Annotated in this window: 14 protein-coding genes (1 of these 14 running past the window's edge); 4 read left to right on the top strand and 10 right to left on the bottom strand. The window is 69.7% G+C overall.

The window, feature by feature from the left end; genetic code table 11:
• The 6 genes from vioD to ACSHWB_RS34040 form a co-directional block, all read right to left on the bottom strand.
• A protein-coding gene (gene vioD, locus ACSHWB_RS34065; protein ID WP_439657397.1) for a capreomycidine synthase crosses the window boundary here: on the bottom strand, positions 1–38 show its beginning. 1,081 nt of this gene lie to the left of the window's left edge; 38 of the gene's 1,119 nt are visible here — the first part of the coding sequence; the start codon lies at positions 36–38; its stop codon lies beyond the left edge, outside the window.
• Between the two features lie 14 nt (positions 39–52).
• Positions 53–1,837 carry an ABC transporter ATP-binding protein gene (locus tag ACSHWB_RS34060; RefSeq protein ID WP_439657396.1) on the bottom strand — a complete coding sequence of 595 codons (1,785 nt, stop codon included), beginning with the start codon at positions 1,835–1,837 and terminating at the stop codon, positions 53–55.
• Positions 1,830–3,680 (bottom strand): ABC transporter ATP-binding protein, encoded by a 1,851-nt coding sequence (locus tag ACSHWB_RS34055; RefSeq protein ID WP_439657395.1) that lies wholly within the window; start codon positions 3,678–3,680, stop codon positions 1,830–1,832. The genes ACSHWB_RS34060 and ACSHWB_RS34055 overlap by 8 nt, the downstream gene beginning before the upstream one ends.
• A 14-nt stretch (positions 3,681–3,694) precedes the next feature.
• The gene (gene gntD / locus ACSHWB_RS34050; protein WP_439657394.1) at positions 3,695–4,705 is read right to left on the bottom strand and encodes a guanitoxin biosynthesis L-enduracididine beta-hydroxylase GntD; all 1,011 of its coding nucleotides are present in this window, start codon (positions 4,703–4,705) and stop codon (positions 3,695–3,697) included.
• Between the two features lie 12 nt (positions 4,706–4,717).
• Positions 4,718–16,543 carry an amino acid adenylation domain-containing protein gene (locus tag ACSHWB_RS34045; protein ID WP_439657393.1) on the bottom strand — a complete coding sequence of 3,942 codons (11,826 nt, stop codon included), beginning with the start codon at positions 16,541–16,543 and terminating at the stop codon, positions 4,718–4,720.
• Between the two features lie 215 nt (positions 16,544–16,758).
• Positions 16,759–47,526 carry a non-ribosomal peptide synthase/polyketide synthase gene (locus ACSHWB_RS34040; protein ID WP_439657392.1) on the bottom strand — a complete coding sequence of 10,256 codons (30,768 nt, stop codon included), beginning with the start codon at positions 47,524–47,526 and terminating at the stop codon, positions 16,759–16,761.
• 849 nt (positions 47,527–48,375) lie between these two features.
• On the opposite strand from ACSHWB_RS34040, the gene ACSHWB_RS34035 reads away from it, so the two are divergent.
• The 4 genes from ACSHWB_RS34035 to ACSHWB_RS34020 all read left to right on the top strand — a co-directional run bounded on the left by ACSHWB_RS34035 (position 48,376) and on the right by ACSHWB_RS34020 (position 52,579).
• Positions 48,376–49,881, top strand: a complete 1,506-nt coding sequence (locus ACSHWB_RS34035) for an ArnT family glycosyltransferase (protein WP_439657391.1) — start codon at positions 48,376–48,378, stop codon at positions 49,879–49,881.
• Positions 49,882–50,207: 326 nt separating this feature from the next.
• The gene (locus ACSHWB_RS34030; RefSeq protein WP_439657390.1) at positions 50,208–50,987 is read left to right on the top strand and encodes a transposase family protein; all 780 of its coding nucleotides are present in this window, start codon (positions 50,208–50,210) and stop codon (positions 50,985–50,987) included.
• 175 nt (positions 50,988–51,162) lie between these two features.
• Positions 51,163–52,107 (top strand): hypothetical protein, encoded by a 945-nt coding sequence (locus ACSHWB_RS34025; RefSeq protein WP_439657389.1) that lies wholly within the window; start codon positions 51,163–51,165, stop codon positions 52,105–52,107.
• 73 nt (positions 52,108–52,180) lie between these two features.
• A complete protein-coding gene (locus ACSHWB_RS34020; protein ID WP_439657388.1) occupies positions 52,181–52,579 on the top strand; it encodes a Calx-beta domain-containing protein in 399 nt (132 codons plus the stop codon).
• On the opposite strand, the gene ACSHWB_RS34015 is transcribed toward ACSHWB_RS34020, so the two are convergent.
• The 4 genes from ACSHWB_RS34015 to ACSHWB_RS34000 form a co-directional block, all read right to left on the bottom strand.
• Positions 52,557–55,271 (bottom strand): tetratricopeptide repeat protein, encoded by a 2,715-nt coding sequence (locus ACSHWB_RS34015; RefSeq protein WP_439657387.1) that lies wholly within the window; start codon positions 55,269–55,271, stop codon positions 52,557–52,559. The genes ACSHWB_RS34020 and ACSHWB_RS34015 overlap by 23 nt on opposite strands.
• 162 nt (positions 55,272–55,433) lie before the next feature.
• Entirely contained in the window at positions 55,434–55,565 is a 132-nt protein-coding gene (locus tag ACSHWB_RS34010; RefSeq protein WP_439657386.1) for a hypothetical protein, read from the bottom strand.
• Positions 55,566–55,777: 212 nt separating this feature from the next.
• Complete coding sequence (locus ACSHWB_RS34005; protein ID WP_439657385.1) at positions 55,778–56,815, bottom strand: hypothetical protein; 1,038 nt, start codon at positions 56,813–56,815, stop codon at positions 55,778–55,780.
• Entirely contained in the window at positions 56,805–57,632 is an 828-nt protein-coding gene (locus ACSHWB_RS34000; RefSeq protein ID WP_439657384.1) for a thermonuclease family protein, read from the bottom strand. Before ACSHWB_RS34000 ends, ACSHWB_RS34005 begins: the two co-directional genes overlap by 11 nt.
• Between the last annotated feature and the right edge of the window lie 39 nt (positions 57,633–57,671).

The raw sequence follows: 57,671 nt of genomic DNA, 5'->3' as shown, positions 1-57,671 counted from the left end.
CGCATCCAGTCCTCGAGCGGCGCTGGTTCGAACTTCATTGGAGCGACTCCTTTCAGCGGTAGGCCGACGACTGCAGGTCGTACAGCTCGGCGTAGAGGTCGGGGCGGGCCATGAGTTCCTCGTGGCTGCCCACCTCGCGGATGCGGCCGCCGTCGAGCACGACGATCAGGTCGGCCATGCGCACGGTCGAGAAGCGGTGCGACACAAGAAGAGTCACCGTTCCCCGTGACTTCCCGGAACGCGCGGCCTCGGCGAAACGCTCGAACAGCGCGTGCTCGGTCTGCGGGTCCAGCGCGGCGGTCGGCTCGTCGAAGACCGCCAGCAACGGGTCGGTGCGCAGCAGGCCGCGGGCGAGCGCCAGCTTCTGCCACTGGCCGCCGGACAGCTCGACGCCGCCCTCCCACGCACGGCCCAGCTGGGTGTCGAGGCCGTGCGGCAGACCGTCCACAACGGACGTCGCGCCCGCCCGGCCGAGTGCCCCCCGCAGCGCGGGATCGTCGTCGATCCGGCCGATGTCCGCCACACCAACGGTTTCGCGGGCCGCGAACTGCAGCTCGACGAAGTCCTGGAACGCGCCGGTGAGCCGCTTGCGCCAGTCTGCACTGGGAATTCGGCGCAGGTCGACGCCGTCGACCTGGATCTCGCCGCCGTCGGGTTCGTAGAAGTCGCACAGCAGCTTGACGAGCGTCGACTTGCCGGCGCCGTTCTCGCCGACCAGCGCGACCACCGATCCGGCCGGCAGGTGCAGGGACACGCCGTCGAGGACGGTGCGCTCGCTGGCCGGGTAGCGGTAGGTGACGTCGACGAGGTCGATGCCGTGGCTCAGCGACGCGGGCGGCTCGGCCGGCTCGTCGGTGCGCTTGACGGCGGTCTCGGCGAAGCGCTCGAGCCAGACGTACCGCCGGGCCTGCTTGAGGCACCACAGGAAGTCGCCGCTGTAGCCGATGGAACTGGCGACGACGGCGGCCATCTCGATGGTGAGCGCGACGACCATGACGACGTCACCGGGAGTGGCCCTGCCCTGGATCGCGAGCCAGACCACCAGCGCGATGGCGCCGAAGAACCCCGCCGCGTTGATCACCGCGTCGATGCTCTTGAGGATCGCACCGCGCCAGGCGGCGCCGTTGCGGGTGTCGAGCACCTCGTCGGAGACCGCGTGGTGGCGGCGGACCAGCTCGCGGGTGAGCCCGAAGACGCGCAGCTCCTTGCCCGCACCGGCGGTCGTGCCGATGTCGAACAGGTGGCGGCGCAGCCGCTCGGGTTCGCCGGTGTCCTCCTGGGCGTCGGCGGCGAGGTCGTTGGCCCTGCTGGTGATCCACAGCGAGATGAACGCCAGCAGTGCCAGCGAGATCAGCGCGGGGTGGACGTCGGCGAGCAGCAGCGCCGTGGTGCCGAACCCGACGAACGCGCTGATCAGCCCGGCCGTCGCGTTGGTCATCTCGGCGAGGCTCTCGCGCTCCTCGCGCAGGAGCTGGATCTGGTCGAGGTACTTGGGGTGCTCGTGCGGCGCCAGGCTGCCGATGCCGCCGAGCAGGCGCATCAGCGTCCGGTCGGACAACGCCTGGGTGCGTTCCAGGACCGCGAACACGCAGTGGGCGTTGTAGTACTGGGCCACGATGAGCAGCCCGGTGGCGGCGGCGATGCCGAACCCGGCGGTGAGCGCCTGCTCCAGGTCGCGATCGCTGGCGGCATCGACGAGAACGCCGGCGCTGTAGGCGATCAGCGGCCCGGTGAGCGCGAGCGCGATCTCCGTGAGGATCTGGAAGACCGCGTGCCAGCGGGCCGCGCGGAACCCGAAGCTGATGGTGGTGACGAAGGCCCGCCAGGTGTCACGCATCGGTTCCTCCTCCCGTCGGCTGGAAGCGCTCCGCCTGCAGGCGGAACAGGTGGGCGTAGCGGCCGTCGCGGTCGATCAGCTCGTCGTGGGACCCGGCCTCGACGACACCGCCGTCGGACACGACCACGATCCGGTCCGCGCGCCGCACGGTGGAGAAGCGGTGCGAGATGATGATCGTGGTGAGCCCCTGCGTGAGGTCCAGGAACCGTTCGTACAGCTCGGCTTCCGCCCGCACGTCGAGCGCGGCCGCGGGTTCGTCGAGCACGAGGACCTTGGCCCCTGCCTCGACGGCGAACATCGCGCGGGCGAGTGCGACGCGCTGCCACTGCCCGCCGGAGAGGTCGACACCGTCGGTGTAGGTCTGCGACAGGACCGTGTCCCAGCCGTTCGGCAACGACTCGATCAGGTCGCCGATCCCTGCCCGGTCGGCGGCGCGGCGCAGCATCTCCTCGTCACCGGCGTGCTCGACGGCGCCAAGGCCGATGTTGTCGCGCACCGGCAGGTGGTAGCGGGTGAAGTCCTGGAACAGCACCGCGACCCGCCTGCGCCACTCCTCGGGGTCGAGGCTCGCGAGGTCGGCGCCATCGACGCTGATCTTGCCGCCGGTGGGTTCGTAGAAGCCGGCGAGCAGCTTCACGAGCGAGGTCTTGCCCGCGCCGTTGTCACCGACGATCGCCAGCGACTGCCCGGCCGGGATGACCAGGTCCAGCCCGTTCAGGACATCCCGTTCGCCGCTGGGATAGCGGAACGACACCCCTTCGTAGCGGATCTCCTGCGACGGCACCTCCGACCCGACCGGGAGACCGGACTGCGGCGGACCGCTGTCGGCGAGCCGCTTCTCCAGCGACAGGAGCTTCGGCACGGTGACGGCGGCGTTGGACAGGTACAGGTGCTCGTCACCGACGGCGTACTCGTTCGCGTTGGCCAGTGCCTCCACGAACACGGCGAGGGCGGCGAGCGTCAGGTTCCCTTGCACCGCCGCATAAGCCAGCAGGCCGTACGACAGGACGTTGATCACCAGGATCGCCGACGCGGAGCCGAGCACCATGCCTGCCCGTGGTCGCCGCGCCTTGCGGATCGGGCCGATCCCGGCCTGCCACAACGTGTCGAACCGCGTGACGAGCCAGTCGAGGGCGCCCCAGAGGCGGACCTCCTTGGCGGGCCCAGGATCGAGCGCGAGGTCCCTGGCGTACTCGGCCTGGCGCAGCTGGGCGCTCTGCCCGAAGCCCTCCTCGCCGACCCGCAGGTAGTCGCGCTGCATCCGGTAGACGATGATCGGCCAGATCACCAGCCACGCCGCGCCGAGCCACCAGTGGAACCAGGTCAGCACGGCCGCCGAGCCGATGGCCCGCAGCCACGACGTGAGCACCTCCGGCAGTGCCTCGACGGTCTGGCCCGGCCGGTGCGCGCTCATGCCGAGGCCCCGCACGATGCGGACCTCGTCGAGCACGTCCGGGTCCTCGAGGTGCGCGATGCCCCTCGGCCTGGCCAGCGCGGTGAGCACGACCTCCTGCAGGTACCGGTCGACGTCGCGGCCGAGCGTCGACACCGCGGCCCGCAGCAGCGGGGACGTCAGGCGTTCGAGCAGGATCGCGACCGCGACACCGATCAGCAGGGTGCCCACCCGGCCGGCGGCGGCCGAGTCGGCACCGTCGCGCGCGGCGTCGGGGATGGCGCCGATCAGCAGGCCGGTGAGGACGGCGATCCCGATGGGCAGGACGGCGCCCACCACCACGCCGCCCGCCAGGAGCGCCGTGCGCGGCCGGCTGACCCGAGGCAGGACCCGGAGGACGGCGAGGATGCCCCTGGCGGTGGGCGGGAGGCTGTGGAGCGGGTTCGGCATGACTTCCGTATCCGTCAGATCAGGCGTGCGGTCGCCGAGGCGCGCCGCTCATGGGACTTGCGCAGGTCGGTCGTGATGCTGACCCGCTTGAGCCAGCGGTCGGTGCCGTCGTAGCGGGCCTGGAACGCCTGCCGGCCGTGCGCGAGGCGGTGGTTGTTGATGATCAGCACGTCACCCGGCGTCAGTGCGACGTCCAGGCAGGACGCTTCCAGGAGGTCGCTGACCGCCTGCAGGGCCTCGCGCGCAGCGGGGTCCGTGGGCGTCTCCATGAAGTACGGGTCGATCCGGATGTACGGGTGCTCGCGCGATCCATAAAGGACGGCGACGCGGTTGTCGTCGGCCTTCATCTGGTCGATCTCGGAGAACTCGGCGTCGACGCCCTTGGTCTCGTTGTGCTTGGCCAGGTGCGAGTCGTCCGGCCGGATCAGGAAGTTCGGCTGGTGCAGCAGCTCGAGGTGCTTGGCGTCGAGCGACCGCAGGTCCGGCTCGGACACGATCGTCGCGACCTTGTCCGGGTTGCGCAGGCACTCCAGCAGCAGGTAGTCCGCGCGCCACGGGTGGAACGCGTCCTCGGTGTGCAGCGTGAGCGTGTCGGTGCTGCCGATCCCCATCTGCTCGGTCTCGAACCCCTTGATGGGGAAGATGTCGTGCACGAGCCGGGCGTCCTGCTGGGTCTTCCAGCCGAACGGCTCACCGAGCAGGGAGCCGTGCAGCAGAAGGAGGATCTCCTCGGCGAACTCCGGGGTCGGGGTCGGGCGGCCGCGCCAGTGCTGCGGCGTCGGGCCGATGCGCGCGTCGTCGATGTTGTGACCGCGGACCACGGCGTAGCCCAGCTCGTCCTCCAGCGCGAAGTCGCGCAGGAAGCGGCGCTGGCCCACGGGCAGCTCTGCGGCGAGCAGCGGCAGGTCGCGCAGCAGCTGTTCGTCCGCCGGTCCCGAGTACTCCTTGGCGATGCGCAGCGTCAGGTTCTCGGCCTCGGCGGCCTCTTCTGACGACAGGTTGTAGATCCGTTTCGGCGTGGACACGGACTGCTCCCCCTAATTCCTGTTCAGGTGTGCGATGAGGGCCTCTGCGGCTTCCCGGAAGCGGGATGCGACCCGTCGCACGGTCTCGGTGCGGTGCAAGTTGGTGCTGTGGTGCCATTCGACGAGAAGGGCTCCCTCGTCTGTGCGTTCGATCTCCAGGTGCAGCGCGTACGGACGCAGTCCGCGGCTGGTGCTCTCGCCGCACAGGTCACCCGGTAGTTCGTCGACGATGAGGCCCCTGACCTCGTCGTCGTTCACGGCGGCGTCCACGCCGCCCGTGAAGTTGATGTTGATCTGCCGGTCGGGTGCGGCGCGCAGGCGGAGCACCTGCGGGTCCTCGGCCGTCAGGTGGCGCAGTGCGCCGTAGCCGACTCCGTGCCGTGGCACGGATTTCAGGCTCTCGCTGGCCGCCGCGACCACTCCGGCGGCGTCTGCGAGGTCGTCGTGCTGGAGCACCAGCGGGTGTACCGAGGTGAACCAGCCGACCGTGCGCGACAGGTCCGTGCCCGGTGCGAGGCTTTCGCGGCCGTGGTGTTCGAGGTCGACGACGACGGTGTCGGTGCCGGCCCACTCCCCCAGCGTCTGCAGCAACGCGGCCAGGACCACGTCGAGGACCTTCGCGTTCGGCAGCCCCGCGGCGCCGACCGTGACCTCCTCGACGGCGGCGGACTCCTCGGTGTTCGCGCCCGTGGCGTCGACCGGCAGCGTGAACGCGGTCTCCGCCCGCTCCAGCCAGTACGGCAGCTCGTCGCGGACCTCGGCGCTGTCCGCGAAGGTCACGACCGACTCGGCCCACCGGCGGAACGACGTCGTCCGCGCCCCGAGGGGTTCGCCCTGGTAGGCCGCGTCGAGGTCCTCCAGCAGGATGTTCCACGACACGCCGTCGACGACCAGGTGGTGCACGACGAGGCCGAGCCACGACGGTTCGTCGCCGCGGTCGAACAGCACGGCGGCCACGAGCGGGCCGTCCGCGAGGTCCAGCGAGCGTTGCAGCGCCTCCATGTGCTCCTGGACGTCACCTTGGACGACCGTGAACGTCGCGGCCTCGCCCGGCTCGGCGATGTGCTGGTGCCAGCCGTCGGGACCGTGGTGCAGGCGGGTGCGCAGGGCGTCGTGATGGCTCACGAGGGTGTTCAGCGCGGCGGCGAGCCTGCCTGCGTCGACGTCCGGTGCCAGTGCGAAGAGTCCGGACCAGTTCCAGTGGTTCCGGTCGTCGATGGTGGCCTTGGTGAACCACCGCTGGATGGGCGTGAGCGGCACCGGTCCGGTGACCGGGCCCTCCTCGACCAGCACCGGGGCGGTGGCCACGGCGGCCAGCTCGGCGATCGTCTGGTGGGTGAACAGGTCCGCCACCGCGAGGCCGAAACCCGCGGCACGGGCGCGCGCCACCACCTGCAGGCAGGCGATCGAGTCGCCGCCCAGGTCGAAGAAGTTGTCGTGCAGGCCGACCCGCTCGGCACCCAGCAGCTTCGCCCAGATGCCCGCGAGCGCCTGTTCCGCGTCGGTGCGCGGGGCGGCGTACGCGCCCTCGGTCTCCGGCGCGACCGGTTCGGGCAGGGCCCGGCGGTCGAGCTTTCCGTTGGACGTCAGGGGAAGCGCGTCGAGTTCCACGAACGCCGACGGCACCAGGTAGTCCGGCAGCCGTTCGCGCAGGTACGACCGCAGCTCGGCCGTGTCCGCGCTCGTGACCACGTAGGCCACCAGTCGCTTGCCGGTTCCCGACGAAGTGGCCACGACGGCCGCGGCTCGCACGTCCTCGTGGGCACCCAGCAGCGCCTCGACCTCGCCGGGCTCGACCCGGAAACCCCGGATCTTGACCTGCTCGTCGGCCCTGCCGAGGAAGTCCAGCGTGCCGTCCGAACGCCAGCGCGCCCGGTCACCGGTGCGGTACAGGCGTTCCCCGGATCCCGTGGGGTCGGGGACGAACCGTTCCGCGGTGAGATCCGCGCGACCGACGTAACCCCGCGCCACACCAGGACCGCCGACGAACAGCTCGCCCGCCACACCGGGTGGCACGACCTGCAGCCACGGGTCGAGGACGTAGGCCCTCATGCCCGCGAACGGCCTGCCGATGGGCACCTGCGCGCCGATGTCGCCGAGCGGGTGGACGGTGCAGGTCATGGTGGTCTCGGTGGGCCCGTAGGCGTTCACGATGCGCAGGTCCGGCCGGCGTTCGCGGGCCGTGCGGGCGTGCTGGGCCTGCAGGGCGTCACCGCCGACCACGAGCAGCCGCAGGCCGTCGAGGACGTCGGGCGAGGTCTCGACCAGCTGGTGGAACAGGCCGGTGGTGAGCAGCGAGGCGGTGATGTCGTTCTCGCGCAGGAACTTGCCGACGTCCATCCGTTCGGCGAGGTCCGCGGGGCCGACGACGAGGGTGGCGCCGTTGAGCAGCGCCAGCCAGATCTCGAACGCGCCGGTGTCGAAGCCGATGCCCGCGAGGTGCGAGACGACGTCGCCGGGTTCGACGCGGACTGCGGGGTCGGTGCAGACCCTGGCCACGCCCTCGTGGGTCAGCGACACGCCCTTGGGCTCGCCGGTGGAGCCAGAGGTGAAGAGAACGTAGAGCTCGCTGGCGGAATCGCCGACCACGGGCAGCAACGCCTGGGCATGGTCGAAGACGCGCGCACTGGGACCGTCGGGAGAAGCCTCTACCCCGCTGACGTCGAGCACCCGCACCCGCGGGATGTCGAGAGGCCACTCCCCTGCAGTGACAACGAGTCCGACCCCGGCCGTGCCGACCATCTGGGCGAGCCGCGCGGTGCCCTGAGCGGGGTCCAATGGCACGTAGCTACCGCCCGCGCCGATCACCCCGAGCATGGCGACGATCAGTTCGGCGCCGCGGTCCAGGTGCAGCCCGACCCTCACGCCTGCACCAACACCGTTGGCGCGCAACCACTCCGCGAAACCGGCAGCCCTGCGGTCGAGCTGCGCGAACGTGAGCTCGGTGCCCCCACGCAGCGCCAACCGGTCCGGGTGGGCCACGACCTGACGCCCGAACAAGGCGCCCAGGTGAGCGGCCGGCATCTCACGCGGCTCCGACGAGCTCCACCCGAGCACCTCGGTGCGCTGGGCGGCGTCGAGCAGGGCGATCTCCCGCACGGACGTGCCGGGCAGCGCAGCGACAGTGGTGAGGATGCGTTCGAGCTGGTCCAGCAGCGCCTCGACGGTGGCGTCGTCGAACGCGCCCGTGGAGTACTCGCACAGCAGGGCCAGCTGACCGTCGACGTCGACGACGAGCTTGAGCGGGTAGCGCCCCTGCTCCAGCAACGCGGGTGAGTCGAACTCGTCCGCGTCGTCACCGTCGTCGCCGTCGTCGAACCCGCCGGGCAGGTTCTGGACCGCGACGATGCTCTCGAACAGCCTCGGCACCCCAGCCACCCGCTGGATGTCGACCAGCGGTGAGTGCTCGAACCGCTGCGCCGCAACCTGTCCTTCCTGGACGGTCCGCAGCCACTCGTCGAACGGGGTGCGGTCGCCGGGGACCTTGATCCGCACCGGCAGCGTGTTGATGAACAGTCCGACGATGGACTCGACGCCGGCCAGTTCGGCCGGGCGTCCCGAGACGGTGAGGCCGAAGACGACGTCGTCGTCACCGCTGTGCGACGCCAGCAGCAACGCCCACGCGGCCTGCACGACGGCGCTGATCGTGACGCGTTCGCGCCGGGCGAGTCCTTCCAGCGCAAGGGCGACGCTCTCGGGCAGTTCGCGGTGGCGCCTGCCCTGCTCCCAGTGCACGCGGGTGGTGCGGTCGACCGGCAGTGCCGTGGGCGAGGTGAACCCGTCGAGATACTCGCGCCAGAAGTCGTCGGCGGACGGCTGTTCCTGCAGCCAGGCGATGTAGTCGCGGTAGGGCCGAACCGGCGGCAGCGACTGGCCGCGGTAGGCCGCGAACACCTCGTCCCAGACCAGCGGGATGCTCCAGCCGTCGAGGTACAGGTGGTGGAACGTGAACACGACCCACTGGCGGTCGCCCCGGTCGGCCACGTACACCCGCAGCAACGGCGCGGTCGTCACGTCGAACCCGCGGCGCTGGTCGGCTTCCAACAGGTCGTCCAGCGCGGCACCGGGATCGGCGACGTTCGTCCAGTCGAGCACCTCGAACGGCACGTCGACCCCACCGATGACGGCCTGCAGCGGTTCCTCGACGCCTTCCCACACGAACGCGCTGCGCAACGCGGGATGGCGGCCGACGACCGTGCGCCAGGCCTCCCGCAGCGCGGCTGCGTCGAGTGGTCCGCGCAGCTCGCGCACGTCCTGCGCCCAGTACACGGCGGTGTCGGCGGGCGCTTCCAGGACGTGGAAGAGCATGCCCTGCTGCATGGGAGACAGCGGATACGCGTCGACCACGCCCGGTACGCGGGCCCGCAACGGTTCCAGGTTGGCCAGCGGCTTCGCGGTGACCGCCGAGGCGGTGGCGACGCCCGTGTGGGCGGCGATCTGCTGGATGGTCTGGTGCGTGAAGATGTCGGCGATCTTCAGCTCCAGGCCTGCCTCCCGGGCCCTGGCCACGATCTTGAGGCTGACGATCGAGTCGCCGCCCAGTTCGAAGTAGTTGTCGTGGACGCCGACGCGGTCGACGCCGAGCACCTCCGACCACACGGCGGCGAGCGCGCGTTCGACGTCGGTGCTGGGTGCCTCGTGGCTCGCGGAGTCCGGCGCTTCCGGCAGGGGCAACGCGCGCTTGTCGAGCTTTCCGTTGCTGTTCAACGGCAGCTCGTCCAACGGAACGATCGCTGACGGCACCAGGAACTCGGGCAGCCGTTCGCCGAGGAACGCGCGCAGGTCCGCCGGGTCGGCGGTGCCCACGACGTAGGCGACGAGCCGCTTGCCCTGCGGCAGCTCACGGACGACCACGGCGGCGTTGGCGACGTCCGGGTGGCCGACCAGCACGTGCTCGACCTCGCCCGGCTCGACCCGGAACCCGCGGATCTTCACCTGGTCGTCGGTGCGCCCGACGAAGTCGACCGCGCCGTCCGAACCCCAGCGCACCAGGTCACCGGTGCGGTACATCCGCGCACCCGGCACGTACGGGTCGGCGACGAACCGTTCCGCGGCCAGGTCGGCTCGCCCGGCGTAACCACGCGCCAGGCCGGTTCCGCCGATGTACAGCTCTCCAGGCACACCGACCGGCGTCGGCTGGAGCCAGCGGTCCAGCACGTAGAAGCGCAAGCCGCGCAAGGCATCGCCGATCGGCACGGTGGCCGGCCCGAGCCGTCCGGTGTGCATGTCGTGGAACGACGCGTACACAGTGGACTCAGTCGGCCCGTACATGTTGTAGATCGCCACGGCGGGGTTGGCGTCGAGGACCTTGCGCGCCTGGATCGGCGACATCCCCTCACCACCGGCGAGCACCTTGCGGTGCCCGGAGAACACCCCGGGATCGGTGTCCGCCAGCTGGTGGAACAGACCCGTGGTCATGAACGACAACGTCACGCCGTGCGTCGCGTAGAACGTGGCGACGTCCAGTCGCTCGGCCAGGTTCGCGGGAGCCACGGCGAGCGTCGCGCCACTCAGCAACGCCGTCCAGATCTCCCAGGTCGACGCGTCGAACGACACCGCGGCCATGTGCGCCACGACATCGCCGGGACGGGCCGCCACCGCCGGGTCGAGCACGACCCGGACGACGCCCTCTTCGGTGACCTCCACACCCTTGGGCACACCGGTCGAGCCCGAGGTGAACATCGTGTAGACCAGGCGTTCAGGCGCAGCAACGAGTTCGAACGATTCAGCCGCCCCGGTCACCAGCTCCGCGAACTCCACAACGCGCGGACCGTCCAGGGCGTAGTCGCCACGGGACACAACAAGTTCAACCCCGGCGGCAGTCTGCACATCACGCAACCGGCCATGCGGCAGCGCGGGATCAAGCGGCACATACGCGCCACCCGCCTGCACCACACCAAGAATGGCGACCACGAGATCCGCGGACCGTTCGAACCACAGCCCGACCCGCGTCTCCGCACGAACACTGGCGGCACGCAGCCCTGACGCCACGCGAGCGACCTGCTCACCCAGTTCGGCGTAGGTCATCTCACGATCGCCGTCACGAACGGCCACCTCGTCGGCGAACTGCACCACGGCCGACCGGAAGCGCTCGGTCAGGCCGATGAACGGCTCGTCCACCGCAGGCCCGACGCCCCACCCGGTCACGGGCGCGGGAGTCATCTCGCGCACGGCGGCAACAGGCTGACGTGCGGCGGCGGTGAGCACCTCGGCCAGCTGCCCGAGCAGACGCTCCACAGTGGACGCGTCGAACGCGCCGGTGGAGAAGTTGGCCTCGACCTTCAGAGCCGCCTCGAGGTCGACGGCGAGGATCATCGGGTAGTGCATCTGCTCGACCGAGTCGGTCGAGGCGAACAGCTCCTCCGGGTCCTCCTCGCCCTCCTCCGGCGCCTCGCCCTGCGGGTAGTTGCCGAAGACGAGCATGCTGTCGAACAGGCCACCGGTGGCCACGCGCTGGATGTCGGCGAGCGGGGTGTGCTCGTGCCGCTGCACGGCGACCTGGTTCTCCTGCAGCTCACCGAGCCAGTCCGCGAACGAGCGCTCCCACGCCACCTTCACCCGCACGGGCAGGGTGTTGATGAACAGGCCGACGATCGACTCCACCCCGGGCAGGTCGGCGGGACGCCCGGACACGGTCAGGCCGAACACGACGTCGTCCTCGCCCGAGTAGGCCGACAGCAGCACGGCCCACGCCGCCTGCACGACCGTCGACAGGGTGACCCGCCGATCGCGGGCCAGCGAGACGAGTGCGGTCGTGACGTCGCGGGGCAGCGCCAGTTCGCGCCGGTCCTGGGCCCAGTGCTCGCGCACCACGCGGTCCACCGGCAACGGCGTCGCGGAGTCGAACCCGGCGAGGTACTCGCGCCAGAACACCTCGGCCTCGGCGGAGTCGCGCTGGGCCAGCCACGCGATGAAGTCGCGGTAGGGCCGCACCGGAGGCAGCGACTCGCCCTGATAGGCGGCGGTGACCTCGTCCCACAGCAGCGGGATGCTCCAGCCGTCGGCGTAGAGGTGGTGGAACGCCAGCAGGATCCAGTGGCGGCCGCGGCCCTGGGCGACGTGCACGCGCAACAGTGGTGCGGTGGCTAGGTCGCAACCGCGAGCGCGGTCGTCGGCCAGCAACTGCTCGACGGCGGCGTCGGGATCGACCACGTCAGACCAGTCGTGCACCTCGAACGGCACCTCGACGTCGCTCACGACGACCTGGAGCGGTTCGCGCACACCCGACCAGACGAAGCCGGTGCGCAACGCGGGATGCCGGTCGAGCACCAGCTGCCAGGCCGCGCGCATGGCGCCGACGTCGAGGTCGCCGGTCAGCTCCCGCACGTCCTGCGTCCAGTAGACGCCGCTGTCCGGCGACTCGACGGCGTGGAAGAGCATGCCCTGCTGCAACGGCGACAACGGGTAGGCGTCGGTCAGTCCGGGCGTGCGGGCGACCAGGGCGTCCACAGAGGACTGGTCGAGCGCGGCCAGCGGAACGTCGGACGGCGTCAGGCCGTGCGCGCCGGACCGGCAGTGCTCGACGATGCCGGCGAGCGCGGCCACGTAGGCCTCGGCCAGTCGTTCGACCGTCGAACGCAGGTGCAGGTTGGTGCTGTACTGCAGCTCCACGGCCAGGGTTCCGTCGGCGGCCTGGACGACCTCGACGCCGAGCACGTGCGAACGCAGGCCGCCGTCACCTTCGGCGGGACCGCACAGCTCCTCGGAGAGCTCGCGGGCGAACAGGCCCACGGCCTCGTCCTCGGCGGCGTCGACACCACCGAGGTAGTTGAAGACGACCGGGCGTGCCAGGGCGTTGCGGAGCTGTTCGTCCCGCTCGCGCAGCACGGTGTAGCCGACGCCGCGGCGTGGGACGGCCCGCAGCTGTTCCTTGACGCCCTTGATGACGCCGGCGACGTCGTCGAGATCGTCGTGGTGCAGCCCGACGGGGTGGATCGCGGTGAACCAGCCGACCGTGCGGCTGAGGTCGATGCCGTCGGCGATCGCCTCGCGGCCGTGGCTCTCCAGGTCGATCGCGGCGGCACCGGTGCCGGTCCACCGTCCGAGGACCTGGAGCAGCGCGGCGAGGAGCAACTCGTGGCCCTGGGTGCGGTAGGCGCGGTGGGCCTGGGTGAGCAGCACCGAGGTGCGGCTCGCGTCGAGGGCGACGCGCACGGACTCGGTCGAGTCCTCGGTGTTCGGGCCGTCGAGGTCGGTCGGCACGGGCGTCGCCGTCCGCACGACGTCACGCCACCAGGGCAGCTCGTCGCTCGGGTCGAACGCCTCCAGCGCGGCGGCCCACTCCTGGTACGAGGTGGTCTTCGGCGCGAGCGCACCGGCGGAGTACGCGGTGTCGAGGTCTTCCAGCAGCACGTTCCACGAGACCGCGTCCACGACGTAGTGGTGCACGGTGAGGCCGAACCACGCCGGCTGGTCGCCGCGATCCACGTACACGGCCCGCAGCAACGGGCCGTCGGTGAGGCTCAGCGACGTCTGCGCGGTGGTCATGGCCGCGGTGACGGCCTCGTCCAGCGCCGGGCCGTCGAGGTCCGTCCTGAGCACGGTGACGAGCTCGGCGGTCTCGGCGGGCGCGTTCTCCTGGGTGTCGCCGTTCAGCCGCAGCCGCAGGGCGTCGTGGTGGGCGACGACGGTGCCGAGCGCGGCCCGCATCGTGTCCGCGTCCGTCCCCGGTGCCAGCTCGAACATGCCGGACCAGTTGAAGTGGTCGCGTTGCGGCAGGTCCTCGCGCAGGAACCAGCTCTGGATGGGCGTGAACGCCACGGGTCCGCTGACGGTGCCCTGGTCGACCGAGCTGGGCTCGGACGTGCCGGCGCGGGCCGCGAGCTCGTGGACGGTCTGGTACGTGAAGAGGTCGGCGATCTCCAGGCGCAGTCCGGCGGCGCGGGACCGCGAGACGATCTGGAGGCTGACGATCGAGTCGCCGCCCAGTTCGAAGAAGTTGTCGTGGACGCCGACCCGTTCGACGCCGAGGACCTGCGACCACACCTCGGCGAGCGCGCGTTCGGCATCGGTGCTGGGCGGCTCGTACGCGGACGTGCTCTCGGGTGCGCCGGGGTCGGGCAGCGCGCGCACGTCGAGCTTTCCGTTGCTGTTCAACGGCAGCTCGTCGAGCAGCACGATCGCGGACGGCACCAGGAACTCGGGCAGACGTTCGGCGAGGAAGCGCCGGAGGTCCGCCTGCTCCGCGGTGGTCACGACGTAGGCGATCAGGCGCCTGTCGTTGACGATCACGGCGGCGTTCGCGACGTCCGGATGGCCGACGAGCACGTGCTCGACCTCGCCCGGCTCGACCCGGAACCCGCGGATCTTCACCTGGTTGTCCGTGCGCCCGACGAAGTCGACGGCGCCGTCGGCACCCCAGCGCACGAGGTCACCGGTGCGGTACATCCGCGCGCCGGGCACGTACGGGTCGGCGACGAACCGTTCCGCGGCCAGATCCGCCCGGCCCGCGTAACCACGCGCCAGACCTGTTCCACCGATGTACAGCTCTCCCGGCACACCGACCGGCGTCGGCTGGAGCCAGCGGTCCAGCACGTAGAAACGCAGGCCCCGCAACGCCGTGCCGATCGGGACCGACGACGGCCCGAGGCGTCCGGTGTGCATGTCGTGGAACGACGCGTACACAGTGGACTCGGTCGGCCCGTACATGTTGTAGATCGCCACGGCGGGGTTCGCGTCGAGCACCTTGCGCGCTTGCAGAGGCGACATCGCCTCACCGCCGGCAAGAACCTTGCGGTGTCCCGAGAACACGCGAGGATCGGTGTCCGCCAGCTGGTGGAACAGACCCGTGGTCATGAACGACAACGTCACGCCGTGCTCGGTGAAGAGCTTGGCGACGTCCAGCCGTTCGGCCAGGTTCGCGGACGCCACGACGAGCGTGGCACCGCTCAGCAACGCCGTCCAGATCTCCCAGGTCGACGCGTCGAACGACACCGCCGCCATGTGCGCGACCACGTCACCGGGAACAGCGGTCACCGCGGGGTCGAGGACGACCCGCACGACACCTTCCTCGGTGACCTCCACGCCCTTCGGCACGCCGGTCGAGCCCGACGTGAACATCGTGTAGACCAGACGTTCCGGCGTGGCAACGAGTTCCAGCTGCTCAACCGCTCCGGTCACCAGCTCCGCGAACTCCACAACGCGCGGACCGTCCAAGGCGTAGTCGCCACGGGACACCACAAGCTCGACCCCGGCGGCGGTCTGCACGTCACGCAACCGGCCGTGCGGCAACGCGGGATCCAGCGGCACATACGTCCCGCCCGCCTGCGTCACAGCGAGGATCGCGACGACCAGATCGGCCGATCGCTCGAACCACAGCCCGACCCGCGTCTCCTCGACGACACCGGCGGCGCGCAGGCCGGACGCGACCCGCGCCACCCGCTCACCCAGCTCGGCGTACGTCAGCTCACGCGCACCGTCCCGAACGGCCACCTGGCCGCCGAACTCGGTGACCGCCGACCGGAACCGCTCGGCCAAGCCGGCGAACGGCTCGTCGAACGCGGGACCGGCGCCCAGTTCGGCCGGCTCCGGCGTCACCTCGCGCACGAGCTGATCGGGACGGGCGACGGCCGAGGCGAGCAGGGCCTCCAGCTGACCGAGCAGCCGGTCGACCGTGGCCTCGTCGAACGCGCCGGTGGAGAACTCGGCCTCGATCTTGAGGGTGTCCTCCAGGTCGACGGCGAACGCGATCGGGTAGTTGACCTGCTCGATGGAGTCGAGGGCACCGAAGCGGTCCTCGTCGCCGTCGCTCTCTTCGTCCTCTTCGGACAGAAGTGCCTGCGGGTAGTTGCCGAACACCACGATGCTGTCGAAGACACCGCTGCCCCGCGGAAGGTCCGACCACCGCTTGATGTCCGAGAGCGCGGTGAACTCGTAGCGCTGGACCGCGATCTGGTTGGCCTGCAGCTCTCCCAGCCAGTCGGCGAACGAAAGCTCCCACGACACGCGTACGCGCACCGGCAGGGTGTTGATGAAGACGCCCACCATCGACTCGACGCCGGGCAGGTCGGCGGGGCGCCCGGACACGGTGAGGCCGTAGACGATCTCGTCGTCACCCGAGTAGGCGGACAGCAGCAGTGCCCACGCCGCCTGGATCACCGTGGACGGCGTGACGCGCTTGCGCCGGGCGAGTTCCATGATCGAGGTGGTGAGGTCCAGCGGCAGCTCGGCGCGGCGCCGGCCCTGGGCCCAGTGGTCGCGGACCGAGTGGTCGACGGGCAGCGCCGTCGGGGCGTCGAAACCGGCCAGGTAGTCGCGCCAGAACGCCTCCGCCTCCGCGCGGTCGCGCTTGCCGAGCCAGGCGATGAAGTCCCGGTAGGGGCGCACGGGTTCGAGGTCGGGGGTCGTGCCGCGGCACAGGGCGTCGTAGGTGGCGCCGACCTCTTCGAGGACGACGGGCACGCTCCAGCCGTCGCACAGGCCGGAGTACAGCGCCCACACCATGCGGTGATGGCTGGTGCCGTCGTTGATGACGTGCACGCGCATGAGCGGCGGCTTGGTGAGGTCGAAGCCACGGGCGCGGTCGTGGGTGAGCAGCTCGTCGAGCGCGGCCTGCTGGTCGGTCACGGCGGTCCAGTCGTGCACCTCGAAAGGCACCTGGAGATCACCCATGACGACCTGCAGCGGTTCAGGCACGCCCTCCCAGACGAAACCGGTGCGCAACACGGCGTGGCGCGCGACGACCAGTTCCCAGGCACGTCGCATGGCGTCGATGTCGAGCACACCGTCGAACTCGTAAAGCCCCTGCGCCCAGTAGACGCCCTTGTCCGATTGCGCCTCCAGGACGTGGAACAGCATGCCCTGCTGAACAGGCGCCAACGGATACATATCTTCGATCACAGATACGCCCCTCCCCTGGAGCCATTTTTACACAATCTTCATATACGTGGTCAAGCGATTCCCGCCGACCAGTCATAGAACATTCGCATGAGAGTCATTCATTGTTGACATGCGAATTAAAAAGGGCACGCCGAATAGAATCACCCATCACCGCGTAATTCATTCCCCCAGATGCGCAGACCCCAGTGCGCTGGATGCCCCCGAGCTTGTCTTGATCACCCTCCCATCTGCTTGAGCACGGCGGCGAGACTCGCTTGATCGATGTTGGCCAGCGGGAAGTCGGACGGCGTCACGCCGCCGGCACCCGACTGGCAGTGCTCGACCAGCTCGCGCAGCACGTCCACGTACCGGGTGGCGAGCCTCCGCACGGTCGCCTCCCGGTGCACGTTGGTGCTGAAATACCACTCCACGAGCAGACGACCGTCGGCCGTCTGCTCGGCTTCGATGTGCAGAAGGTGCGAACGGTTCCCCTGTTCGTTCTCCGTCGGCCCGCACAGATCCGCGGAAAGTTCTTCGCGAATCAATCCAACGGAGTCGTCACCGGCTGCGTCAAACGCTCCAAGGTAGTTGAACAAAACGGGCCGCGCAGGAGCTTGGACCAAACTCTCGTCCCGTTCCAGATAGCGGAGGATCCCGTAGCCGACACCGCGGCGCGGCACGGTGCGCAGCTGCTCCTTGACCGTCTTGATCAGCTCGCCGTTGTCGCCGAAGCGCTGGTGCCGCAGGCGCACCGGGAAGATCGACGTGAACCACCCGACGGTGCGGGACAGGTCGACACCGTCGGCAATCGCCTCGCGGCCGTGGCTCTCGAGGTCGATCGTGACGTCGCCGGTGCCCGCCCACTCGCCCAGGGTCTTGACCAGTGCGGCGAGCAGCAGGTCGTTGATCTGCGTGCGGTACGCCTTGTGGGCCTCGCCCAGCAGCACCTCGGTGGACTTCGCGTCGAGCCAGGTGCGCACGGTCTCGGCCGACGCCTCGGTGTTGGCACCCCGGCTGTCGACGGGCAGCGCGGTGACCCGTTCGGTCTGCGCCGCCCAGTGCGCGCGTTCGGCTGACGGGTCGTCGGCGTGCAGCACCTCGGCCCACTGCTGGAACGACGTCGTCTTCGGCCCGAGCAGTCCGCCCTGGTAGGCGGTGTCCAGATCCTCCAGCAACACGTTCCACGCCACGCCGTCCATGACGAAGTGGTGCGCGGTGAGCCCGAGCCAGGCCGGTCGCGCGCCGCGGTCGAAGTAGAGCGCGGCCACCAGCGGACCGTCCGCCAGGCGCAACGACATCTGCGCCTCGGTCATGTGCGCGACGACCTCGTCGTCGTCCCCGGCCGTGACGACGCGCATGACCTGGGCCAGTTCACCGTCGTTGTCCTGCACCCACGTGTCCCCGTCCTGGCGGAACCTGATGCGCAGGGCGTCGTGATGGGCGATGACGGCGTCGATCGCCCGCGCCAGCCTCTCGGGATCGGTGCCGGCGGCGAGCTCGAACACACCGGACCAGTTCCAGTGGTCGCGGTCGGGGATCTCCTGCTCGACGAACCAGTGCTGGATCGGCGTGAGCGGCACGGGACCGGTGACGACACCCTGCTCCGCCAGCATGGCGGTGGGGGTGTCCCGCACGACAGGGGCCAGTTCGGCGATGGTCTGGTGGGCGAACACGTCCGCCACGTCCACACCCAGACCAGCGGCACGGGTGCGTGCCACGATCTGCAGACTCAGGATCGAGTCGCCGCCGAGCTCGAAGAAGTTGTCGTGCACCCCAACGCGTTCGAGGCCCAGGACCTGCGCCCACACCTCCGCCAGCACGTCCTCGACGGACGTCCTGGGTGCCTCGAAGACCTCGGCCGTCGTCTCCGGCTCCGGATCGGGCAACCCCTTGCGGTCGACCTTTCCGTTGGGAGTCAGCGGAATGCTCTCGAGCGCCACGAACACCGACGGCACCAGGTAGTCCGGTACCCGCCCGCGCAGCCACGCCCGCAGGTCCTTCGCGCTGAACTCGCCTTCGGCCACGACGTAAGCGACGAGCCGCTTGCCTCCGTGCGGGCCGCCATCGCGTGCCACCACGACGACATCACGCACGTCGGGGTGATCGCCGATGACGACCTCGACCTCGCCGGGCTCGACCCGGTAACCGCGGATCTTGACCTGCTCGTCGACGCGGCCGAGGAACTCGATCGTGCCGTCCGCACGCCACCGGGCCCGGTCACCGGTGCGGTACAACCGGCCACCGGCACCGAACACGTCGGGCACGAACCGTTCCGCGGTCAGGTCCGGGCGCTTCACGTAGCCGCGCGCCACACCCGGACCGCCGACCAGCAGCTCACCCGGGATGCCGACCGGGGCCGGACGCATCGTGTCGTCGACGATGACGGCACGGGCTCCGGCCAGTGGGGTGCCGACCGGCACCACGGCCTGCGGGTGGTCCTCGCCGACCGGGTGGAAGATCGAGTCGATCGCCGCCTCGGTCACGCCGAACACGTTGCCCGGCACCGCGTTCGGCGCTACCTCGGCCACCGCGGTGGTGAGCGCGTCGTGCGTCCACATGTCCGTACCGGAGATCACCAACCGCAGACTGTCGATGGCACCAGCCGTCCGGCAGTGCGCCGCCAGATCACGCAGCAGCATGCCCGGCACGATCTCGGCGATCGCCACACCGTCACCGGAAAGCGTGCTGTGCAACGACTCCACGGACACGTGCTCGTCATGCGGCAGGAACACCACGGTCTGCCCGAACGCCAACGCCCGAGTCATGTCACCGATCGACACGTCGAACCCAGGCCCGGACATCGACAACACCGTGCCGGGCCCGCCCAGCTCGGCGAGTCCGTCACGCCATCCCGCCACGTACGACGAGAGCGCGCCGTGGGTCACCGCCACTCCCTTCGGCCGCCCGGTCGAGCCTGACGTGTAAGCGATGTACGCCAACGCCTCCGGGTCGATCCGCACCGGCGCCCCGTCGGCGACCGTGCCGTCCAGTACGAGCACCTCACCGGCGAACCCGGCCAGCTCGCCCGCGAGACCCGCGGTGGTGACGGCCGCGACCACTCCGGCGTCCGCCAGCAGGAACGCGAGACGTTCCTGCGGCAGCCCGGGGTTGATCGGCACGTACACGCCACCGCTGCGCAGCACGCCCTGGAAGGCGATCGCCAGCTCGATCCCGCGCGGCACCAGCACCGCCACCGGCGACTCCACGGTGACGCCCGCGCTCCGAAGCCGTGTGGCCAGGCCTGCCGACCGTGCGTCCAGCTCGGCGAACGTCAGACTCTGGTCGCCGCACTTCGCGGCCAAGCCGGCGGTCCAGCCTTGGATCAGCTCGGGTACCGGCCGTTCGGCGGCCGGCACTACCGTCTCCCCCTGCGCCACCAGCGACGCGGCCTGTTCCGGACGCTGCAACGGCAGGTCGGCGACGGCCAGTCCCGGCTCTTCGGCGACGGCGGTGAGGACGACGACGAGCTGGTCGAGAACACGTTCGACCGTCGCGCCGTCGAAGGCCGCCGTGGAGAACTCGGCCTCGATCTTGAGCGTCTTCTCCAGGTCGACCGCGAACGTGAGCGGGTAGTTGCCCTGCTCCACGGACTCGACCGCGTCGGCCCACTCCTCGCCGCTGTCGGCGGGTGCTTCCTCCTGCGGGTAGTTGCCGAACACGACGATGCTGTCGAACAGCCCGCGGCCGTGCGGCACCGCCGACCACCGCTGCACGTCCACCAACGGCGTGAACTCGAACCGTTGCAGCGCAACCTGGTTGTCCCGCAGCTCGTGCAACCACGACGCGAACGGCGTCCGGCCGGGGACCACGGCGCGCACGGGCAGCGTGTTGATGAACAACCCGACGATCGACTCGACGCCGGCCAGTTCGGCCGGACGACCCGACACGGTCAGGCCGAACACCACGTCGTCCTCACCCGAGCTCGCGGACAGGACCTTGGCCCACGCCGCCTGCACGACCGTCGACAACGTGACGCGCTCGCGCCTCGCCAGCTCGACGAGCCTGGCGGTGACGTTCTCTTCGAGGTGAGTGCGCCGCCGGTCCTGTGCGTAGTGGCTCGCGGCCAAGCGGTCCACCGGCAGCGCGGTAGGCGCCTCGAAACCGTCGAGGTAGATCCGCCAGAACCCTTCCGTGGCAGCGGGATCACGCTGACCGAGCCACGCGATGTAGTCGCGGTACGGACGCACCGGCGCCAACGCTTGTCCCTGGTAGGCGATGGACACCTCGTCCATAACGACAGGCAGACTCCACCCGTCGCAAAGACCCTGGTAGAGACCCCACACCAGCCAGTTCTGCCCGTTGCCCCGGTCGACCAGGTACAGGCGCGTCAACGGCGGCCTGGCCAGGTCGAACCCGAGCGCACGGTCCTCGACCAGCAGCTCCTGCAACCGCTCCTGCTGGGTCGCCTCGTCGAGACCCGACCAGTCATGGCTGGCCAACGGCACGTCGACCTCGGCCAGCACGATCTGGACCGGCTCGCTGACGCCCTCCCACACGAACCCGCTGCGCAGCGAGGCGTGCCGGGCGATCACCTGCCGCCACGCACCGGCCAGCCGTTCGACGTCGATCGGCCCGGCCAGGTCGTAGACGCCCTGACCCCAGTAGAGCCCGTCCCCTTCGTCCGGGGCGCCGACGACGCCGAACAACATGCCGGACTGCACCGGTGCCAGCCGGTGCACGTCCACCAGTGACGGACTGCGCCCGGCGAGCCCGTCGACCTCGTCCTGGGTGAGGGTGGCCAGCGGGAAGTCCGACGGCGTGAACCCGCCGACGGCCGACCGGCAGTGCGCGACCAGCTCACGCAACGCCTCGACGTACCGGGCCGCGACCCGTTCGATCGTGGCGGTGTCGTGGTTGTTCGTGGAGTGGAACCACTCGATGGACAGCCGGCCGTCGGCGGTCTGCTGCACTTCGAGCTGCAGCAGGTGCGACCGGGTCCCGCCCTCGCCCTCACTCGGGCCGGCGAGGTCGCCGTCCAACTCACGCCTGATCAAGCCGGCCGAGTCTTCGTTGCCGTCGTACGCGCCGAGGTAGTTGAACAGCACAGGCCGATCCGGCGCGCCGGCCAGTTCGTCCCGCAGCCACCGCAGGACGCCGTAGCCAACACCACGACGCGGAACGGCACGGAGCTCTTCCTTGACTGCCTTGATCGCAGCAGCCGAATCACCCTGGTTCGTCAGGCGAACGGGGAAGATCGACGTGAACCAGCCGACCGTGCGCGACAGATCCGCACCTTCACGGCCGTGGCTTTCCAAGTCGATCGTGACGTGGTCGCTGTCGGCCCACTCGCCGAGGGCCTGGGCGAGAGCGGTCAGCAGCAGGTCGTTGCCCTGTGTCCGGTAGGCCTTGTGCGCGTCACCGAGCAATGCCGCCGTCGTCTCGGCATCCAGCCACGACTGCACGATCGACTCGGCCGCGTCCACGTTCGGTCCGCCGGCATCGGCCGGCAGCGTGACCACGTCCGCAGTCGCCTTGGTCCAATGCTCACGTTCGCTGGCGGCATCGTCGTCCTCCAGCTGCAAAGCCCACTGCTGGAACGACGTCGTCTTGGGCGCCAACTCGCCACCCTGGTAAGCGGTGTCGAGGTCCTCCAGCAGGATGTTCCACGACACTCCGTCCATCACCAGGTGATGCACGGTCAGGCCGAGCCACGCAGGCTCCGAACCACGATCGAAGAACACCGCAGCCACCAGCGGACCATCGGCCAGCCGCAACGACTTCTGCGCCACGGTCATCTCCGCGACCACATCATCGCCACCCACGCGCAGGAACCCGGTCTCCACCGGCGCGTTGAACTGGCCCTCCGGCGTGAACCGGATCCGCAAAGCATCGTGATGCGCCACAACAACATCGAGCGCCCGGCCCAGGCGATCAGGATCGGTACCCGGTGCCAGCTCGAACATCCCGGACCAGTTCCAGTGGTCCCGATCAGGAATGTCCTGCGCCAGGAACCAGTGCTGGATCGGCGTGAACGGCACCGCTCCGGTGACCACACCCTGCTCGGCCAACGACACCGCCGGAGCGTCACGCACCGCCGACGCCAACTCGGCCACCGACTGATGCGCGAACACGTCCGCGACGTCGATGCCAAGTCCGGCGGCACGAACCCGAGCCACGATCTGCAGGCTCAGGATCGAGTCGCCACCGAGCTCGAAGAAGTTGTCGTGCACGCCAACACGTTCAACACCGAGCACTCCGCTCCACACCGCGGCGAGGATCTCCTCGGCAGCGGTCCGGGGCGCGACGTACAGCTCACCGACCGACTCGGGTTCCGGATCAGGCAGTCCGCGACGATCAACCTTGCCGTTCGGCGTCAGCGGCAACCGATCCAGCGCCACGAACACCGACGGCACCAGGTAATCGGGCACCCGCTCCCGCAGCCAGGCGCGCAGGACGGACCCGCTGAACTCACCCTCGGCCACGACGTACGCGACGAGACGCTTGCCGCCGTGAGGCCCACCATCTCGTGCCACCACAACGACATCACGCACGTCCGGGTGGTCACCGATGACGACCTCGACCTCACCGGGCTCGACCCGGTACCCGCGGATCTTCACCTGCTCATCGACACGACCCAGGAACTCGATCGTGCCATCCGCGCGCCACCGCGCCCGGTCACCGGTGCGGTAGAGCCGGCTACCGGCCGCACCGGGCACGAACCGCTCCGCAGTCAGATCCGGACGACCCACATACCCCTGGGCCACACCAGGACCACCGACCAACAGCTCACCCGGAACACCCACCGGCGCCGGACGGAACGACCCGTCCACCACAAAGGCCTGCGCACCGGCCAACGGAGTGCCGATCGGCACCACGGAAGCCGGGTGATCCTCGCCGACCGGGTGGAAGATCGAGTCGATCGCAGCCTCGGTCACACCGAAAACGTTGCCCGGCACCGCGTTCGGCGCCACCTCGGCCACCGCGGTCGTCAAAGCCTCGTGCGTCCACATGTCCGTACCGGAGATGACCAGCCGCAGGCTGTCGATGGCACCAGCCGTCCGGCAGTGCGCCGCCAGGTCGCGCAGCAGCATGCCCGGCACGATCTCCGCGATCGCCACGTCGTGTGCACGCAGCGTGTGGTGCAACGACTCGACTGACACATGCTCGTCGTGTGGCAGGAAGACCACGGTCTGCCCGAACGCCAACGCACGGGTCATGTCACCGATCGACACGTCGAACCCGGGCCCGGACATCGACAGCACCGCACCCGGACCGCCCAGACCCGCAAGCCCAGCACGCCATCCCGCCACATAGGCCGAGAGTGCGCCATGGGTCACGGCCACACCCTTCGGGCGACCCGTCGAGCCAGAGGTGTAGGCCACGTACGCCAACGCACTGGGCTCGATGCGAACCGGCAGCGCGTCGAAAACCGGCGACGCGTCGTCCATCACCAGCACCTCACCGGTGAACCCGGCCAGTTCCTCGGTCGTCACGGCGACAACGGCACCGACGTCGGCCAGCAGGAACGCGAGACGGTCGGCCGGCAGGCCGGGGTTGATCGGTACGTACACACCACCGGCGCGCAGCACACCCTGGAAGGCGACCGCGAGGTCGATCCCCCGCGGCACCAGCACGGCGACCGGCGACCCGACCACCACACCGGCCCGTTGGAGGCGGGCGGCCAGAGCATCGGCGCGAGCACCCAGTTCGGCGAACGTGAGCCGTTCGTCCCCGCAGATCACCGCGACCTCGGACGAGGCCCAGCCGGCGATCAGATCCGGCACCGGCAACTCGGCCATGGGCGGAATCGTGCTCCCCCACCCGACGATCTCGGCGGCCTGTTCCGGGCGGTGCAACGGAATGTCCCGCACCCGCACACCCGGCCGCCGCGCCACCGCGGTCAGCACGACCACCAACTGATCCAGGATCCGCTCGACCGTCACCGCGTCGAACGCGGCCGTGGAGAACTCCGCCTCGATCTTGAGCGTGGCCTCCAGGTCGACCGCGAAGGTCAGCGGGTAGTTGCCCTGCTCCACCGACTCGGTGGCCTGCAACCAGTCCTCACCCAGGTCCTCCGGCAGCTCCTCCTGCGGGTAGTTGCCGAACACCACGATCGAGTCGAACAACGCCCGGCCGTGCGGCACCGCCGACCAGCGCTGCACATCCACCAACGGCGTGAACTCGAACCTTTGCAACGCAACCTGGTTGTCCCGCAGCTCGTGCAGCCACGAGGTGAACGGGACGTCGTCGGGTACGACCGTCCGGACCGGCAGCGTGTTGATGAACAACCCGACCATCGACTCGACCCCGGCCAGCTCGGCCGGACGACCCGACACGGTCAGGCCGAACACCACGTCGTCCTCGCCGGAGGTGTCCGCGAGGACCTTGGCCCACCCGGCCTGCACGACCGTCGACAACGTGACGCGTTCACGACGCGCCAGCGCCACCAGTTCGGCGGTCACGCTTTCGTCCAGGTGCGTGCGCCGGCGGTCCTGTGCGTAGTGGCTCGCGGCCAGCCGATCCGCGGGCAACGGCGTCGGCGCCTCGAAACCACCCAGGTACTCGCGCCAGAACGCTTCCGGCGCAGCGGGGTCACGCCCGTCGAGCCACGCCACGAAGTCCCGGTAGGGCCGGGTCGGTTCGAGGGTGCTGCCCTGGTAGGCGGCGGACACCTCGTCCATCACGACCGGCAGGCTCCACCCGTCGCACAAACCCTGGTACAGGCCCCAGACGAGCCAGTTCTGCCCGTCGCCGCGGTCCACGACGTAGAGCCGCATCAACGGCGGTCGCGCCAGGTCGAAGCCGAGCGCACGGTCTTCGGCCAGCAACTCCTGCAGCCGAACCTGTTGTGCCGCCTCGTCGAGACCCGACCAGTCGTGGGTCGTCAACGGCACGTCGACGTCGCCGAGCACCACCTGAACCGGCTCCGTCACGCCTTCCCAGACGAAGCCACTCCGCAGGGACGCGTGCCGGGCGATCACCGCACGCCACGCCGCCGCGAACCGCTCCACGTCGATCGGGCCGGCCAGGTCGTAGACGCTCTGTCCCCAGTAGAGGCCGTCGACAGGAGAGCCCACGACACCGAACAACATGCCCGACTGCACCGGAGCCAACCGGTACACGTCCACCAGCTGGTAGCGCTCCGCAAGCCGGTCGACCTCGGACTGCTCCAGTGATGCCAGCGGGAAGTCCGACGGTGTGAACCCGCTGGCCGACCGGCAGTGCTCAGCCAGCTGGCGCAACGCTTCGACGTACCGGGCCGCAACCCGTTCGATCGTGGCGGTGTCATGCCGGTTGGCCGAGTGGAACCACTCGATCGACAAACGGCCGTCAGCGGTCTGCTGCACTTCGAGCTGCAGCAGGTGCGACCGCGTCCCACCCTCGCCCTCACTCGGCCCGGCAAGATCGCCGTCCAGCTCACGACGGATCAACCCGGCCGAATCGTCGTTGCCGTCATGCGCGCCGAGGTAGTTGAACAGCACCGGACGGTCCGGCACGTCAGCCAGTTGCAACGCGCCAAAGCCCACGCCGAGACGCGGAACGGCCCGCAACTCCTCCTTGACGGCCTTGATCGCCTTCGCCGGATCGTCCTCGCGCGTCAGCCGCACAGGGAAGATCGACGTGAACCACCCGACCGTGCGCGACAGGTCCACACCTTCACGGCCGTGGCTCTCCAGGTCGATCGTGACGTGGTCGCTGTCGGCCCACTCACCCAATGCCTGGGCCAGTGCGGTCAGCAGCAGGTCGTTGGCCTGCGTGCGATACGCCTTGTGCGCCTCACCGAGCAGAGTCGCCGTCGTCTCGGCATCGAGCCACGACTGCACGATCGACTCGGACGCATCCGTGTTCGGGCCGTCGCCGTCGGCAGGAAGCCCAGCGACGTCAGCGGTCGCAGCGATCCAATGATCGCGTTCACCCTCGTCTTCCCGCAGTTGCAGCGCCCACTGCTGGAACGAGGTCGTCTTGGGCGCCAGCGAACGGCCCTGGTAGGCGGTGTCGAGGTCCTCCAGCAGGATGTTCCAGGACACCCCGTCCATCACCAGGTGATGCACGGTCAACCCGAGCCACGCCGGCTGATCGCCACGGTCGAAGAAGACGGCGGCCAGCAACGGGCCATCGGCCAGCCGCAGCGACTTCTGCGCCGCAGTCATCTCCGCAACCACGTCGTCGCCACCCACACGCAGGAACCCGGTCTCCACCGGCGCGTTGAACTGGCTCTCCGGCGTGAACCGGATCCGCAAAGCATCGTGATGCGCCACAACAACATCAAGCGCCCGACCCAGCCGATCAGGATCGGTACCGGCTGCCAGCTCGAACATGCCCGACCAGTTCCAGTGGTCCCGGTTCGGGATGTCCTGCGCCAGGAACCACCTCTGAATCGGCGTGAACGGAATCGGCCCGGTGACCACACCCTGCTCGGCCAACGTCGGCGCAGGAACATCCCGAACGGCGAGTGCCAGCTCGGCAATGGTCTGGTGGGCGAACACGTCAGCCACGTCCACACCCAGACCGGCAGCACGCACCCGTGCCACGATCTGCAGACTCAGAATCGAGTCGCCACCGAGTTCGAAGAAGTTGTCGTGCACGCCGACGCGTTCCGCACCGAGCACCTGTGACCAGACGGCCGCCAGGGTTTCCTCGGCAGCGGTCCTCGGTGCGAGATACGTCTCGCCGGCCGTCTCGGGCTCAGGGTCGGGCAGACCACGGCGGTCGACCTTGCCGTTCGGCGTCAGCGGCAACCGATCCAGCGCCACGAACACCGACGGCACCAGGTAGTCCGGCACCCGCTCCCGCAACCACGACCGCAGAACCGAACCGCTGAACTCACCCTCCGAGACCACGTAGGCGACCAACCGCTTACCGCCGTGCGGGCCGCCATCCCGTGCCACCACAACGACATCACGCACATCGGGGTGATCACCGATGACGACCTCGACCTCGCCGGGCTCGACCCGGTAACCACGGATCTTGACCTGCTCGTCGACCCGTCCGAGGAACTCGATCGTGCCATCCGCACGCCACCGAGCCCGGTCTCCGGTGCGGTACAACCGACCGCCGTCCGCAGCGGGTACGAAGCGTTCCGCCGTCAGATCCGGACGACCCACATACCCCTGAGCCACACCGGGACCACCGACCAGCAACTCACCCGGAACACCCACCGGAACCGGCCGCAACGACCCGTCCACCACGAACGCCTGAGCACCCGCCAAAGGCCGGCCGATCGGCACCACGGCGGCGGAGTGATCCTCGCCCACCGGGTGGAAGATCGAGTCGATGGCCGCCTCGGTCACACCGAAAACGTTGCCCGGCACCGCATTCGGCGCCACCTCGGCCACAGCCGACGTCAACGCGTCATGCGTCCACATGTCCGTACCGGAGATGACCAGACGCAGGCTCTCCACGGGCCCGGCAGTGCGGCAGTGCGCCGCCAGGTCGCGCAGGAGCATGCCCGGCACGATCTCCGCGACCTCGACCGAGTGCTCGACCAAGGTGCGGTGCAGTGACTCCACCGTCACGTGCTCATCGTGAGGCAAGAACACAACCCGTTGACCGAACGCCAACGCCCGAGTCATGTCCCCGATCGACACGTCGAAACCGGGGCCTGACATGGACAACACCGCACCCGGACCACCCAGATCGGCAAGCCCGGCACGCCATCCCGCCACGTACGACGACAACGCGGCATGCGTCACCGCCACACCCTTGGGACGGCCAGTCGAGCCAGAGGTGTAAGCGATGTACGCCAACGCATTCGGTTCGGCCGGGGCAAGCTCGCCGGAGACCGCAGACCCGTCGTCCACCAGCAGCACTTCGCCGACGAACCCGTCCAACGCCGACGTCGTGACCGCGGCAACCACACCTGCATCGGCCAGCAAGAACGCCAGCCGTTCAGCAGGAAGCCCTGGATTGATCGGCACGTACACGCCACCAGAGCGCATCACGCCCTGGAACGCCACCGCCAACTCGATCCCACGCGGCACCATCACCGCAACCGGCGACCCCACCGTCACACCAGCCCGGCGCAGACGCACGGCCAGCGAATCAGCCCGAGCGTTCAACTCCAGGAACGTCAACTGCTCGTCGCCGCACACCACAGCGACATCCGACGAAGCCCACCCAGCGATCAGGTCCGGCACCGGCTGCTCGGCAACCGGTACTGGCGTCCTCCCCCACGCCACCAGCTCAGCCGCCTGCTCGGGGCGCTGCAAAGGAACGTCGCCGACCGCCAGCGAAGGCTGTTCCGCGACCGCGGTCAGCACGACCACCAACTGGTCGAGGATCCGCTCCACCGTCACCGCGTCGAACGCGGCCGTGGAGAACTCCGCCTCGATCTTGAGCGTGGCCTCCAGGTCGACCGCGAACGTGAGCGGGTAGTTGCCCTGCTCCACCGACTCGGTGGCCTGCACCCCGCCCAGGTCTTCCGGCATCTCCTCCTGGGGGAAGTTGCCGAACACCACGATCGAGTCGAACAACGCCCGGCCGTGCGGAACAGCCGACCAGCGCTGCACATCCACCAACGGCGTGTGCTCGAACCGTTGCAGCGCGACCTGGTTGTCCCGCAGCTCGGGCAGCCACTCGGCGAACGGCGTGCTGACCGGCACGGTCGCCCGCACCGGCAGCGTGTTGATGAACAGGCCGACCATCGACTCCACGCCGGCCAGGTCAGCCGGACGACCCGACACGGTCAGGCCGAACACCACGTCGTCCTCGCCCGACGACTCGGACAACACCTTCGCCCACGCGGCCTGCACGACCGTCGACAACGTGACGCGCTCACGACGCGCCAACGCCACCAGACCAGCCGTAACGCTCTCGCTCAGGTGTGTACGACGCCGGTCCTGGGCGTAGTGACTCGCGGCCAGGCGGTCCACCGGCAGTGCGGTGGGCGCCTCGAAACCGTCAAGGTAGGTCCGCCAGAACCCTTCCGTGGCAGCGGGATCACGCTGACCGAGCCACGCGATGTAGTCCCGGTACGGCCGCACCGGCGCCAAAGTCTGACGCTGGTAAGCAGCGGTCACCTCGTCCATCACGACGGGCAGACTCCACCCGTCGCAAAGACCCTGGTAGAGACCCCAAACCAGCCAGTTCTGCCCGTTGCCCCGGTCGACCAGGTAGAGCCGGAGGAGCGGCGGGTGGGCGAGATCGAACCCGAGCGCGCGGTCCTCGTCCAGCAACTCCTGCAACCGGACCTGCTGCGCGGCCTCGTCCAGCCCCGACCAGTCATGGGTCGTCAACGGCACATCGACCTTGGCCGCCACGACCTGCACCGGTTCGCTGACGCCCTCCCACACGAACCCACTGCGCAGCGGCGCGTGCCGGGCGATCACCTCACGCCAGGCCGCAGCCAGCCTCTCCACGTCGATCGGGCCAGCCAGGTCGTACACGTTCTGCGCCCAGTAGAGGCCGTCGACAGGAGAGCCCACGACACCGAACAACATTCCCGACTGCACCGGAGCCAACCGGTACACGTCTGCCAGCGCATAGCGCTCCGCCAGCAGGTCGACCTCCGGCTGGGTCAGCGAAGCCAGCGGGAAGTCCGACGGCGTGAACCCGCCGGCCGATCGGCAGTGCGCGACCAACTCGCCCAGCACCTCGACATAGCGAGCCGCAACCCGTTCGACGGTGGCGGTGTCGTGCACGTCGGCGGAGTGGAACCACTCGATCGACAACCGCCCATCGGCGCTCTGCTGGACTTCGAGCTGCAACAGGTGCGAGCGCGTCCCACCCTCACCCTCACTCGGCCCCGCCAGGTCGGCGGGAAGTTCCCGGCGGAGCAGCCCCGCCGAGTCGTCGGCGCTGTACGCCCCGAGGTAGTTGAACAGCACCGGCCGCTCCGGCACGTCAACCAGCTGCAACGCACCAAAGCCCACGCCAAGACGCGGAACGGCCCGCAACTCCTCCTTGACGGCCTTGATCGCCGCACCAGGCTCGTCGTGACTGCTCAGCCGCACCGGGAAGATCGACGTGAACCAGCCGACCGTGCGCGACAGGTCCGCACCCTCACGACCGTGGCTCTCCAGGTCGATCGTGACGTGATCACTACCGACCCACTCGCCCAGTGCCTTGGCGAGTGCGGTCAGCAGCAGGTCATTGCCCTGCGTCCGATATGCCTTGTGCGCATCGCCGAGCAGCGCTGCCGTCGTCTCAGCGTCCAGCCACGACTGCACGACAGCGCCGGACGCCTCGGAGTTCGGCCCGTGCCCGTCCACCGGGAGGACCGTGACGTCCGCCGTCGTGGCGGCCCAGTGGTCGCGCTCGTCCTCGGCGTCGATGGTCTGGAGCTGTTCGGCCCACGCCTTGAACGACGTCGTCTTGGGCGCCAGCGAACGGCCCTGGTAGGCGGTGTCGAGGTCCTCCAACAGGATGTCCCACGACACCCCGTCCATCACCAGGTGATGCACGGTCAGGCCGAGCCACGCAGGCTCCGAACCACGATCGAAGAACACCGCAGCCACCAGCGGACCATCGGCCAGCCGCAACGACTTCTGCGCCACGGTCATCTCCGCGACCACATCATCGCCACCCACACGCAGGAACCCGGTCTCCACCGGCGCGTTGAACTGGCCCTCCGGCGTGAACCGGATCCGCAAAGCATCGTGATGCGCCACAACAACATCAAGCGCCCGACTCAACCGATCAGGATCGGTACCGGGTGCCAACTCGAACATGCCCGACCAGTTCCAGTGGTCCCGATTCGGGATGTCCTGCGCCAGGAACCACCTCTGAATCGGCGTGAACGGCACCGGCCCCGTGACCACACCCTGCTCGGCCAACGATTCCGCCGGAGTGTCGCGCACGGCCAGAGCGAGCTCGGCAATCGTCTGGTGGGCGAACACGTCCGCCACGTCCACGCCCAGACCAGCGGCACGGATCCGGGCCACGATCTGCAGACTCAGGATCGAGTCGCCGCCCAGTTCGAAGAAGTTGTCCAGTACGCCAACACGTTCAGCGCCCAGCACACCACTCCACACCGCGGCGAGGGTCTCTTCAACAGGGGTCCGTGGCGCGACGTACGCCTCGCCGGAGGTCTCGGGTTCCGGGTCGGGCAGACCGCGCCGGTCCACCTTCCCGTTCGGGGTCAGCGGCAACCGGTCCAACGCCACGAACACCGACGGCACCAGGTAATCCGGCACCCGCTCCCGCAACCACGACCGCAGCACCGAACCACTGAACTCGCCCTCAGCCACGACATACGCAACAAGCCGCTTACCGCCGTGCGGCCCACCATCGCGTGCCACCACGACAACATCACGCACGTCTGGGTGATCCCCGATGACGACCTCGACCTCACCAGGCTCGACCCGGTAACCACGGATCTTGACCTGCTCGTCAACCCGTCCGAGGAACTCGATCGTGCCGTCCGCACGCCACCGAGCCCGGTCGCCAGTGCGGTAGAGCCGGCTTCCGGCCACACCGGGCACGAACCGCTCTGCAGTCAGGTCCGGACGACCCACATACCCCTGGGCCACACCAGGGCCACCGACCAGCAGCTCACCCGGCACACCAACGGGCGCCGGACGGAACGACCCGTCCACGACGAAAGCCTGCGCACCGGCCAACGGCGTACCGATCGGCACCACCGCAGCCGGGTGATCCTCGGTCACGGCGTGGAAGATCGAGTCGATCGCAGCCTCGGTCACACCGAACACGTTGCCCGGCACAGCATTCGGCGCCACCTCGGCAACAGCCGAAGTCAACGCATCATGCGTCCACAGATCCGTGCCCGAGATGACCAGCCGCAAAGACTCGACCGGACCAGCTGTCCGGGAGTAAGCCGCCAGGTCACGCAACAACATGCCGGGCACGATCTCCGCGACCTCAACGCTGTGCTCGACCAGCGTGCGGTGCAACGATTCCACCGTCACGTGCTCATCGTGCGGCAAGAACACAACGCGCTGACCGAACGCCAACGCCCGAGTCATGTCACCGATCGACACGTCGAACCCAGGCCCGGACATCGACAACACCGCACCCGGCCCGCCCAATGCGCGCAGCCCATCACGCCATCCCGCGACGTACGACGACAACGCACCATGCGTCACCGCCACACCCTTAGGACGGCCAGTCGAACCGGACGTGTAAGCGATGTACGCCAACGCACTCGGGTCGACCGGAGCAAGCTCACCAGACACCGCGGACACGTCGTCCACCCGCAGCACTTCGCCGGTGAATCCGTCGAGTTCCGACGCAGTGACCGCCGCAACTACACCGGCATCGGCCAGCAGGAACGCCAACCGTTCACCAGGAAGCCCCGGATTGATCGGCACGTACACGCCACCCGAGCGCAACACACCCTGGAAGGCCACCGCCAACTCGATCCCGCGCGGCACCATCACCGCGACCGGCGACCCCACCGTCACACCGGCCCGGCGCAGACGCAGGGCCAGCGAATCGGCCCGAGCGTTCAGTTCCAGGAACGTCAACTGCTCATCGCCGCACACCACAGCGACATCGGACGAACCCCACCCAGCGATCAGGTCCGGCACCGGCAGTTCGGCGGACGGCACCGGGGTCGCGCCCCACGCCACCAGCTCCGCCGCCTGCTCAGGCCGCTGCACGGGCACGTCCCGGACGGCCAGGTCCGGCTGCTGCGCCACCGCGGTCAGCACGACCTCGAGCTGGTCGAGTATCCGCTCGACCGTCACCGCGTCGAACGCGGCCGTCGAGAACTCCGCCTCGACGCGCAACGTGCGTTCCAGGTCGACGGCGAAGGTCAGCGGGTAGTTGCCCTGCTCGACGGAGTCGGCGGCCTGCAGCCCGCCCAGGTCCTCCGGCAGTTCCTCCTGCGGGTAGTTGCCGAACACCACGATCGAGTCGAACAACGCCCGGCCGTGCGGTACTGAAGACCACCGCTGCACGTCCACCAACGGCGTGAACTCGAACCGTTGCAGCGCGACCTGGTTGTCCTGCAGCCGGGGCAGCCACGCGGCGAACGTCGTGTCCGCCGGCACCACGGCGCGCACCGGCAGCGTGTTGATGAACAACCCGACCATCGACTCGACCCCGGCCAGTTCGGCCGGACGACCGGACACGGTCAGGCCGAACACCACGTCGTCGTCACCGGAGTACGTCGAGAGCAGCAACGCCCACGCCGCCTGCACGACCGTCGACAACGTCACGCGCTCACGCCGGGCCAGTTCGACCAGCTTGCCCGTGACGGACTCGTCCAGGCGCATGCGGCGCCGGTCCTGGTCGTAGTGGCTCGCGGCCAGCCGGTCGGCCGGAAGTGCCGTGGGCGCCTCGAAACCGCCCAGGTACGTGCGCCAGAACCCTTCGGACTCGGCCGGGTCACGCCGGCCCAGCCACGCGATGAAGTCCCGGTAGGACCGCACCGGCTCGAGCGCCTTGCCCTGGTACGCGGCGGACACCTCGTCCATCACGACCGGCAGGCTCCACCCGTCGCACAAGCCCTGGTAGAGGCCCCACACCAGCCACAACCGGTCCTCGCCGCGGTCCACCAGGTACAGGCGGGTCAAAGGCGGCGCGGCCAGGTCGAAGCCCAGCGCGCGGTCCTCGTCGAGCAGCGCCCGCAAGTTCGCCTGCTGGGCGGCGTCGTCGAGACGAGACCAGTCACGCTGCTCCAGCGGAACATCCACATCGGACAGGACGACCTGCACCGGTTCGCTGACGCCCTCCCACACGAACCCGCTGCGCAACGCGGCATGCCGAGCGATCACCTGACGCCACGCATCGGCCAGCCGTTCCGCGTCCAGCGGCCCGGTCAGGTCGTACACGCCCTGGCCCCAGTAGAGGCCGTCGACAGGAGACCCGGCGACACCGAACAACATGCCCGACTGCACCGGAGCCAGCCGATGCACGTCCACCAGTGGATAACGCTCGGCGAGCTGGTCGACCTCGGTCTGGGCCAACGTGGCCAACGGGAAGTCCGACGGCGTGAAGCCCGAGACCCCGGACCGGCAATGCGTCACCAACTGACCCAAGGCCTCGACGTACCGCGTCGCGACACGCTCGACGGTCTCGGTGGCGTGCCGGTGGTGGCTGAACAGCCACTCGATCCGCAGACGTCCATCCGCTTCCTGCTGGGCCTCGATCTGCAGGAGGTGCGACCGCGTTCCGCCCTCACCCTCGCTCGGACCGGCCAGGTCGGCGGGAAGCTCGCGCCGGATCAGCCCCAGCGAGTCGACGGCGTCGAACGCGCCGAGGTAGTTGAACAGCACCGGACGGTCCGGCACATCAGCCAGATCACCCTGCAACCAGCGCAACGCGCCATAGCCGACACCACGACGCGGAACGGCCCGCAGCTCCTCCTTGACGGCCTTGATCGCCGCTGCCGGGTCACTCTCGTGCGTCAGCCGCACCGGGAAGATCGACGTGAAGTACCCGACGGTGCGCGACAGGTCGATGCCGTCGGCCACCGCCTCACGACCGTGACTCTCCAGGTCCACGGTCACATGCCCGGAACCAGCCCACTCGCCCAAAGCCTGGGCCAGAGCGGCGAGCAGCAGGTCGTTGCCCTGCGTGCGGTAGGCGCGGTGAGCGTCGCCCAGCAGCGCGGCGGTGGTGCCGGCGTCGAGCCACGACTGCACAACACCCGTCGAGGTCTCGGTGTTGGGTCCGTCCAGGTCCTGCGGCAGTTCCACCACATCGGCGGTCTGGGCCAGCCAGGTCTCCCGCTCGGCCGACGCGTCGAGTTCCTGCAACACCTCGGCCCAGTGCTGGAACGAGGTCGTCTTCGGCCCGAGCTCCCGGCCCGCGTAGACCGTGTCGAGGTCCTCCAGCAACACGTTCCACGACACGCCGTCCATCACCAGGTGATGCACGGTCAACCCGAGCCACGCGGGCCCCGAACCGCGATCGAAGAACACCGCGGCGAGCAACGGGCCGTCGGCCAGCCGCAACGACGTCTGCGCGGCGGTCATCTCCGCGACCACGTCCGAGTCGCCCTCGACTACCCGCAGGAACCCGCCGCCGTCGACCGGCGCGTTGAACTGGCTCTCCGGCGTGAACCGGATGCGCAACGCGTCGTGGTGCGCGACCAGGGCGTCGAGCGCCTGCCCGAGCCGGACCGGATCCGTGCCCGGCGCGAGCTCGAACATGCCCGACCAGTTCCAGTGGTCCCGGTTCGGGATGTCGTCGGCCAGGAACGAGTGCTGGATGGGCGTCAACGGGACAGGCCCGGTCACCACACCCTGTTCGGCCATGGTCACCGCGGGCGCGTCCCGCACGACGCTCGCCAGCGCGGCGATGGTCTGGTGGGCGAACACGTCCGCCACGTCCACGCCCAGACCGGCGGCACGCACCCGCGCCACGATCTGCAGACTCAGGATCGAGTCGCCACCCAGCTCGAAGAAGTTGTCGTGCACACCGACGCGCTCGACACCCAGCACACCGCTCCACACCGCGGCGAGGGTCTCCTCGGCAGCGCTGCGGGGTGCGACGTAGGCCTCGCCCAGCATCTCGGGCTCGGGGTCGGGCAGACCGCGCCGGTCCACCTTCCCGTTGGGTGTCAGCGGCAACCGGTCCAGGCCGACGAACACCGACGGAACCAGGTAGTCCGGCACCCGCGTCCGCAACCAGGACCGCAGAACCGAACCGCTGAACTCGCCCTCAGCCACCACGTAGGCGACAAGCCGCTTACCACCGTGCGGCCCACCGTCCCGAGCCACCACAACGACATCACGAACATCGGGATGGTCACCGAGGACAACCTCGACCTCGCCGGGCTCGACCCGGTAACCACGGATCTTCACCTGCTCATCGACCCGTCCGAGGAACTCGATCGTGCCATCCGCACGCCACCGAGCCCGGTCACCGGTGCGGTACAACCGCCCACCGGCCGCATCGGGCACGAACCGCGCCGCCGTCAGGTCAGGACGTCCCACGTAGCCCCGCGCCACACCGGCGCCGCCGACCAGCAGTTCACCCGGAACCCCAACGGGAACGGGCCGCAGCGCGGAATCGACCACGACGGCCTGGGCACCGGCCAGCGGCGTACCGATGGGCACCACGGCGGCAGGATGATCCTCGCCGACCGGGTGGAAGATCGAGTCGATGGCAGCCTCGGTCACACCGAAAACGTTGCCCGGCACCGCATTCGGCGCCACCTCGGCCACCGCCGAAGTCAACGCATCATGCGTCCACATGTCCGTACCGGAGATGACCAGCCGCAACGACTCGACCGGCCCCGCAACCCGGCAATGCGCCGCCAGGTCACGCAGGAGCATGCCGGGCACGATCTCGGCGACCTCGATCCGGTGCTCCACCAACGTGGTGTGCAGCGACTCCACCGACACATGCTCGTCGTGCGGCAGGAACACCACGGTCTGCCCGAACGCCAACGCACGGGTCATGTCACCGATCGACACGTCGAAACCAGGCCCGGACATCGACAACACCGGCCCGGGCCCACCCAACGCGGCCAGCCCGTCACGCCAACCGGCCACATAGGACGACAGCGCGGCATGCGTCACCGCCACGCCCTTGGGCCGTCCGGTAGAGCCTGACGTGTAAGCGATGTACGCCAACGCGTTCGGGTCGACCGGAGCAAGCTCGCCAGTTGCATCGGACACGTCGTCCACCAGCAGCACTTCGCCGGTGAAACCGTCCAGAGGCGACGTCGTGACGGCCGCGACCACACCGGCATCGGCCAGCAGGAATGCAAGCCGTTCAGCAGGAAGACCAGGGTTGATCGGCACGTACACGCCACCCGAGCGCAACACACCCTGGAACGCGACAGCCAGCGAGATCCCGCGCGGCACCAGCACGGCGACCGGCGACTCCGCCGTCACACCGGCCCGGCGCAGCCGCAAAGCCAGCGCATCGGCCCGAGCGTTCAGTTCGAGGAACGTCAACTGCTCGTCGCCGCACACCACAGCGACATCGCACGAGGCCCAGTCAGCGATCAGGTCCGGCACCGGCAGCTCGACCGCAGGCGGAGTCGTACGACCCCACGCAACGATCTCGGCCTCTTGCGCTGCCCGGTGCAGCGGAATGTCCAGCACTCGCAGGCCCGGTCGCTCCGCCACCGCGGTCAGCACGACCACCAACTGGTCGAGGATCCGCTCGACCGTCGAAGCGTCGAACGCGGCGGTCGAGAACTCCGCCTCGATCCGCAGCGTGCGCTCCAGGTCGACCGCGAAGGTCAGCGGGTAGTTGCCCTGCTCCACCGAGTCGACGCTGGCGTACCCGTCGGGGGTCGCGCCGAGGTCGTCCGGCAGTTCGCGATGCGGGTAGTTGCCGAACACCACGATGGAGTCGAACAACGCCCGGCCACCCGGAACAGCCGACCACCGTTGCACGTCCACCAGCGGCGTGTACTCGAACCGCTGCACCGCGACCTGGTTGTCCTGCAACTCGCGCAACCACGACGTGAACGGCACGTCCGCGGGCACCGAGGCCCGCACCGGCAGCGTGTTGATGAACAGGCCGACGATCGACTCCACGCCGGCCAGGTCGGCGGGACGACCGGACACCGTGAGCCCGAACAGCACGTCGTCCTCGCCGGACGACGCGGACAGCACCTTGGCCCACACCGCCTGCACCACCGTCGACAACGTCACGCGCTCACGCCGGGCCAGCTCGACCAGCTTGCCCGTGACCGACTCGTCCAGCATCGTCTTGCGGCGGTCCTGCGCGTAGTGGCTGACCGCCAGGCGATCGACCGGCAACGGCGTGGGCGCCTCGAAACCGTCCAAACAGGACCGCCAGAACGACTCGGACTCGTCCGGGTCGCGCCCGTCCAGCCACGAGATGAACTCGCGGTACGACCGGACAGGGGCCAGCGCCGAACCGTCGTAAGCGGCCAGCACCTCGTCCATGACGACAGGCAGACTCCACCCGTCGCACAAACCCTGGTAGAGACCCCACACCAGCCATAACCGGCCCTCGCCGCGGTCCACCAGGTACAGCCGCATCAACGGCGGCGCCGCCAGGTCGAACCCGAGCGCGCGATCCTCGGCCAGCAACTCACGCAGCCGCACCTGCTGAGCGTCCCCGTCGAGCCCGGACCAGTCGTGCACCCGGAGCGGGACGTCGACATCGGCCAGCACGACCTGCACCGGTTCGCCGACGCCCTCCCACACGAACCCGCTGCGCAGTGCGGCGTGCCGGGAGATCACCGACCGCCAGACGTCGCCCAGCCGCTCGGCGTCGATCGGGCCGGCGAGGTCGTAAACGCTCTGTCCCCAGTAAAGCCCGTCGACAGGAGAGCCCACGACACCGAACAACATGCCCGACTGCACCGGAGCCAACCGATACACGTCGGCCAACGGATAGCGCTCCGCCAGCCCGTCGACCTCGACCTGCGTCAGCGACGCCAACGGGAAGTCCGACGGTGTGAACCCGGAGACGCCCGACTGGCAGTGCGCCACCAGCACCCGCAACGCCTCGACGTACCGGGCGGCGACCCGCTCCACGGTCTCGGTGTGGTGCAGGTTGGTGCTGTGCAGCCAGTCGATCCGCAGCCGCCCGTCGTCCGAGCGGACCACTTCCAGCTGCAACGGGTAGGCCCGCGTCCCGCCAGGCCCCTGCATCGGCCCTGCCAGGTCGGCCGGAAGCTCGCGCCGGATCAGGCCGGCCGAGTCGACGGCGTCGAACGCACCGAGGTAGTTGAACAGCACCGGACGGTCCGGCGCGCCGGCCAGCTCGCCCTGTGCCCACCGCAGCACGCCGTAGCCGACACCACGGCGCGGCACGGCCCGCAGCTGTTCCTTGACGGCCTTCACCGTCACGCCGACGTCCTCGTGCCGGCTCAGCCGCACCGGGAAGATCGACGTGAACCACCCGACGGTGCGGGACAGGTCCAGGCCCTCACGGCCGTGGCTCTCCAGGTCAACCGTGACGTGATCGGTGCCCGCCCACTCCCCCAGGACGTTCGCCAGGGCGGCGAGCAGCAGGTCGTTGGCCTGCGTCCGGTAGGCCCTGTGCGCCTCGCCGAACAGCGCGGAGGTCGTCTCGGCGTCCAGCCAGGTGCTCACCACGGCGCCGGACGCCTCGGAGTTCGGCCCGTCGCCGTCGACCGGCAGCGCGACCACGTCCGACGTAGCGGCGGCCCAGTGCTCGCGCTCGCCGCCGGCCTCCAGCTCCAGCAGGTGCTCGGCCCACTGCTGGAACGAGGTCGTCTTCGGTCCCAGCGCCTCCGAGCGGTACGCGGTGTCGAGGTCTTCCAGCAACACGTTCCACGACACGCCGTCCATCACCAGGTGATGCACGGTCAGGCCGAGCCACGCAGGCTCCGAACCACGGTCGAAGAACACCGCGGCGAGCAACGGACCATCGGCCAACCGCAACGACTTCTGCGCCGCAGTCATCTCCGCGACCACGTCCTCGCCACCCACACGCAGGAACCCGGTCTCCACCGGTGCGTTGTGCTGGCCGTCCGGGCCGAACCGGATCCGCAAAGCGTCGTGATGCGCGACGAGGACATCGAGTGCCTGCCCCAGCCGAACCGGGTCGGTGCCGGGCGCCAGTTCGAACACACCCGACCAGTTCCAGTGGTCGCGGTCTGGGATGTCCTGCGCCAGAAACCAACGCTGGATTGGCGTCAACGGCACAGGTCCGGTGACGACACCCTGCTCCGCCAACGAGACCGCGGCCGTCTCCCGCACCGCGAGTGCGAGCTCGGCGATGGTCTGGTGAGCGAACACGTCCGCCACGTCGACACCCAGATCCGCGGCACGCACCCGCGCCACGATCTGCAGACTCAGAATCGAGTCGCCACCCAGCTCGAAGAAGTTGTCGTGCACACCAACACGTTCAACACCCAGCACGCCACTCCACACCGCGGCGAGGGTCTCCTCGACGGCGGTCCGGGGCGCGACGTAGGTCTCACCGGAAGTCTCCGGCTCGGGGTCGGGCAGACCGCGCCGATCCACCTTCCCGTTGGGTGTGAGGGGCAACCGTTCTAGCGCAACGAACACGGACGGCACGAGGTAGTCCGGCACCCGCTCCCGCAGCCAAGTCCGCAGCGCTGACCCGCTGAACTCACCCTCAGCCACGACGTACGCGACCAACCGTTTACCGCCGTGAGGCCCGCCATCACGAGCCACCACAACAACATCGCGCACGTCAGGGTGGTCGCCGATGACGACTTCAACCTCACCGGGCTCCACCCGGTAACCACGGATCTTGACCTGCTCATCGACACGACCCAGGAACTCGATCGTCCCGTCAGCACGCCACCGAGCACGGTCACCGGTCCGGTAGAGCCGCCCACCGGCAACACCGAACACATCGGGAACGAACCGCTCCGAGGTCAGATCAGGCCGATTCACATACCCCTGCGCCACACCGGAACCACCGACCAGCAGCTCGCCAGGAACCCCGACAGGCGCCGGCCGCATCCGGCTGTCCACCACAACGGCACGGGCACCGGCCAGCGGCGTACCGATCGGCACGACCGCGGCAGGGTGATCCTCGCCGACCGGGTGGAAGATCGAGTCGATGGCCGCCTCGGTCACACCGAACACGTTGCCCGGCACCGCGTTCGGGGCCACCTCGGCCACCGCGGTCGTCAACGCGTCGTGCGTCCACATGTCCGTGCCGGAGATCACCAGGCGCAGCGACTTGACCGGCCCGGCCTCCCGGCAATGAGCCGCCAGGTCGCGCAGCAGCATGCCCGGCACGATCTCCGCGACCTCGACCTCGTGATCCACCAAGGTCTCGTGCAGCGACTCCACCGTCACGTGCTCGTCGTGCGGCAGGAACACCACGGTCCGGCCGAACGCCAGCGCCCGCGTCATGTCGCCGATCGACACGTCGAACCCAGGCCCCGACATGGACAGCACGGTGCCCGGACCACCCAGGTCGGCGAGCCCTTCCCGCCATCCCGCCACGTACGACGACAACGCGCCGTGCGACACCGCGACGCCCTTGGGACGGCCCGTAGAGCCTGACGTGTAAGCGATGTACGCCAACGCATCGGGATCGATGTGCACCGGCAACGCACCGAAGCCCGGAGAGTCGTCCTCCAGCACCAGCACCTCGGCGAGCCCGGCCAGCTCCCCGGCCAACGCCGGAGTCGTGACCGCGACCGTCGCACCGGCGTCCGCGAGCAGGAACGCCAGCCGTTCGGCGGGAAGCCCGGGGTTGATCGGCACGTACACGCCACCGGCACGCATCACGCCCTGGAACGCCACCGCGAGATCGACCCCGCGCGGCACCAGCACCGCGACCCGCGACCCCACCGCCACCCCGGCGCTCTGGAGCCGACCGGCGAGCGCGTCGGCCCGGAAGCCCAGCTCGGTGAACGTCAGGCTCTCCGCGCCGCAGATCACCGCGACCTCGGGCGAGATCCGCGCCCAGCGGTCGATCAGGTCGGGCACCGGCCGTTCGATGGCGGGCTCACGGGTCTCGCCCCACGCCACCAGCGCCGCCGCCTGCTCCTGGCGCTGCAACGGCACGTCCTGAACGGTTAGGTCCGGCCGCGAGGCCACGGCCGTCAGCACGACGGTGAGCTGGTCGAGGATCCGTTCCACGGTCACCGCGTCGAACGCGGCCGTGGAGAACTCGGCCTCGATCTTGAGCTCGGCCTCCACGTCGACGGCGAAGGTGAGCGGGTAGTTGCCTTGCTCCACCGAGTCGAGCAGCGGCGACAGCTCGAAGTCCGCGACCCGGCTCTGACCGCCGGGATAGTTGCGCAGCACCACGATGCTGTCGAACAACGCACGGCCACCAGGTACGGAAGACCAGCGCTGCGCGTCGACCAGCGGTGTGTACTCGAACCGCTGCACCGCACCCTGGTTGTCCCGCAGTTCGCGCAGCCACGACGTGAACGGCACGTCCGCCGGCACGACCACCCGCACCGGCAGGGTGTTGATGAACAGCCCCACGGTCGACTCGACGCCGGCCAGCTCGGCCGGGCGACCCGACACCGTCAGGCCGAAGACCACCTCGTCCTCACCCGAGGTCGCCGACAGCACCTTGGCCCACGCGGCCTGCACCAGGGCGGACAACGTCACGCGTTCCCGGCGGGCCAGGTCGACCAGGCTTGCCGTCACGCTCGCGTCGAGGTGCGTACGCCGCCGGTCCTGCGCGTAATGGCTGACCGCCAACCGATCCGCCGGCAACGGCGTGGGCGCCTCGAAACCGTCCAAATAGGACCGCCAGAACGTCTCCGACTCGTCCGGATCACGGGCGTCCAGCCACGAGATGAACTCGCGGTAAGACCGCACGGGCCCGAGCGCCGACCCGTCGTAGGCCGCCAGCACCTCGTCCATGACGACAGGCAGACTCCACCCGTCGCACAGACCCTGGTACAGCCCCCAGACGAGCCAGTGCTGCCCGAGACCCCGGTCGACCAGGTACAGCCGCGTCAACGGCGGCGCGGCCAGGTCGAAGCCGAGCGCGCGGTCCTCCGCCAGCAGTTCCCGCAACCGGGCCTGCTGGGTGTCCCCGTCGAGATCCGACCAGTCGTGCACCTGAAGGGGAACCTCGACGTCGGCCAGCACGACCTGCACCGGTTCGCTGACGCCCTCCCACACGAACCCGCTGCGCAACGCGGCCTGGCGCGCGATCACCGTCCGCCACGCACCGGCGAACCGTGAAGTGTCGACGGTGCCGGTGAGCTCGTAGATCCCCTGACCCCAGTAGAGGCCGTCCTCCTCGGCGGGCGCACCCACGACACCGAACAACATGCCCGACTGCACCGGCGCCAACCGGTACACGTCCGCCAGCCCGGGGAACCGCGCCGCCAGCCGGTCGACCTCGTGCCGCGCCAGCGACGCCAGCGGGAAGTCCGACGGCGTGAGACCGGAGGCCCCGGACCGGCAGTGCTCGACCAGCTCTTCCAGCTCACGGTGGTAGGTCGAGGCCAGCCGTTCGACGGTCGCGGCGTCGTGCAGACCGGCACTGTAGTGCCACTCGACCTGCAGCTGCCCGTCGGCCGTGCGGGTCACTTCGAGGTTCAGCACGTGCGACCGCGTGCCTTCGCCGGACGTCGCCGCGCCCCTCAAGGTCGCCGGCAGCTCGCGGCGCAGCAGATCCCCGGTGCCCGCAACAGATCCCAGGTAGTTGAACAGAACGGGACGATCCGGCGTGTCGGCCAGCTCCCCGTGCAACCAGCGCAGGGCGCCATAGCCGACACCGAGGCGTGGCACGGCCCTGAGCTGCTCCTTCACGGCCTTCACCGTCGTGCCGAGATCCTCGTGCTGACGCAGTTGCACGGGGAAGATCGACGTGAACCACCCGACCGTGCGCGACAGGTCCACCCCGTCGGCGATCACCTCGCGGCCGTGGCTCTCCAGGTCGATGGTCAGCCGGTCGGTGCCCACCCACGGGCCGAGCGTGCGCACCAGTGCCGCCAGCAGCAGGTCGTTGCCCTGCGTGCGATAGGCCTTGTGCGCGTCGCCCAGCAACGCGGCGGTCGTCGCGGCGTCCAGCCACGTCGTGTGCACCCGCGCCGAACGTTCGTCGTTGAGCCCGTCGCGATCGACCGGCAGCGCGACGACACCGGACGTCGCCGCGGTCCAATGCTCGCGTTCACCGCGAGGATCGAACGTCTGGAGCTGCTCGGCCCACTGCTGGAACGAGGTCGTCTTGGGCGCCAACGCCTCCGAGCGGTACGCGGTGCCGAGGTCTTCCAGCAGGACGTTCCACGACACGCCGTCCATCACCAGGTGGTGCACGACCAGACCGAGCCACCCAGGCTCAGTACCGCGGTCGAAGAAGACGGCCGCCACCAACGGACCATCGGCCAGTCGCAACGACTTCTGCGCGGCCGTCATCTCCGCGACCACGTCCGCGTCGCCGTCGACGACGCGCAAGAACCCGGACCCCAGCGGCGCGTTGTACTGACCATCCGGCGTGAACCGGATCCGCAAAGCGTCGTGATGCGCGACCAGGACGTCCAGCGCCCCGGCCAGCCGATCGGGATCGGTACCCGGCGCGAGCTCGAACACGCCCGACCAGTTCCAGTGGTCCCGGTTCTCGATGTCCTGTGCCAGGAACCAGTGCTGGATCGGCGTCAACGGCACGGATCCGGTGACCACGCCCTGCTCCGCCAACGTCACCGCAGGGCTGTCGCGCACAACGGCCGCCAGCTCGGCGACGGTCTGGCGCGACAGCACGTCGGCCACCCCAAGCCCCAGACCGGCGGCACGCGCACGCGCCACGATCTGCAGGCTCAGGATCGAGTCGCCACCCAGCTCGAAGAAGTTGTCGTGCACACCGACGCGCTCGACACCCAGCACCTGCGACCACACCGCCGCCAGAGCGTCCTCAGTGGACGTTCGGGGCGCCTCGTACACCTCGGCCGTCTCCAGCTCCGGCTCGGGCAGGCCGCGGCGGTCGACCTTGCCGTTCGGGGTCAGCGGCAACCGGTCCAGTGCGACGAACACCGACGGCACCAGGTAGTCCGGCACCCGTTCCCGCAACCAGGACCGCAGTGCCGTCCCGCTGAACTCCCCCTCAGCCACGACGTAAGCGACCAGGCGCTTGCCACCGTGAGGGCCACCATCCCGTGCCACCACAACGACATCGCGCACGTCCGGGTGGTCACCGATGACGACCTCGACCTCGCCAGGCTCAACCCGGTAACCACGGATCTTCACCTGCTCGTCGACCCGGCCGAGGAACTCCAGCACGCCGTCGGCGCGCCACCGCGCCCGGTCGCCGGTGCGGTACAGCCGCCCGCCGGATCCACCGAACACGTCGGGCAGGAACCGTTCCGCGGTCAGGTCCGGCCGGCCGACGTACCCCTGGGCCAGCCCGGCACCCCCGACCAGCAGCTCACCCTCGACACCCACGGGCACGGGCCTCAGCGACCCGTCCACGACGAAAACGCCCACGCCGGCCAGAGGCCCGCCGATCGGCACGACCTCGCCCTCGTGTTCCGGCCGCTCCAGGACCGGGTGGAAGATCGAGTCGATCGCGGCCTCGGTCACACCGAAGACGTTGCCCGGCACCGCATTGGGCGCCACGGCCGCGACGGCGGACACGAGTGCGTCGTACGTCCACATGTCGGTGCCCGAGATGACCAGGCGCAGCGACTCGACCGGCCCCGCCTCGCGGCAGTGGGCGGCGAGATCGCGCAGGAGCATGCCGGGCACGATCTCGGCGACCTCGACCTGGTGGTCGGCGAGCGTGCGGTGCAGGGAGTCGACCGACACGACCTCGTCGTGCGGCAGGAAGACCACGGTCTGCCCGAACGCCAGCGCACGGGTCATGTCACCGATCGACACGTCGAACCCAGGGCCCGACATCGACAGCACGGTGCCTGCCCCGCCCAGCGGTTCGAGCGCCGCGCTCCAGCCGGACACGTACGACGACAACGCGGCGTGCGTCACCGCCACACCCTTGGGACGGCCGGTCGATCCGGACGTGTAGGCCACGTACGCCACCGCGGCGGGGTCGATGCGCACCGGCACCGCCTCGGCGACCGGCGAGGCCTCGTCCAGCACCAGCACCTCGGCGAACCCGGCCAGCTCACCGGCGAGAACCGACGTCGTCACCGCGGCGACCACACCGGCGTCGGCCAGCAGGAACGCCAGCCGTTCGGCCGGAAGTCCGGGGTTGATCGGCACGTACACGCCACCGGAGCGCAGCACGCCCTGGAACGCGACAGCCAGGTCGAGCCCGCGCGGCACCAGCACGGCGACCGGCGACGCCACGGTCACCCCGGCCTGCTGGAGCCGGGCGGCGAGCGCGTCCGCTCGCTCCCCCAACTCGCGGAAGGAGAGCTGCTCCTGGCCGCACACGACCGCGGTCTTGTCCGACTCGGCGAAGCCCGCGATGAGGTCGGGCACGCTCGCGGCGACGTCCGGCGTTGCACCGACTCCCCACTGCCGGGTGAGACCCCGGTCCACAGTGGACGAAAGCACGCCGCCGTCGACCGGCCCGCGGGCGAGCCGGTCGAGCACCTCCAGGAAACGCTGTTCGTGCAACGCGAGTTCGGCCTCGGCCGCGACGCCGTCCTCGACGTCGACGTCCAGCCAGGAGTGATCGCCGCGAGACCAGCCGTAGGTGGTGACGGTGAGGTCGCGGACGGGGCCGACCGCCAGGTTGCGCGGCGCGTCGGCGAAGACGTCGAGGCCGAAGCCGCGCGGCCGGTTGAAGTCGACCACGTTGAGCGTGGGACCGAACCAGGCGCCGTTGCCGGTGACGCCGAGCCGCCGGGCCAGGTCCTCGCCCCGGTACCGCGACCGGGAGCCGATCTCGGCCAGTCGTTCGGTGGTGGCGCCGGTCAGCTGCCGGACCGTCAGGTCGTCCGGGACGTGCAGGACCACGGGTGCGACGTTGGCCAGCAGCCCGGGGGTCGCGCGGGCCAGCGGACTGCGGCGGGCGGCCGTGGGCAGGCTGAACACCACGTCGTCGCGGTCCGTCAGCTGCCGCTGGTAGGCGGCGAACGCCGAGACGAGGAAGTGCGGGACCCGCACGCCCAGCTCGGCACAGCGTTCGAGCACGGCCTCGCGCAACGCCGGGTCGACGGCGACCGTGCGCCGGCGTGACGGCCGCTGCCGTTCGGGACGGCGTTCGTCCTGCCGGTCCAGCACCGCGTCCGTGACCGAGTCCAGCCAGTACCGCTCGTCGGCGACCCGGTCGGCGGACCGCTGGTAGGCCTCGTCCTCGGCCACGACGTCGGCCCAGGAACCGAAGTAGCGCGGCCGGTGCTCCCCGGAGTAGATCTCCGCGACGCGTTGCGTGAGCAGGTTGAACGAGAAGATGTCCGTGATCAGGTGGTGCGCGCGGTGGTACCACCAGTACTCGGCCCCGGCGACGCGCAGCAGCGCCCAGCGCCACAGTGGTGCCGTCCGGTGGTCGATCGGCCGGGCACCGTCGGCGTGCATCCACGCCCGCGCGGCCTCCGCCGGATCGGCCTCCCCGCGCAGGTCCACCACGGGCATCACGTCGTCGGGAAGCTCGCCGGCGAGTGCCTGCCACGGCGAACCGTCCGCGTGCTCACCGAAGAAGAGCCGGTAGGCATCGGTCTCCTGCGCCACCACACGGGCACTGGTGCGCAGAAGCTCCTCGTCGACGGGCCCGCGGAGGATCACGTACTGCGCGGGGTTGAACTCCGGGGTGTCACCCAGCAGCTCGGCCGACAGCCACATGTCCACCTGCGCCGCCGTCAGCGAGTACCGAATGCCGGGCGTGCGCCGCTCAACCACTGAACTGCTCCTCTTTGCTGATGGCCCCGACACAACAGGACAGAGAGACCGCTGATGTCACAGATACAGCGGATGAAGGAGCCCCTTTTGAAGTCCGGGCTCGTGGACTGTCACCGGGCACGACGATGCCGGTAGAAGCAGGTCGCGTTCTTAGGTGTGCACCGCGATCTGCGGACACGGACGCCGCACCCGTGCAGGCGACGAACCTGCGGGTGACTCGAGCATCAATTCTCCCTGAACGGCCATGAAAACCCCCTTGCGTCATCCGCCGCCACGACCGAACGCGAAAAACGCACGCGAATCAGCGGGTCGACGAAAGCACCCCACCCCAAAGAAGCCCCCAGAGCCGCCGAAGCGACAACCGCAGATTAACCAGGCCCACGACCAGCACGAATCCGCCGAACAGCCCAATTCAGAATAGTATCAATTTCACCTATGCGCTTATACGCCAATCTGCGCGACTCGGCACGTTGTCACCTGCCGCACCCGCGCAAACACGTGCAGTGACCACACGTTGTGTCACACGTCACACGTGCCCCAAAGTTCCGCGAACTCATTCAGCATTTGGTATTCACGACGGATTCGTCTCTACCAAATGAGATGGCCGAAGACGAGCCGAACGGCGATTGTCGGCCAATCCTCCACATCAGAACTAATTCCACGGCGCCACGTCCCGGAACGTGCTATGAGCCCACCGCAGGCCTCTGACACTTCAGCCAGAATTAATCGCCCGGGTGTTTGATTCCGCTCGCCGGATCATTGCTGCCGATTGGAGCAATGTGCGGGGACGATCATCGATAGCATCGCCGTCGCGGTGACCCCGTGGTCGCCACGAGGGGAGCGAATTCGGTGTTCACGATCGAGGGCGTGGCGGCGCGGACCGGCTTGGCCGTACCGCTGGCGCGACGCCCGGTGGCGGTGGTCGCGGCGCTCTACGCGGCGCTGGTGTTCCCACTGGCAGGGAACTACGGGCTCACGGCGGACGAGCTGTACTTCCGGATGCTGGGCGACGACCCGCGCTGGGGCTACTTCGACCAGCCGGCGCTGGCACCGCTGTTCGCGAAGGCGGGCGCGGTGCTGTTCGGCGACACGGTGTGGGGTGTCCGGGCGCCGGCCCTGTTGTGCGGCATGGCGATCGTCGTGCTCTCCGCGCTGATCACCGCGGAGTTGGGCGGCGGGCCACGGGCGCAGGTGCTCTCCGCCGCCGCGATCGGCACGTCCGGGGTCGTGCTCGTCATGGGGCACTTCCTGCTGACCAACAGCCCGGACCTCGTCGCGTGGTGCGCGGTGGCGCTGTTCGCGTTGCGGGCCCTGCTGCGCGGCGACGGGAAGTGGTGGCTGGCCGCGGGTGTCACGTGCGGGGTGGCGACCTACGCCAAGTACGTGGTGCTCCTGCTGCCGGTGACGCTGGTGGTGGCGTTGCTCGTGGTGGGCCCGCGCCGGGAGCTGCGCAGCCGCTGGCTGTGGGCGGGCGCCGCGCTGGCACTCGTGATCAGTGCCCCGAACTTCGTCTACCAGGCCGTCAACGGCTGGCCGCAGCTCGTCATGGCGCGGGCGCTGTCCGAGGGCGACTGGACCGACGGCCTGATGTTCCCGCTCGACGTCGCGATCCTGGCGGGTCCGGCCGTGACCGTGATCCTGGGAGTGGGCGTGGTCTGCGTGCTGCGCCAGCCGCGGTGGCGCCCGGTGCGCGCGCTGGGGGCGGCCTACCTCCTCGGCACGGCGCTGGTGCTCGCCGTGGCGCCCAGCGGCGTGGACTACACCGAGGGCTACCTGATGCCGCTGATCGCCGCGGGGTGCGTGGTCGTGGACGAGTGGATGGACCGCAGCCGGTCACGGGTGGCGGTGGTGGCCTCGGTGCTGGCGGTGTTCGCCGTGGTGCAGGTCGCCACGTCGCTACCGGTGATGCCGGCACGGGTGTACGTGAAGTTCGCCGGATCGAGCCTGACGACCGAGACGTTCGGCTGGGAGCGGCTGGTCGGCCAGGTCTCCGACGCGTACACCGCGCTGCCCGCCGACGAACGGTCGCGCGCCGTCGTGCTGACGCGCAACTTCGGCGAAGCGGGCGCGCTGCACTGGATGCGCGAGGACCACCCGCTCCCCCGCATCTACAGCGGGCACAACGAGTTGTACCTCCGCGGCGCACCGCCCGAGGGCACGGACGTCGTGATCGCGGTCGGTATGGACGAGAACCGGCTGAAGCAGGACTTCGGCGCGTGCGAGGTCGTGGCGCGCATAGACAACGGCTATGGGCTGCAGACCACGGAACAGGGCAGGGCCATCTCGGTGTGCCGCGAACCGCAGGCGTCGTGGGCCGAGCTGTGGCCCGGCTACCGGCTGATCGGCGCGTACTAAGCACCTGGCCAGCAGTCTCGTCCGAAACCTCGTGTCCCTGTTGGCCTCGAGGCGTCTGCAAGTACCACCAACTCTTGATCGAATCGCCGTCAACCACATCCAACCTGTTCGCCGTCTGACGAACAGGCGCCGTGTTCTCGGGCCCCGCAGGCCTGTTGGTAGTAGGAAAGTGCCTGTTGATGTTGAGTTGGTGGTGAGCCTTTTCCATCCTGATCTTGCTGGTCACAAGATCGGATCGGTGTAGCTCGACGGCCTTGAACATGGCGAAGCCCCTGGTAGCACTGGCATCACGACCAAGATCAACCGATGCCGACCAGGAGCTTCGTGTGTTGTTCTATCCGTCCGTGATCACGTTGTCCAATCGCACCCTGGACTACGTCGCACGCCTGATCCGCCGCCACCGCACCAGCATCGGGTCCCGCTGGCGCCGCCTGCCCAGCAACCGCCAGGCCCTGCTGGTGCTGGCGCATTTACGCAACGGCGACACCTACCAGCGCCTGGCCACCGGGTTCGGCATCGGCCTGGCCACCGCCTACCGCTACATCCGCGAGACCACCGACCTGCTCGCGGCACGAGCACCCAGCCTCACACACGCGGTCGCCCGGCTGGCCGGATCGTTCTCCAACTACGCGCTACTGGACGGCACCGTCATCCGCATCGACCGCGCCGGCGACCGTGAGCGCCTGAAAGCCTGCTACAGCGTCAAAACCCGCCACCACGGCATCACCGTGCAGATCCTGACCGACCCCTACGGCCGGCTCGCCTGGGTCTCCGACGGACTCCCCGGCTCGGTCTACGACCTGACCGCCGCCCGCACCCACGGCATCCTCGACACCTGCCGTGACGCCGGGCTCCACCTCGTCGCCGACCGCGGCCACATCGGCGCCGGCGAGGGCGTTCATCTGCCCTACCGCCGCTACAAAAACGAGTTCACCCCAGGCAGACGCGCCGCCAACCGCGCACACTCCGCCATCCGCTGCCTCGTCGAACGCGGCATCGCCACCCTCAAGAACTGGCGCGTCCTCACCCGAGTCCGCGCCAGCCCCCACCGAGTCACCCACTACGCCCGCGCCATCCTCACCCTCGAACAACGCACCCGATCATGAAGATGGAAAAGGCTCGGTACTTGCAGACGCCATCAGGACCAGGCGCGGGGCCGCTCGGGCGAGTGACGAACACAACTTCTGGCAGCAGGCTCAGAACGCCGACAACCGCACGACAACGTCGCCACAACAGCGCGGCGGTACTTCTTCCCTCGGTAGACCTCAACCGATGGAGGACATGGTGAAAGCCACACTGGCGACGCTGCTGGCAGGCTTGCTGGCGGCCGCGACGCTCATCGCCCCTGCCGTGAACGCGACGCCGTACCAACGAGACGTCTTCGTCCGGGACAACGTGAGCGACGTCGGCAACGAGCCGAGCACCGGCAGCATCTACTTCAGCCCCGACATCAAGGTGTGCTCGACGCCGGTGTTGTGCGCGGTGTCCCAGAACCCGGTGGTGGGCGTGAACAACTACGTCTTCGTCACCCTGAGACGCAAGGCGGGCGCCGTCGGCAGCATCGACGGCAGCCTCCACCTCTACCGCAGCAACCTCGGCGGCGGCACCGCCTGGCCGGCCGGCTGGACCTACATCGGCACCGCGGGCTCCACCGTGCCGGTCAGCGGCACCACGGTCATGATCACCTGGCCGGGATGGAACGTGCCGGGGCCCGCGCACTTCTGCCTGCTCGCCCGCTGGGTGTCGAACGCGGACCCGATGACGTTCGCCGAGGGCAGCAACACCCAGCTCAACGCGCAGCGGAACAACAACATCGCGTGGCGCAACGTCGACTCCGTGCGGGTCCGCCCGTTCGAGCCCGTCCGCGTGCCGTACACGATCGGCAACCCAGAGCGCAACGACGCCCGGCAGCACCTGATCCTGGAGCAGCCGCGGCAGTTCGGCGGCACGATCACGTTCGACCTCGGCCAGGAGCTCACCGCGCGCTGGAAGGCCGCCGGCGGCAGGGCGACCGGCGTTAAGCAGGTCGGTGAGACGCAGTTCCAGATCGCCGATCCCAAGGCCCGCTTCGAAGGCCTGACCCTCAAGGCCGACGAGCGCGTCGAGACCGCGCTGACGTTCGAGACCGACAAGGAGACCGGCCCGGCCGAGCTGCACGTGCGCCAGACCGACGTGCAGGGCACGGATCTCGGCGGAGCGCAATACCTGATCAACGAGAAGGACTGAGTATCAACCTCGGTGGGTCGGTCTCCGTACTTCGGAGACTGACCCACCGAAAGGGTTGTCAATGAAGACACTCATGGTTTTGCTGCTGCTTCTGCTCGGGATCGTGCCCGCGCATGGAGCAGCCGACTGCGAACCGCCGGACTGCCCCGTGGTCGTGGACGCGATCGACGGGCCGGTGCACGAGTCGGCGGACTCGTACACGGCGGTGCTGAAACTGCGCAACGGCCCGGTGCAGCAGAACGTCGACGTGGCCTACAGGTTCGTCGACGGCACCGCGAAGCAGGGTGAGGACTACCAGGCCGCGCCCAGCGGCAAGGTCACCATCAAGGCGGGCCAGAAACAGGCCGCCGTGCCGTACAAGGTGCTGCGCGTGACGGAGCAGGAGAAGAAGTTCACCCTGGAGATCACCGCGGTGCAGCCTGGCCAGATCGGCAAGCGCGTCGCCGTGTTCACGATCGGCGGCAAGAGGTGAACAGCGTGACGGCCTGAGCCAGGTGCCGGGCAGCCTCGGTCCACCGCCCGCTCCGGCCCTCCAGGTCGGCGAACGTGCGGTGGACCTGGGCCTGCTCGAACTCGTCCGGAGCCTGGGTCCTGGCCTCCAGCGCCGCGGCGAGATGGGTGCGGGCGGCGCCGAGGTCGCCCAGTGCGAGCTCGGCGTCGGCCAGGTCCCGCAACGTGGACGCCTCGCGATGCCCGTCGCCGAGCGCGCGACACACCACGAGCGCACTCGCCAAGCATTCCCTTGCCACGGCGGGATCTCCGAGCGCGAGCTGGGTGACGCCGAGGCCGGTCAGCGCATCGGCCTCGAAGCGGTCGTCGGTGACCTCGCGGCTGATTCGCAGTGCGTCGCCGAAGTAGCGCAACGCCGGTTCGAGGTCGGCGAGCCGGTGGTAGGCGTTGCCCAGCGACATCAGCGTCGCCGCCTCCAGCCGGAGGTTCTCCTTGGCGCGGAACGTCTCCAGCGCCGCGAACAGCGGTTCGGTGGCCAGCTCCGGCCGGCCCATCCGGACGTAGGTGTAGCCGAGGTTGCGCCGGGCCAGCGCCACGCCCACCTCGTCGCCCGCGGTCCCGTGCACCTCCATCGCCGCGCGGTACTCCTCCAGCGCGAGGTCGAACTCGCGCAGCTCGGAGTGCGCGTTGGCGATGTTGTTGTGCAGCCTGGCCTCCCCGCGCAGATCGCCCGCCTCGCGCACCAGGACGAGCGCTTGTCGTTGCACCACCATGGCTTCCGCGATGCGTGAGGTCATCTGCAGCGCGATGCCCTGGCCCCGCAGCATCTCCGCCTCCGCGCGCTGGTCCCCGAGCGCGCGGGCGGCCTGGACGGCGTGCTCGCACTGCTCGACGCGGGCCGCCCAGTTGCCGCGTGCCTCGAAGTACCCCGTCAGCAGGTAGGCCAGTTGCCACGTCTCGCGGTGCAGGCCGGAGCGCGCCGCCAGCCGGATCATGTGCAGCATGTTGTCGCGTTCGGCGTCCAGGTACGCCAGCACCTCGATGCGGTCCGCGGCGAACGGCAGGTCGTCGCAGCGCGGCCGGGTCACGAGGTCGTGGCGCGGGTTGAGGACCTCGCCTGCCGCGTGCGCGATCGTGAGGTAGCGGTCCAGCAGGCGTTCCACCCCGTCGCCGAGATCGCCGCTCTGCCGGGCGAACAACCGGATCAGGTCGTGCAGCGCGTACCGGCCGTTGCCCATCTCGCTGACGAGGTGCGAGGCGACGAGCTCGTCGAGCCCGGGCCCCATCGCGTCGGCGAGGTCGGCGGGGAAGCTCGCGCCGGGGTGCTCGCCCAGCACGCGGAACAGCCGCGCCGCCTGCGGGCTCAACGTGCGGTGGGCGCTGGCGAACACGGTGCGGACCGTGCGGTCGTCCCCGTCGACCGTCAGCACGTCCAGCGGGTCGTTGCGGGTCAGTTCGCGCACCAGGTCGGCGATCTTCCTGCTGGGCCGGATCGCCAGCCGTGCGGCCGCGATGCGCAACGCGAGCGGCAGCCGTCCACAGTGGACGACGAGTTCCGCGGTGGCACCGGATTCGGCTCTGATTCTGGACTCACCGAGGATGTCCGCGAACAGGTCGTGCGCCTCCGGTTCGCTCAGCAGGCCGAGGCTCACCGTGTGCACGGCGTGGCGCGTGCCGAGCGCAGAGAGCGTGTCACGGCTCGTGATCAGCAGCAGGTTCCCCTGGTCACCGGGCACCAGCGGCAGCACGTCCCGCGCGCGGCGGACGTCGTCGAGCAGGATGAGAACTCTCTTGCCGTGCAACAACGTCCGGTACGTCGCGGCCGGATCGGCCGGCACCCGGTCCGCGGGAACGCCGAGGCTGTGCAGCATCTCGGTCAGCGCCTGGGCGGGCGTGAGCCGTTGCAGGTCCAGGAACACCTGCCCGTCCGGGAAGCGGTCGGCGACGCGGCGGGCCCACTCGACCGCGAACGTGGTCTTGCCGACCCCGGCGACACCGGACACCACGACGATCGGGGGCATCGACTCGAGTTCGGCGAACTCGGTGGCGCGGCCGGTGAAGTGGCCGGCGCGGGCGGGCAGCTGGGCGGGTCTTGTGCTGTGCAGGGCGGGATCGCGCCGCAGGATCGCGGTGTGCAGCGCGGTGATGTCAGGCCCGGGGTCGGCGCCGAGCTCGTCGGCGAGCCTGTCCCTGAGTCTTCGGAACACCTCCAGCGCGTCGGCGTGCCGTCCACCGAGGTGCAACGCCCGCATCAGCAGGCCGACGAGCCGTTCCCTGGTCGGATGGCCGACCACCAGCCGTTCCAGCTCCTCCACGGCATTACCGCGGTCGAGCCTCTCGCCCCAGTACATCTCCAGCGCGGCGATCCGCTGTTCCCGCAACCGGTCGATCTCCGCCCGCCCCCAGCCGAACAACTCCGTGCCCGCCAGCGGTTCGCCCCGCCACAGGCTGAGGTCCCTGGTCCGTTCGAACGTCATCGCGTCCACCGACGCGTCGAGCTGGTACCCACCGGGCTTGGTCATCAGCGCACCGGGCAGACCGCAGTCCGCGAGTGCCTGACGCAGCCGCGCAACGTGGCTGTGCAACGACCTCACGGCCGTGCGCGGCGGATCCTCGCCCCACAACACGTCGACGAGGCGCTCCACCGCGACCGGCGTTCCCGCGCGCAGGGCGAGCACCGCGACGATGCTGCGCTGCCGGGCCCCGGTCAGCACCGCTCGACCGTGCGGGCCGCACACCTCAACCGGCCCGAGAATCCTTACCTCGCCACCTGTTCCCAGCACATCGCGTTACGCTAGCTCGCCCAATGCGCTGGTGGCAGCGCTGATCGTGGGACGTAACCGGCAATTCGCCGGGCCTCGACGACGGGCGACCAGCTACCGCGCCACCGTGATCACCGGCCCGACGACGAGCGCCGCGCCCACCCCGGGGCACATCAGCACGAACGGCCAGGCGGCCGCGCGCTGCGACTGCTCCGTGGCGGGCCCGGCGTCGCGGCCGTTGATCACCCAGACGCAGTCCCCCCGTGCACTCCGGCTCCCACCCGAAGAACCACTGGTCGATGGTGAACCACAGCAGTGCGCCCCCTCCGGCGCACAACACCACGAGCAGCACCACCCGGCCACCGGACGCTCGACCAACAACCGTCCTGTAGGCATCCCGTGTCCCCTCGTCGCGTCCACGACGTCGTGGCGCGATTCGGCGGGGACCGGTCCCCGGTCTAGCTGAGCAGTTCCGCGAGGTGGACCGTCTGGTCTGGAGCCCAGGTCCGTTCGTTGCCGCCGTGCAGGATCACCCGGACGTCTTCGCCCACCACGACCTCGGTGATCCGGCCGACCGGTCCGATCGAGCCGTGCAGCCTCACGACGTCGCCCGGCTCCAGCTCTTCCGCGCGGCACGTTTCGACGTTGCGGGCCGTGGAGGCGGGGCGCAGCCATGTGGTGAGGAGCCACCACAGCACCCCGCAGGCCACCGGGACTGTCAGCGTCAGGACACCGGCGGCTACTGGGAACTCGCGCACCAGCACAGCTGCTGCGACCAACGCCCACAGCAGGCCGGCCAGGGCGGCCAGCAGGGCGGAGCTCACGGGGTGGTCGCCTACCTGGAGCCAGCCTGTCGTGCGGACCGAGCCGTCCGGGGTGAGGCCGCGTGGGGGTTCGCCGTCCGGTCGGGTGGGTGCTGTGCCGGTGGGCAGGTCGACGCCGTCTGGTGTCTCGAGCGCCGCGTCGGCGACGGGTTCGGCGAACAGGTCAACGTCGTCCACTCGCTCTGGTGCCGTGTCGGCTGGCTCGGCGAAGAGCTCGACATCGTCTTCTCGCGCAAGCACCGTGCCGGTGAGTGACTCGGCGGACGGGTCGTCCTCGCCCACTCGCTCAGGCACCTCATCGGCGCCGGGCTCCGCCTCGTCCACTTGCACAGGCAGCGTGCCGGTGACCGGCTCGTCCTCGTCCACGCGGGCAGGCTCCGCGTCAGCGACAGGTTCGGTGGACAGGTCGTCGTCCGCTCGCGCCGGCATCGCGTCGGTGGCCACGTCAACGTCGTCCACCTGAGCAGGTGCCGCGTCAGCAACGGGTTCGGTGGACAGGTCGCCCTCGTCCGCTCGCCCGGCCACCGCATCGGCGACCACCTCGTCATCAGCCGCCTGCACCGGCAGCGTGCCGGTGACCGGCTCGGCGAACTCGTCACCCTCATCCACCCGCACAGGCGTCATGTCGGCAACGGGCTCGGCGGACCGGTCCACGTCGCCCTCAGTCCGCACGCTGCCACCTGAGCTGCCCCCGGTCACCACGGACGCACTCGATCTCGGTGCCCTCCGGCGACGCCCTCCGAGCCCCCTCGGGGAAGCACCGCTTCCCCACGAACCGAGCGAGCCACTCCTCATCGGACGGCGGCTCGATCGTCACGATCGGCGGTTTGGGCGGCTGCCGCGTGGTCGTCACGACCGGCGGCGGCTCAGTGGTCGTCGGAGGCGCCGACGACGAGGTGCTCGGCACGCTCGAAGGCGCCACCAGGGTGATGTCGGCGGGCCCGTTGCACCCGGTCGACCACAGGCCGCGGCGTGCCTTGCGCGCCTCCGCCTCGACCGGGGCGAGCTCACCGCGCGCGGTGAGCTCCGCGAACGCCGCGCCCTCGCCCACGGCGGCCCGCGCGTAGTCGGTGCCGTCCGGCAGCTGCACGTCGACCAACAGCTCGTCGCTCTCGGTCTTGACCGTGAGCCGGACGGTCTTGCCGCGCAGCAGGGTCTCCGCGGCGGCGCGGGACTGCGACTGCCAGCAGTCGGCAGGGCTGACCCCGGCGACGCGGGCGGTGAGCTGCCTGCCGGTGTCCGCCTCGACGCCTTCGAACCGGTCCACGTCGGTCACCGTGCGGACGGTCACCTCGAAGGAGGAGCCTCTGGGCACGGTCGCGGCCGGCGCGCTGACGGCGGACGGCAGCGGGCTCGCGTCGCCGCTGAACCCCGCCGCTCCCGTCACGGCCAGCACCGTGAGCACTCCCAGGCACGCGAGGGCGAGCCTCGCCCGTTGGCCGGTGCGCCACCAGAAGCGGCGAACGATCCCCGGACTCATCTCCTCCATGCCCTTTCCCCGGCCGACTGAAAGACGGTCAACGCCGTC

This window comes from Lentzea sp. HUAS TT2 (genome assembly GCF_051853195.1).
Lineage (GTDB): Bacteria > Actinomycetota > Actinomycetes > Mycobacteriales > Pseudonocardiaceae > Lentzea.
The sequence above is the reverse complement of the archived record's forward strand: the minus strand, read 5'-3'. Positions and strand labels throughout refer to the sequence as shown.

What these genes read in the sequence shown, in the direction of transcription:
- ACSHWB_RS34060 (WP_439657396.1), bottom strand. Translation starts at nt 1,837, where the DNA reads ATGCGTGACACCTGGCGGGCCTTCGTCACCACCATCAGCTTCGGGTTC.
- ACSHWB_RS34055 (WP_439657395.1), bottom strand. Translation starts at nt 3,680, where the DNA reads ATGCCGAACCCGCTCCACAGCCTCCCGCCCACCGCCAGGGGCATCCTC.
- ACSHWB_RS34025 (WP_439657389.1), top strand. Translation starts at nt 51,163, where the DNA reads ATGGTGAAAGCCACACTGGCGACGCTGCTGGCAGGCTTGCTGGCGGCC.
- ACSHWB_RS34020 (WP_439657388.1), top strand. Translation starts at nt 52,181, where the DNA reads ATGGTTTTGCTGCTGCTTCTGCTCGGGATCGTGCCCGCGCATGGAGCA.
- ACSHWB_RS34000 (WP_439657384.1), bottom strand. Translation starts at nt 57,632, where the DNA reads ATGGAGGAGATGAGTCCGGGGATCGTTCGCCGCTTCTGGTGGCGCACC.